The 53,579-nt window shown below is 60.0% G+C and carries 46 protein-coding genes, 1 tRNA gene and 1 pseudogene; 24 read left to right on the plus strand and 24 right to left on the minus strand.

Annotated features, from left to right (window positions below; translation table 11 throughout):
* Positions 1-225: 225 nt before the first annotated feature.
* On the plus strand, positions 226-2,118 hold the full coding sequence (gene mrdA / locus AC07W4_RS24060; RefSeq protein WP_495034249.1) for a penicillin-binding protein 2: 1,893 nt from the start codon (positions 226-228) through the stop codon (positions 2,116-2,118).
* A 12-nt stretch (positions 2,119-2,130) separates the two neighbouring features.
* Here the strand turns inward: mrdA and AC07W4_RS24065 are convergent, their stop codons facing one another.
* Positions 2,131-3,090 (minus strand): LysR family transcriptional regulator, encoded by a 960-nt coding sequence (locus AC07W4_RS24065; protein ID WP_495034250.1) that lies wholly within the window; start codon positions 3,088-3,090, stop codon positions 2,131-2,133.
* A gap of 155 nt (positions 3,091-3,245) precedes the next feature.
* On the opposite strand from AC07W4_RS24065, the gene AC07W4_RS24070 reads away from it, so the two are divergent.
* The 4 genes and pseudogenes from AC07W4_RS24070 to AC07W4_RS24085 form a co-directional block, all read left to right on the plus strand.
* Positions 3,246-4,547, plus strand: coding sequence for an MFS transporter (locus AC07W4_RS24070; protein ID WP_008051111.1), 1,302 nt, complete (start codon positions 3,246-3,248; stop codon positions 4,545-4,547).
* Complete coding sequence (locus tag AC07W4_RS24075) at positions 4,544-5,299, plus strand: class II aldolase/adducin family protein (RefSeq protein ID WP_007988289.1); 756 nt, start codon at positions 4,544-4,546, stop codon at positions 5,297-5,299. Before AC07W4_RS24070 ends, AC07W4_RS24075 begins: the two co-directional genes overlap by 4 nt.
* The gene (locus AC07W4_RS24080; RefSeq protein WP_495034251.1) at positions 5,296-6,237 is read left to right on the plus strand and encodes a 2-hydroxyacid dehydrogenase; all 942 of its coding nucleotides are present in this window, start codon (positions 5,296-5,298) and stop codon (positions 6,235-6,237) included. The genes AC07W4_RS24075 and AC07W4_RS24080 overlap by 4 nt, the downstream gene beginning before the upstream one ends.
* A gap of 279 nt (positions 6,238-6,516) precedes the next feature.
* Positions 6,517-6,717 (plus strand): annotated as a pseudogene (locus tag AC07W4_RS24085) (RraA family protein); the annotation flags it as partial.
* Here AC07W4_RS24085 and AC07W4_RS24090 read toward each other — a convergent pair.
* From AC07W4_RS24090 to AC07W4_RS24130, 9 genes are all read right to left on the minus strand, one after another.
* Positions 6,714-7,631, minus strand: coding sequence for a LysR family transcriptional regulator (locus tag AC07W4_RS24090; protein ID WP_495034252.1), 918 nt, complete (start codon positions 7,629-7,631; stop codon positions 6,714-6,716). The pseudogene AC07W4_RS24085 and the gene AC07W4_RS24090 sit on opposite strands and share 4 nt — an antisense overlap.
* A 144-nt stretch (positions 7,632-7,775) precedes the next feature.
* Complete coding sequence (locus tag AC07W4_RS24095; protein WP_495034253.1) at positions 7,776-8,906, minus strand: glycosyltransferase family 4 protein; 1,131 nt, start codon at positions 8,904-8,906, stop codon at positions 7,776-7,778.
* Positions 8,907-10,037: a glycosyltransferase family 4 protein gene (locus AC07W4_RS24100; protein WP_495034254.1), complete on the minus strand. Its 1,131-nt coding sequence runs from the start codon at positions 10,035-10,037 to the stop codon at positions 8,907-8,909.
* Complete coding sequence (locus AC07W4_RS24105) at positions 10,021-11,388, minus strand: glycosyltransferase family 4 protein (protein WP_495034255.1); 1,368 nt, start codon at positions 11,386-11,388, stop codon at positions 10,021-10,023. Before AC07W4_RS24105 ends, AC07W4_RS24100 begins: the two co-directional genes overlap by 17 nt.
* Positions 11,385-12,638 (minus strand): ABC transporter ATP-binding protein, encoded by a 1,254-nt coding sequence (locus tag AC07W4_RS24110; protein ID WP_495034256.1) that lies wholly within the window; start codon positions 12,636-12,638, stop codon positions 11,385-11,387. Before AC07W4_RS24110 ends, AC07W4_RS24105 begins: the two co-directional genes overlap by 4 nt.
* Entirely contained in the window at positions 12,638-13,435 is a 798-nt protein-coding gene (locus AC07W4_RS24115) for an ABC transporter permease (protein ID WP_495034257.1), read from the minus strand. Before AC07W4_RS24115 ends, AC07W4_RS24110 begins: the two co-directional genes overlap by 1 nt.
* A complete protein-coding gene (locus AC07W4_RS24120; RefSeq protein WP_495034258.1) occupies positions 13,436-14,878 on the minus strand; it encodes a mannose-1-phosphate guanylyltransferase/mannose-6-phosphate isomerase in 1,443 nt (480 codons plus the stop codon).
* 3 nt (positions 14,879-14,881) lie between these two features.
* Positions 14,882-15,853 (minus strand): GDP-mannose 4,6-dehydratase, encoded by a 972-nt coding sequence (gene gmd, locus AC07W4_RS24125; RefSeq protein ID WP_495034259.1) that lies wholly within the window; start codon positions 15,851-15,853, stop codon positions 14,882-14,884.
* The gene (locus AC07W4_RS24130; protein WP_495034281.1) at positions 15,850-16,764 is read right to left on the minus strand and encodes a GDP-mannose 4,6-dehydratase; all 915 of its coding nucleotides are present in this window, start codon (positions 16,762-16,764) and stop codon (positions 15,850-15,852) included. The genes gmd and AC07W4_RS24130 overlap by 4 nt, the downstream gene beginning before the upstream one ends.
* A gap of 424 nt (positions 16,765-17,188) precedes the next feature.
* Here AC07W4_RS24130 and AC07W4_RS24135 point away from each other — a divergent pair, with 424 nt between their 5' ends.
* From AC07W4_RS24135 to AC07W4_RS24155, 5 genes are read left to right on the plus strand one after another with little or no spacing between them, the layout of a single operon-like run.
* Positions 17,189-18,766: a glycosyltransferase gene (locus AC07W4_RS24135; protein ID WP_495034260.1), complete on the plus strand. Its 1,578-nt coding sequence runs from the start codon at positions 17,189-17,191 to the stop codon at positions 18,764-18,766.
* The gene (locus AC07W4_RS24140; protein WP_495034261.1) at positions 18,760-20,055 is read left to right on the plus strand and encodes a glycosyltransferase; all 1,296 of its coding nucleotides are present in this window, start codon (positions 18,760-18,762) and stop codon (positions 20,053-20,055) included. Before AC07W4_RS24135 ends, AC07W4_RS24140 begins: the two co-directional genes overlap by 7 nt.
* Complete coding sequence (locus AC07W4_RS24145) at positions 20,052-20,936, plus strand: class I SAM-dependent methyltransferase (RefSeq protein ID WP_495034262.1); 885 nt, start codon at positions 20,052-20,054, stop codon at positions 20,934-20,936. Before AC07W4_RS24140 ends, AC07W4_RS24145 begins: the two co-directional genes overlap by 4 nt.
* Positions 20,933-22,090 (plus strand): acyltransferase family protein, encoded by a 1,158-nt coding sequence (locus tag AC07W4_RS24150; protein ID WP_495034263.1) that lies wholly within the window; start codon positions 20,933-20,935, stop codon positions 22,088-22,090. Before AC07W4_RS24145 ends, AC07W4_RS24150 begins: the two co-directional genes overlap by 4 nt.
* Entirely contained in the window at positions 22,084-22,917 is an 834-nt protein-coding gene (locus tag AC07W4_RS24155) for a class I SAM-dependent methyltransferase (RefSeq protein ID WP_495034264.1), read from the plus strand. The genes AC07W4_RS24150 and AC07W4_RS24155 overlap by 7 nt, the downstream gene beginning before the upstream one ends.
* A gap of 77 nt (positions 22,918-22,994) precedes the next feature.
* Here the strand turns inward: AC07W4_RS24155 and AC07W4_RS24160 are convergent, their stop codons facing one another.
* From AC07W4_RS24160 to AC07W4_RS24185, 6 genes are all read right to left on the minus strand, one after another.
* Positions 22,995-23,783 carry an SDR family oxidoreductase gene (locus AC07W4_RS24160; RefSeq protein ID WP_495034265.1) on the minus strand — a complete coding sequence of 263 codons (789 nt, stop codon included), beginning with the start codon at positions 23,781-23,783 and terminating at the stop codon, positions 22,995-22,997.
* Positions 23,784-23,829: 46 nt separating this feature from the next.
* A complete protein-coding gene (locus tag AC07W4_RS24165; RefSeq protein ID WP_495034266.1) occupies positions 23,830-25,377 on the minus strand; it encodes an amino acid ABC transporter permease/ATP-binding protein in 1,548 nt (515 codons plus the stop codon).
* Positions 25,378-25,441: 64 nt separating this feature from the next.
* The gene (locus AC07W4_RS24170; RefSeq protein ID WP_495034267.1) at positions 25,442-26,236 is read right to left on the minus strand and encodes an ABC transporter substrate-binding protein; all 795 of its coding nucleotides are present in this window, start codon (positions 26,234-26,236) and stop codon (positions 25,442-25,444) included.
* Positions 26,237-26,282: 46 nt separating this feature from the next.
* Positions 26,283-27,353 carry an isopenicillin N synthase family dioxygenase gene (locus tag AC07W4_RS24175; protein WP_495034268.1) on the minus strand — a complete coding sequence of 357 codons (1,071 nt, stop codon included), beginning with the start codon at positions 27,351-27,353 and terminating at the stop codon, positions 26,283-26,285.
* A gap of 14 nt (positions 27,354-27,367) precedes the next feature.
* Positions 27,368-28,219, minus strand: a complete 852-nt coding sequence (locus AC07W4_RS24180; protein ID WP_495034269.1) for a sugar phosphate isomerase/epimerase family protein — start codon at positions 28,217-28,219, stop codon at positions 27,368-27,370.
* Between the two features lie 368 nt (positions 28,220-28,587).
* The gene (locus tag AC07W4_RS24185; protein ID WP_495034270.1) at positions 28,588-28,857 is read right to left on the minus strand and encodes a YuaX family protein; all 270 of its coding nucleotides are present in this window, start codon (positions 28,855-28,857) and stop codon (positions 28,588-28,590) included.
* Positions 28,858-29,036: 179 nt separating this feature from the next.
* Between AC07W4_RS24185 and AC07W4_RS24190 the strand changes: the two genes are divergently transcribed.
* The 8 genes from AC07W4_RS24190 (at position 29,037) to AC07W4_RS24225 (ending at position 36,463) form a co-directional block, all read left to right on the plus strand.
* Positions 29,037-29,810 (plus strand): ParA family protein, encoded by a 774-nt coding sequence (locus AC07W4_RS24190; protein ID WP_495034282.1) that lies wholly within the window; start codon positions 29,037-29,039, stop codon positions 29,808-29,810.
* A gap of 354 nt (positions 29,811-30,164) precedes the next feature.
* On the plus strand, positions 30,165-31,475 hold the full coding sequence (locus tag AC07W4_RS24195) for an MFS transporter (protein WP_495034271.1): 1,311 nt from the start codon (positions 30,165-30,167) through the stop codon (positions 31,473-31,475).
* Between the two features lie 23 nt (positions 31,476-31,498).
* Positions 31,499-32,728 carry a Zn-dependent hydrolase gene (locus tag AC07W4_RS24200; protein ID WP_495034272.1) on the plus strand — a complete coding sequence of 410 codons (1,230 nt, stop codon included), beginning with the start codon at positions 31,499-31,501 and terminating at the stop codon, positions 32,726-32,728.
* Positions 32,729-32,880: 152 nt separating this feature from the next.
* A complete protein-coding gene (locus tag AC07W4_RS24205; protein ID WP_495034273.1) occupies positions 32,881-33,906 on the plus strand; it encodes a histone deacetylase family protein in 1,026 nt (341 codons plus the stop codon).
* Positions 33,907-34,071: 165 nt separating this feature from the next.
* Complete coding sequence (locus AC07W4_RS24210) at positions 34,072-34,476, plus strand: MarR family winged helix-turn-helix transcriptional regulator (protein ID WP_032829730.1); 405 nt, start codon at positions 34,072-34,074, stop codon at positions 34,474-34,476.
* Between the two features lie 52 nt (positions 34,477-34,528).
* Positions 34,529-35,737 (plus strand): MFS transporter, encoded by a 1,209-nt coding sequence (locus AC07W4_RS24215; protein WP_008051056.1) that lies wholly within the window; start codon positions 34,529-34,531, stop codon positions 35,735-35,737.
* Positions 35,734-35,856, plus strand: a complete 123-nt coding sequence (locus AC07W4_RS24220) for a hypothetical protein (protein ID WP_008051054.1) — start codon at positions 35,734-35,736, stop codon at positions 35,854-35,856. Before AC07W4_RS24215 ends, AC07W4_RS24220 begins: the two co-directional genes overlap by 4 nt.
* A 55-nt stretch (positions 35,857-35,911) precedes the next feature.
* Entirely contained in the window at positions 35,912-36,463 is a 552-nt protein-coding gene (locus AC07W4_RS24225; protein ID WP_495034274.1) for a glutathione peroxidase, read from the plus strand.
* A gap of 88 nt (positions 36,464-36,551) precedes the next feature.
* Here AC07W4_RS24225 and AC07W4_RS24230 read toward each other — a convergent pair whose 3' ends face one another.
* The 3 genes from AC07W4_RS24230 to AC07W4_RS24240 form a co-directional block, all read right to left on the minus strand.
* Positions 36,552-37,832, minus strand: coding sequence for an OmpP1/FadL family transporter (locus tag AC07W4_RS24230; RefSeq protein ID WP_495034275.1), 1,281 nt, complete (start codon positions 37,830-37,832; stop codon positions 36,552-36,554).
* Between the two features lie 146 nt (positions 37,833-37,978).
* Positions 37,979-38,461, minus strand: coding sequence for a hypothetical protein (locus AC07W4_RS24235; RefSeq protein ID WP_008051047.1), 483 nt, complete (start codon positions 38,459-38,461; stop codon positions 37,979-37,981).
* Positions 38,462-38,736: 275 nt separating this feature from the next.
* Positions 38,737-38,961 carry a hypothetical protein gene (locus AC07W4_RS24240; RefSeq protein WP_007898912.1) on the minus strand — a complete coding sequence of 75 codons (225 nt, stop codon included), beginning with the start codon at positions 38,959-38,961 and terminating at the stop codon, positions 38,737-38,739.
* 1,007 nt (positions 38,962-39,968) lie between these two features.
* Here AC07W4_RS24240 and AC07W4_RS24245 point away from each other — a divergent pair.
* Both AC07W4_RS24245 and AC07W4_RS24250 read left to right on the plus strand, forming a co-directional pair.
* Complete coding sequence (locus tag AC07W4_RS24245; protein ID WP_079246787.1) at positions 39,969-40,292, plus strand: SEL1-like repeat protein; 324 nt, start codon at positions 39,969-39,971, stop codon at positions 40,290-40,292.
* Positions 40,293-40,467: 175 nt separating this feature from the next.
* Positions 40,468-41,832: a DNA recombination protein RmuC gene (locus AC07W4_RS24250; RefSeq protein ID WP_495034283.1), complete on the plus strand. Its 1,365-nt coding sequence runs from the start codon at positions 40,468-40,470 to the stop codon at positions 41,830-41,832.
* Positions 41,833-41,971: 139 nt separating this feature from the next.
* Here the strand turns inward: AC07W4_RS24250 and AC07W4_RS24255 are convergent, their stop codons facing one another.
* The gene (locus tag AC07W4_RS24255) at positions 41,972-45,442 is read right to left on the minus strand and encodes a hybrid sensor histidine kinase/response regulator (protein ID WP_495034276.1); all 3,471 of its coding nucleotides are present in this window, start codon (positions 45,440-45,442) and stop codon (positions 41,972-41,974) included.
* A 229-nt stretch (positions 45,443-45,671) separates the two neighbouring features.
* Positions 45,672-46,208 carry a TetR/AcrR family transcriptional regulator gene (locus AC07W4_RS24260; RefSeq protein WP_495034277.1) on the minus strand — a complete coding sequence of 179 codons (537 nt, stop codon included), beginning with the start codon at positions 46,206-46,208 and terminating at the stop codon, positions 45,672-45,674.
* Positions 46,209-46,322: 114 nt separating this feature from the next.
* On the opposite strand from AC07W4_RS24260, the gene AC07W4_RS24265 reads away from it, so the two are divergent.
* The 3 genes from AC07W4_RS24265 to AC07W4_RS24275 all read left to right on the plus strand — a co-directional run bounded on the left by AC07W4_RS24265 (position 46,323) and on the right by AC07W4_RS24275 (position 50,741).
* Positions 46,323-47,513 (plus strand): MFS transporter, encoded by a 1,191-nt coding sequence (locus AC07W4_RS24265; RefSeq protein ID WP_495034278.1) that lies wholly within the window; start codon positions 46,323-46,325, stop codon positions 47,511-47,513.
* Between the two features lie 105 nt (positions 47,514-47,618).
* Positions 47,619-48,770 (plus strand): TDT family transporter, encoded by a 1,152-nt coding sequence (locus AC07W4_RS24270; protein ID WP_495034279.1) that lies wholly within the window; start codon positions 47,619-47,621, stop codon positions 48,768-48,770.
* A gap of 96 nt (positions 48,771-48,866) precedes the next feature.
* Positions 48,867-50,741 (plus strand): MFS transporter, encoded by a 1,875-nt coding sequence (locus tag AC07W4_RS24275; protein ID WP_495034280.1) that lies wholly within the window; start codon positions 48,867-48,869, stop codon positions 50,739-50,741.
* Between the two features lie 123 nt (positions 50,742-50,864).
* On the opposite strand, the gene sugE is transcribed toward AC07W4_RS24275, so the two are convergent.
* The 3 genes from sugE to rdgC all read right to left on the minus strand — a co-directional run bounded on the left by sugE (position 50,865) and on the right by rdgC (position 53,345).
* A complete protein-coding gene (gene sugE / locus AC07W4_RS24280) occupies positions 50,865-51,179 on the minus strand; it encodes a quaternary ammonium compound efflux SMR transporter SugE (protein ID WP_007977599.1) in 315 nt (104 codons plus the stop codon).
* A 118-nt stretch (positions 51,180-51,297) separates the two neighbouring features.
* Positions 51,298-52,263: a bile acid:sodium symporter family protein gene (locus AC07W4_RS24285; RefSeq protein ID WP_008051031.1), complete on the minus strand. Its 966-nt coding sequence runs from the start codon at positions 52,261-52,263 to the stop codon at positions 51,298-51,300.
* A 161-nt stretch (positions 52,264-52,424) separates the two neighbouring features.
* Complete coding sequence (rdgC, locus tag AC07W4_RS24290) at positions 52,425-53,345, minus strand: recombination-associated protein RdgC (RefSeq protein WP_007969735.1); 921 nt, start codon at positions 53,343-53,345, stop codon at positions 52,425-52,427.
* Between the two features lie 159 nt (positions 53,346-53,504).
* Here rdgC and AC07W4_RS24295 point away from each other — a divergent pair.
* A tRNA-Val gene (locus tag AC07W4_RS24295) sits at positions 53,505-53,577 on the plus strand.
* Positions 53,578-53,579: the final 2 nt, after the last annotated feature.

Here is a 53,579-nt window from a genome sequence, read left to right on the forward strand (position 1 = left end):
CATGTGAGAGTAGGTCATCGTCAAGATTAAATTCCGAAACCCCAATTGCGAAAGCAGTTGGGGTTTTGTTTTTGCGCGCGAAAAAACACGAGCGGCCCATTCAAGGTCAATTGTAAAAAAAATCACACAAACCTGACTCCACGGTTTTGGTAAGGTGCAGCTCATTTTTAATGGACTGAGTCTGCGCTCACGGATCGGCATTCTTTTCAAAGAGCTGCTGCACAAGTGCCTGAACCGATACCGATCAAGGACCACGAAAAAGAAACACGCCTGGTCAACAAAAGACTCATGGCCTGCGCCTTGTTCGTTGCCGCTGTCACCTGTGCACTGGTAGTGCGCCTGTATGTCCTGCAGGTAGTCGAATTCGACTATCACTCGACCATCTCCGAAAACAATCGCGTACATGTCCTGCCGATTACACCGACCCGCGGGTTGATCTATGACCGCAACGGCGTACTCCTCGCTGACAACCGCCCCAGCTTCAACCTGACCATCACCCGCGAACGTGCATCCAATGTCAACGAAGAGCTGGACGAGGTGGTCAATCTCCTGCACTTGCCCGCTGAAGATCGCTCGCTGTTCGACAAGGCGATGAAGCAGGCACGTCACCCCTTCGTACCCGTGACGCTGTTCTATGAGCTGAGCGAAGAACAGATCGCCGTACTCGCCGTCAACGAGTTCCGCTTGCCGGGCCTGGATGTCGAGCCGCAGTTCGTTCGGCACTATCCATTGGGCGAGCACTTCGCTCATTCGGTCGGCTACGTCGGACGTATCAACGAGAAAGAGTCAAAGGCTCTGGATACGGTCGAGTACCGAGGCACCCAATCCATCGGCAAGACCGGGATCGAAAAATTCTACGAGACGCAACTGCACGGCCATGTCGGTTATGAAGAAGTCGAAACCAATGCCCAGGGGCGCGTGCTGCGAGTGCTCAAGCACACTGATCCGGTGCCCGGCGAAAACATTGTCCTGAGCCTCGACGTCAAGCTTCAGGAAGCCGCCGAGCAAGCCCTGGGCGATCGCCGTGGTTCGGTGGTCGCGCTGGATCCGTCGACCGGTGAAGTGCTGGCCATGGTCAGCAACCCGAGTTTCGATCCGAACCTGTTCGTCACCGGCATCAGCTCCAGGGAGTACTCCACGCTACGGGACTCCATCGACCGACCGCTGTTCAACCGTGTGCTGCGCGGTCTCTATGCGCCGGGTTCGACCATCAAGCCGCAAGTGGCGATCGCCGGCCTTGATGCCGGTGTCGTCACGCCACAGACCCGCGTGTTCGACCCCGGTTATTACCAACTTCCGGATTTTGATCACAAGTACCGCAACTGGAACCACAGCGGCGACGGCTGGGTGGATATGGATGCGGCGATCATGCGATCCAACGACACCTACTTCTATGACCTGGCACACAAGCTCGGTATCGATCGCCTGCACGACTACATGGCCATGTTCGGACTGGGTGAGAAAGTCTCCCTGGATATGAATGAAGAATCCCCCGGCCTGATGCCATCCCAAGCCTGGAAACGTGCCACCCGTCGTCAGGCATGGTTTCCGGGCGAGACGGTGATTCTCGGCATCGGTCAGGGCTACATGCAGGTCACGCCGCTGCAGTTGGCCCAGGCGACGGCATTGATTGCCAACAAAGGCGTGTGGAATCGCCCGCACCTGGCCAAAACCGTGGACGGCGTCGCGCCGGTGGATGAGCATCCAATGCCCAATATTCTGCTCAAGGATCCTCGCGACTGGGAGCAGGTCAACCATGGCATGCAGATGGTGATGCACGATGCCCGCGGGATTGCCCGGGCCGCAGCGGCGGGTGCGCAGTACCGTATCGCCGGCAAGAGCGGTACCGCGCAAGTGGTGGCGATCAAGCAGGGCGAACGTTACAACCGGGAGAAAACCCGCGAGCGTAACCGCGACAATGCCTTGTTCGTCGGTTTCGCCCCGGCCGAGCACCCGAAGATCGTGATTTCGGTGATGATCGAAAACGGCGAGGCCGGTGGTCGCGTGGCCGGTCCCGTGGTGCGGCAGATCATGGACGCCTGGCTACTCGATCAGGACGGCCACCTCAAACCGCAGTACGCAACGCCGAGCAAGGCACCAGGCGATCCTCACGTCTGAATCATCGTGGCTTCACAGCACAGGCTCACGGATGCTGAGCATGTGCTGGAAGCTCTCGAGGAACACGGTTTCGGCCTGGCTCATCTTCTGTTCGCGATTCCACAACAGCTGGATATCGAAATCCACCACGCCGTCCTCCGGCGGCAAGCGCCAGAGCAGACCTTGCTCTACATCCCGGCGCACCAGATGGGTGGGCAAGGCGCCAATGCCGTAACCTGCGCAAATCAGGCGGTAAATTTCTTCGAAACTGGTGGATGAGGCGACGATCTTGCCGGTGAAACCTTGCTGGTCGCGGAACAGCGTCAGGGGTGAAAGATTGCCGCCCAATTGATCACTGGTGAAGCTGACGAAGTTTTCCGCCGCCAGTTGTTCCAGGGCCAGGTTCTCTTGCCCGAACAATCGATGACGCTGACCACAAAAGTAAGCATAGGTCTCTCGAAACAGTACCCGTTGTTCCAGTCGCGGCTGCGGCAAGCGGCACAGGCCGACGCCGATGGTTGCGGTCTTTTGCAGCAGCGAACTGATGATGTTCGAACTGCCCATGACCTCGACTTCCAGCTCGATTTTCGGGTGGGTTTCATGGAAGTCCGCGAGGAAATCATCGTAATGCCGCGCCTGCACGCCGCTGACGGTGAGGATGCGGATCTTGCCCACCACGTCGTCGTGACGGCTCTCCACTACCGTCCCCAGGCGTGAAATGTCCCCATAGATATCCGCCGCTATTCGCAGGACTTCTTCCCCGGTTTCCGTCAGGTCAAAGCGTCGCCCGCTACGGGCAATCAACACGCATTCCAGTTGTTCTTCCAGTCGCTTCAGCGCCTGGCTGACCGCCGATTGGGTGATGTGCAGTCGCGCGGCGGCACGGCTCATGCTGCCTTCCTGGCCGATGACCAGATAGGTGCGCAGCAGGTTCCAGTCGAGGCGGTCATTGAGAAAGCGCCGGCCGACCCACGGGTTGGAAGTGGAAGGCATATAACCTCATACAGTAGCAGTGCTAATAGTAAAGATAAGGATTTGAAAATTGACTAATCCTGGCATGGAAGCGATAAAGCCCACAAGCGCCACAGAGCGCAACCGTTATCAGCCTTAACACCTGCCCAAAAACTATAAGTACACAGGGTCCTTGCATGCACACTACTCCCCAACCGCGCCGAGCCGCGGCCGCTGCCTTCATTGGCACGACCATCGAGTTCTACGACTTCTACATCTACGCCACCGCGGCGGCGCTGGTCCTTGGGCAAGTGTTCTTCCCCAGCAGCGACCCGGTCATGAGCACCCTCGCGGCGTTCGGTAGTTTCGCGGTCGGCTTCATTGCGCGGCCCATGGCCGGGATGGTGTTCGGTCATCTGGGGGATCGCCTCGGGCGCAAGAAAATGCTGTTGGTGACCATGGCCTTGATGGGCATTGCCACCGCCGGCATCGGTATGTTGCCCAGCTATGCCAGCGCCGGCATCTGGGCACCCATTGGCCTGATCGTACTGCGTGTTATTCAGGGCATTTCGGTCGGTGGCGAGTGGGGTGGGGCGGTGTTGATGGCCAGCGAGCATGCGCCGGCCAAGCGTAAGACCTTCTATGCCTCGTTCGCGCAACTGGGCAGCCCGGCCGGATTGTTGCTGGCACTGATCGCTTTCCGTCTGGTGACGTCCCTTGAGCCTGGCGAGTTCCTCGCGTGGGGTTGGCGCTTGCCGTTCCTCGCCAGCGGCGTGTTGATGATGGTCGGCCTGTTGATCCGCTCCGGGGTTCACGAGTCGCCGGAATTCGCCAAGGCCAGGGACAACAACGAAACCGCCAAATACCCGGTGATGGACGTGATCCGCACCTGCTGGCGGCAGATCCTGTTCGCCGCCGCTGCCGTGACCATTGGCTCGGCCGGGTTCTTCTTCACTAACACCTTCATGATCACCTACGTCACCCAATACCAGGGCATTGCCCGTTCGACGATTCTCGATTGCCTGTTTCTGGTGACCGTCATCCAGTTGCTCTCACAACCGCTCTCGGCGCTGATCGCCGAACGTATCGGCGAAGGTCGTTTTCTCAAATGGGTCGCGCTGCTGTGCATGGTCACGCCATATCCGATGTTCCTGCTGGTAGGCACGCAGAACATTGTGTTCATGACTGCCGGCATTGCCCTGGCGGTGGTGATTCTCTCGGCGCTGTACGCGGTGATCGCCGGCTACATGACCCAAGCCTTCCCGGTGCACCTGCGCTACTCGGGCATTTCCATCGCCTACCAATTGGCTTGCGCCGTGGCCGGGGGCACCACGCCGCTGATCGGTACGCTGCTGGCCAGCAAGTTTTCCGGACAATGGTTGCCGCTGGCGGTGTTCTTCACCCTGCTCTCGGCCCTGTCCCTGATCGGTGTTTGCGGCCTGGCCCGCCTGCGCGCCAACCCGGTCGTCACCCACGCTGTCAAAGAGGTGTATTCGTGAGTAAACCTGCACACATCGACCCGGTTGAATGGCAAGCCCGTTGCGAACTGGCGGCGCTGTATCGACTGGTCGCGCACTTTCGCATGACCGACCTGATCGACACCCACATCACGCTGCGGATTCCGGGGCCTGAACACCATTTCCTGATCAACCGCTACGGGGTGATCTTCGACCGCATGCGCGCCTCGGACCTGGTGCGCATCGATCAGGAAGGGCGGGTGGTCGACCCGGAGTACGCCGGCCATCGGGTCAACGCCGCCGGCTTTGTGATTCACTCGGCGATCCACATGGCGCGTCCGGACCTGAACTGTGTGATCCACACCCACACGGCGGCCGGCATGGCGGTCGCGGCGCAGAAGCAGGGCTTGCTGCCGATCAGTCAGCACGCGCTGAAGTTCTACGGCAAGCTGGCCTATCACACCTACGAGGGCATCGCGCTGTCGCTGGATGAGCGCGAGCGCTTGATCGCCGACCTCGGTCCGCACCGGGCGATGATCCTGCGCAACCACGGTTTGCTGGTGGGTGGTTCGGGCGTGGCCCAGGCCTTCCAGGAAATCCACTTCCTGGAACGCGCCTGTCAGGCCCAGGTGCAGGCACTGGCCGGTGGTTCGGCATTGCATTACCCGTCGCCGGAAGTCTGCGCGCACACCGCCGAACAGTTTGACCGTGATGAGCAGGACAACATCATCGACCTGGCCTGGGAGGCCGCTTTGACCCTGATCGAATCCCAGCGCGAGTCTTATTTGTCATGAGCACCGTCATCAATACCGTGGTCCTGTTGTCCCGCGACGCCCTGCTGCTCAAGCAATTGCAGGCGGCGTTTGCCCGCAGTGCGCCGCAGCTTACCGCCGTGCTGGCCGAGGATTCCCGGGCGGCGGATGCACAGATGGCGGCGTGCTGGTTTCCCTTGCCGGGCAGTCTCGGTGCATTGCCGAACCTGCAGGTGGTCCACTCGGTGGCCGCCGGTATCGATCACCTCGATCACGACCCGTCGTGCCCGGACCTGCCGGTTTGCCGTGTGGTCGACCCGGGTCATCGCCAGGGCATGACCGAATACGTGCGCTGGGCCGTGATTCACTATCACCGCGGTTTCGATCAGGTGTTGTCGCAACAGCGGGAGCAACGCTGGGAGCGGCCGCTGCAACGGGCGGCGGGGCAGTTCAAGGTCGGAGTAATGGGGCTCGGATCGCTGGGCAGCGCGATTGCTCTGGATTTGGTCGCAGCCGGTTACGACGTGCGCGGCTGGGCACGGCGCAACAAGGACTTGCCGGGTGTGCGCACGTTCGCCGGGGCTGATGCGTTGCATCCGTTTCTCGACGGTGTCGAGTTGCTGATCAACCTGTTGCCCCTCACCCGCGAAACCCGCGGGATTCTCGGACGGACCACTTTCGAGCGGCTCGCCCGTGGCGCGGGACTGGTCAACTGCGGCCGGGGCGGTCATTTGAACATCGATGACCTCGAACAGGCCCTGGCGAACGGGCAGTTGCGCGGCGCCTTGCTGGATGTCTTCGAAGAGGAACCTCTGCTGGTCGATCACCGGCTCTGGACAATGCCCGGTGTCACCATCACCCCGCACATGGCTTCGGCGGCTTCCCATGACTGTATTGCCGAACAAGTGGCGGAAAACTACCGTCGATTGAATAACGGTGAACCGTTATTGAACTGTGCCGACCGATTACTGGGTTATTGAACCCACCGCTATCGAACCAATAGAAAATGCCCTGCGAACTCGCCCGCCCGGTTGGGTGAGCCATAACAACAACCTTCGCCTCAACCGTTTTACTGCCAGTCAAAACAATTAAATAACGAGTTCTTGATGAATTCCTGGAGACAGTGATGAGCGATCTATCGTCCGCAGAAAAGTCCGGCGCACCCGGCACCCGGGTGCGCTGTGGGGCGTATCGCTGGAGATCGACTGTGTTGCCGAACTGATTGCCGGGGAGTCGCAACATGGATGATTAGCCACTGAATCAACCAGCCCATCCACTGTGCCGGCGTGACGGTGCAACCGGGGGATTGGGTGCTGGCGGACGACAACGGCGTGTTGTTTCTCGACACGGTATCGGCGCAGGCTGTCATCGAGCAGGCGCTGGCCTCGGATCGCGCCGAGCCGCGACTGCTCGAACGCTTGCTGGCCGGTGAGCCGGTGACGCAGGTCTTGCGCGTTTAGTCCGTCAGCCGTTGTTGCAGGCTTTCAAGAAAGATTGTCTCGGCACGGCTCATGCGCTGTTCGCGGTTCCACAGCAAATGAATGTCTACATCGGCAATCCCTTCGTGGGGCGGCAGGCGCCAGAGCAATCCGGCGTCAACGTCGGCCGCCACCACGTGTTCGGGCAGACAGCCGATACCGAAGCCGGCGATGACCAGTCGCCGGACTTCCTCCAGGCTCGGTGAGGACGCGACGATGCGGCCACTGAAACCCTGTTGATCGCGGAAAATCGTCAACGGCGAGAGCATGCCGCCGATCTGGTCGCTGGTGAAACTGACGAAGTTCTCCCGTTGCAGATCCCCTTCGGCGACGTCCTGTTGGCCGAACATTCCATGGTGCTTACCGCAGAAAAACGCATAGCGCTGACGCAGGAACAAGCGCTGCTCCAGGCGTGGCTGCGGGCGCCGATTGAGGCTCAGGCCAAGGGTCGCGGTTTTTTCCTGGAGGGCGCTGACGATGTCGGAACTGCGCATCACGTCGACTTCCAGGTCCACTCGCGGGTATTGGCGATGGAAGTCGGCGAGGAAGTCATCAAAGCGCTCGGAGAAAATCCGGCTGATGATCAGCAACCGCACCTTGCCGATCACTTCGTCGGCCGGTTGTTCCAGCACGCTGCTGACCTGGGACATTTGCCCGTAGATTTCCCCGGCCAGGGCGAAGATCTGCTCGCCGACTTCGGTCAGGACAAAACGTGGCCCGCGACGGGCAATCAGTTGGCGGCCCAGTTGTTCTTCCAGGCGCTTGAGTGCCTGGCTCACTGCCGGTTGCGTCAGGTGCAGGCGGGCGGCGGCGCGGCTGATGCTCTGCTCCTGACCAATCACCCGAAAGGTGCGCAGCAGGTTCCAGTCCAGGCGGTCATTGAGCAGGCGTTGCATAGGCGGTCAGCAGGAAGTCAGGGGCCAATAGGAACAGTCCATGGCTTGCACACGTAGTGCGCAAGCCATGGAAAATCTACAGTTGCGCGATCGTAACACTGTTGCAACGCAGCAGCAGGGGTAACTCGGATCTGCCGGAAGGCCTCATGCGTAGGCGAGGGTTTTTTCTTCCAGCAGTTCCTCATACAACATTGCCCATTTGCGACCCATTTCGTCCGCCGTGAACAGATTCTGATAACGGGCCTGTGCCTTCTCGCCCATTTGCGCCGCCAGCACCGGGTTTTCCCAAAGCGTGCGCATCGCCTCGCGAAACGCCAAAGGATTACTCGGTGGCACCACTAGTCCGGTCTCGTTATGGATGTTGATGTAACTGGTGCCAGTGCCAATTTCACTGGAGATCATCGGTTTGCCATACATCGCGCCTTCCAGCAGCGAAATGCCAAAGGCTTCGGAGCGCAGGTGCGACGGGAACACGATGGCGTAGCTCAGTTGCAGCAGCGCTACCTTGTCCTCGTCTCCCAGACGCCCGAGGAAGTGAATATTGCGTAAACCCAAGGCGGCCGCCTGTGCATGCAGCTCTAGTTCCAGCGGGCCGGCACCGACAATCACTGTCGGGTAATCCAGGTCCTTCAGGGCGTCGAGCAGGATGTGCAAACCTTTGTAGTAGCGCATCACACCTACAAACAGAAAGAACTTGTCGCCAAGCTTTTGCCGCCAGTGGGCCGTTCGATCGCTGTCCGGCTGTGGGTAACCGGTCTTGTTCAATCCATAGGGGATCACTCGGGTCTTGTGTTGAAACTGTTGCAACACATCACTGGTGTGCAGGTAATTAGGCGATGCAACGATGATCCGGTCGGCGCTGTGCAGAAAGCGATTCATCAGCGGCCGGTAAAGTTTGAGCAGCTGTTTCTGACGGATGATGTCCGAGTGGTACGTCACCACGCTGGGCTTGTTCAGGCCGCTGGCGAAATGCACCAGGTCCATGAACGGCCATGGAAAGTGGTAATTGACCACGTCGGCCTCGGCTGCCAGCTCGCAAAACTGTTTGAAGACGCTCCAGGAAAACCCTGTGGAGGCGAACTGAATGTCGAGCCTGGCTCGATGGACTTCATGTTGAGCGATCTGCATCACCGGCGGTGTCGGATCGGCGCTGAGTGTCAGCACCTTGCCTTCAACGCCGTGCAGGGCACCGCTTTCGCACAACTGGAAAATCACTTGTTCGATCCCGCCGACCGAGTCAGGCAGGTACGTCTTGAAAAAATGAAGAACTCGCATTCAACCTCCCAGAACCTGGCGGTAAGCGTTGGCCGTCACTTGCGCGCAGCGCTCCCAGGTAAAAAGCCTTGCCTGTAGCAATCCGGCTTCTCGGCATGCCTGCCAATGCGCTAGATCCTCGATCAGACGACTCATTGCATCGCGCAAGCCGTCTGTTTCATCCGGTTCAACATAGTTACCCGCAGAGCCTGCGACTTCGGGCATGGCCGAACGTCTGGTCAGAATGACCGGTGTGCCGCAGGCCATGGCCTCCAGCACCGGCAAGCCAAAACCTTCGTAAAGCGACGGAAAAATCAATGCCCGGGCACCGGCCAACAGCTGCGCAACGTGCTCGTCAGGCAGATAGCCCAGCAAACAGACACAACCGCAGGCCAGGGCCTGGTGCAATTCTTCGCTGAACTGCTCGCGCTGCCAGCCGGCCATGCCGACGATCAGCAATGGAAAACGCTGACGGACTGATTCCGGCAATCGGGCGTGGGCGCGCAGGGCGAGGGACAAATTCTTGCGCGGTTCCAGGGTGCCGACACAGAGGAAGTATTCCCGCGCTTCGACGCCATGGGTCTTGAGTACGGCGTCGATAGCCTCGGGGGACCGCGGGTGAAAACGCGCGGCTACTCCGAGTGGGGCGACGACAAATCGCTTGGCCGGTAACCCGAAATGGGCCTGGGCTTCGTCAGCAATGGACTGCGAGTCGGTCAGAATCAGGCTTGCCTGTTGCACGCCACCGGTCACGCGCCGTTCGATTTCTCGCAAGCGCGCCGGTGGCTGCGTTTCGGGATAGTGCAGGTGAGTCAGGTCATGCAGGGTGATGACTGTCGGGCCGTCGAATGACAGCGGCCACAAACTCGGTTCGTGGTAGAGGTCGATGGCCTGCCCGCGGCCTTGATCGAAGCGTTTCTGCTCCAGCCACCGTCGGGCCTGATAGGCCCCCGGAATCTGCCGCAGCAATGGTGTCAGTCGGGAATAACCGGGCATGGCCGCCTCAGGCAGCACGGTACTCCAGCCCCAGCCATGAAACAGCGCCAGTTCAATATCCGGTTCACTCGCCAGGGCGTTCGCCAGTTCGACGACGTAGTGGCCGATGCCGGTGCGCGGCGCCTGGAGGATGCGGGCGTTAAGGGCAATGCGCATATTGCCTCTCTTGTACGAGCGGCACGTCCGAAAGATTGCGCAGGGTGTGTTCGGCCAATTGCGCACTGGCTTCACGCCAGCCGATCCAGCGCCAGTCCGCGACGTCACGAGTGGCCGGGAATTGACCGCTGCTCTCGAAACGAATGACCAGGTCAGCCAGGCTTTGTGGTTCGGCCAGATCGAAGTACGCCATGAACTCGCCGCCGATTTCGCGAAAGACCGCAATGTCGCTGCCCATGACTGGCAGTCCACGCTGCATGGCTTCTACCAGCGGCAGGCCAAAGCCTTCCACAAAAGACGGAAACACCAGTGAGCTGGCGTGGGTGTAGGCATGTTCGAGGCTGGTGTCGCTCAGGTCGTTGAACATGAACAGTTGTTGGTTCAACTGCGGGTGATTACGGACCCGGGTCAGCAGTGCATCGCATTTCCAGCCGATTCGCCCGGCAATGCACAGCCGGGCATTGGAGCCTGCCGCCCAGGCCCGTTCGAAGGCGTCCAGCAGGTAGTCGTGGTTCTTGCGCGGCTCGATGGTACTGACCATCAAAAACACTGGTTCCGGCGTTTTGAAAATATGCGTCAGGCGCGGCTCGACGACGGCCGTGACTTCGCTCAGGTCCAGTTCGCAGCCGAGGTGGAAATAGTCGAACCACAATTCACTGGCCTTGGCAGGACCCAGGCGGCGCTGCAATTCATCACGCACCTGATCGCGCACCGTGGCGGAAATGGCCACGTAGCCATCGGCGGTTTGGGTGATCCAGTCGAACCACTCGTTGAAAACCTGCACCAACCGCGTGTCGTAAAACTGCGGATGCGTCACGGGAATCAGGTCGTAAATCACCGAAACGATGCCCACGCCTTCACTTTTGAGTCGTTCGGCAAACGGGAAGAAATCGGTGTGCCAGGACGAGTCCAGCAGCACCAGTTGATCCCCCGGTTGGTGCTGCAGCGGCGTGCAACGTTTGGGCAGTTGATACTGGTTGATTCCCTCGATCGCACGTAGCGGAAGGCTGAAACAGGTGACCGCTGTCACCCGGTAGGCCACGTGCAGCAAACGCTTGATCACTCGTGAGTTGCTTTGATTGTGCAAGCGCTGATGCAATTGCCAGAAGCGGTGAGCCAAGCGCCCAAGTCGTCCACCAAAGATCATCAAGGCATCGAAAAACGGAATGTTCAGCGCGCCGAGTTGCAGTACCCGATAGAGCTTGCCCTTAAGCATCACAACCGGGATGCATTCAACATCGCCGACCGACTCCGGTAGCTGGTTGACGACGTTGCGCACCACCCGCTGAATACCCGAATTGACCTTGGGGTGCTGGAATACGTGCGTGCACTCCACCAAAAGACGCGTCATGGCGTGCTCCCCGAGGTGACCGGCGCGCTCGAGCGCGTGACGGTGGTCTTCGCGGCCAGCCACGAGCAGCCGACAAAATCTTCCTGGCGGTTGTTGATCACATGGAACACCAACCCGTAATCGCGCCACTCGAAGTTGCGGTCCAGGTGTGAATCCAGGCGTGACAGGCTCAACGCCACGGAATAGTTACCCTTGCCCAGCCCCATGACGAAAGCAAAGCGATAGGTCACACGCTCGCCAGCCCGCAAGTTGGTCAGCGCCTGATCCTGGCGATGGGTGTTGATGCCGTACATGGCCTGGCCCAGGCGATCCTTGATCATGAAGCCCAATACCAGCCGTTCGATGTCCTGGCGAACCTCGACATTCACCTCCAGCACGACCGGCTGGCCGACTTCGGCGGCGTCGATGGAGCGTTCATGATTGTCGAGCAAGCGCACGGTCAGAATCCTGGCTTCACCCGTTCCCGAAATGGTACTGACCTGGCCGCCTGCGAGGGCTTCCTGGCGCACGGTCTGTCCTTCACGCTCGGCGAGCAGGGCGTTGTAGTAATCCATCACGGATTCGGGGGTGTCGTGCATGGCCATGTGGCCGTTTTCCAGGAGGATCGCCGAGTCGCAGATCGACTGAATCGCCGAGCGGTCATGGGAGACGATCAACAGCGTGGTGCCGGCTTTGCGAAAACTGCGGATGCGGTCGAAACTTTTGTGCTGGAAGTAGGCATCCCCCACCGACAGTGCTTCATCGACGATCAAAATGTCCGGGCGCCGCGCGGTGGCCACACTGAACGCCAGACGCATTTGCATACCGCTGGAATAAGTGCGCACCGGGTGGTCGATGGCGTCGCCTATTTCCGCGAAGCGTTCGATTTCCGGCATCAATGCTTCTATTTCTTCGACCTGCATGCCCAGCAGTTGCCCTGCCATGACCGCATTCTGCCGGCCGGTAAAGTCCGCATGAAAACCCATGCCCAATTCCAGCAGGGCGGCGACGCGGCCTTCGAGCTCAATGGTGCCGCAGGTGGGTTGGGTGGTACCGGTGATCATCTTCAACAAGGTGCTTTTGCCGGCGCCGTTGACCCCGACGATACCCACCGATTCTCCGGGGGCAATCTGGAAGGTCACGCCTTGTAGCACCCAATGCTGGCGATGACGGATCGGCGAGAACGGGACCAGCCATTCGACCAGTCGACTCCACCGGGTTGGGTATTGTTTATAGGCCTTGCCCAGGCCGGTGACGCGTATGTGCCCCATCAGAGTTCATCCACCATTTCACCGACCCTCTGCCGAAACAGCCGCAGCCCGATGACGAGAAACAAAACGCTGGCGACCAGGATCGGCAGCAGCGAACTCCAGACGGGCCATTGGCCATACAGGAAGATGTTCTGGTAGCTGGTGATCAGGTTGGTCAGGGGGTTGAGTTGCAGCAAGCGCTGCACCCAATCGGGCAGGATGCTCATCGGGTAAACGATTGGCGTCAGCCAGAACCAGAATTGCAGACAGATGGCGAAAAATTGCCCGACATCGCGAAAAAACACATTCAATACGCCAAGAATAATCCCCAACCCGGCACAGAACATCACCTGTAACGCCAGCAGAGGAATGAGCGCAAACAGTGCCAGGCCCGGCAGTCGACCGGTGATCAACAGAAAGCCGAGGAACAGGCCGATGATGATTGCGAAGTTGATACCGGCATTCAACAGCACGATCACCGGCAGGCAGATCCGTGGAAAGCTGATTTTTTTCAGCAGATTGGCGTTATCCAGAAACATGTTCTGGCTGCGCACGGTGATTTCCGCGAACAAGCCCCAGGTCAGCAACCCGGCGCAGAGGTAGATGCTGTAGGCCATGCCGTCATCTACCCCTGGCAAACGCGCGCGCATGATCTGGGAAAAAATCACGGTGTAGACAATGATCATCGACAGCGGATTGAGCACGGTCCAGAGGGCACCGAACAACGAATTGCGATAACGCGCCTGAAACTCCCGCTGGACGCTACCGAGGATGAACCCTCGATAGCTGCTCAGCGTGCGGTAAAGGGAAAGCAGCATTCAAACCGTCCTGCCGTATTGATCTTCGAAGCGGACGATGTCGTCCTCTCCCAGGTATTCGCCGCTTTGCACTTCGATGATCACAAGGTCGATCACGCCGGGATTTTCCAGGCGATGCTTGTGACCCGCGGCAATGAAGGTCGATTCGTTCTTGGCCACCAGGCGAGTGCCTGTGCCATTGTTGGTGACCTTGGCCATGCCTTCGACCACCACCCAGTGTTCATTGCGATGGTGGTGCATTTGCAGTGACAACTTGGCGCCAGGCTTGACCACGATGCGTTTGATCTTGAAGCGCGGGCCTTCCTCGAGCACGGTGTAGGTGCCCCATGGCCGGCTTACCGTACGGTGCAGGCGATAGGCTTCGTGCTCTTTATCCTTGAGTTGCCTGGCCACCCGGCGCACATCCTGGGCGCGGTCGGCGTGGGCCACCAGCACCGCGTCGGCGGTGTCGACGATGATCAGGTTGTCCACGCCCACGGTCGCGACCAGACGGTCTTCGCTGTGGACGAAGTTGTTATGGCTGTCGATAAAAATCGACTCGCCGACGGCGCGGTTGTTTTGTGCATCCGCCGGTACCAGCGCGGCCACCGCACCCCAGGAACCGATGTCGCTCCAGTCGAAACGGGCCGGCACGACGACTACCTTGTCGGAGCGCTCCATCAACGCGTAGTCGATGGAAATGTCCATGATTTCGCCGAACAGGGCCGGCGACAGTTCCTGTTGCAAACACCCCGCGTTTTCCACCGCGGCACTGGCGGCCATGCAGGTTCGCGTCTGCTCCAGCAAATCGGGAGCATGGGTTTGCAGTTCGGCCAGTACGCTGGCGACCGAGAAGCAGAACATCCCGGAGTTCCACAGGAAGTTGCCGCTTTCCAGGTAATGAGTCGCGGTTTGCAGGTCGGGTTTTTCGACGAAGCGCCGCACGTGGGCAGCGCCTTTGTCGTCCAGCGATGTGCCGGTTTCAATGTAGCCAAAACCGGTTTGCGCAGCGGTCGGCACGACACCGAAGGTCACCAGGTGACCGCACCTGGCCAATGTCACGGCATGCTCGACCGCGTCCTTCAGTGCGTCGACATTGACGATCAGATGGTCGGCGGGCATGACCAGCATGATCGCGTCGTCGCCATGCAGGGCCTGGAGGGAGAGGGCGGCGGCAGCAATGGCCGGCGCCGTGTTGCGACCCGTCGGCTCCAACAGGAAGTGCCCGCGATGACGGCCCAGGTGCGCGTCCCGAAAGTGATCCTTGCTCTGGAAGTAGTACTCGCGGTTGGTCACCGTGACGATATCTCCCCAGCCGGCGATCAGTTGCGCGGCACGCCGATAGGTCTTGCCCAGCAGCGACTGGCCGTCGGGCAATGACATGAACGGTTTGGGATGGTCTTCACGCGACACCGGCCACAACCTTGTCCCGGCACCACCGCAGAGAATCACGGGAATCAGCATGGCCTACTCCTTGGCGACGCGTTTCATGTCCGCATCCATCATCATGCGGATCAAGGCATCCAGATCGGTTTTTGGTTTCCAGCCCAGTACACGCTGGGCCTTGGCCGGGTTGCCGAGCAGCACTTCGACTTCGGCCGGGCGCAAGAACGCCGGGTCGATCTTCACGTAGTCGCGGTAGTTCAGGCCCACATGATCGAAGGCGATCCGGCACATCTCGCGTACGGTGGTGGTCACACCGGTGGCCACCACGAAGTCGTCGGGCTTGTCCTGTTGCAGCATCAGCCACATGGCTTCGACGTAGTCCCCGGCAAAGCCCCAGTCGCGCTTGGCGTCGATGTTGCCCAGACGCAGTTCCTGCTGCTTGCCCTGCTTGATGCGGGCGGCGGCGTCGGTGACTTTGCGCGTCACGAACTCGATGCCGCGCAGCGGTGATTCATGGTTGAACAGAATGCCGCTGCTGGCGTGCAGGTTGAAACTTTCGCGGTAGTTCACGGTGATCCAGTGGCCGTACAGCTTGGCCACGCCATAAGGGCTGCGCGGATAGAAGGGGGTGTCCTCGTCTTGCTGCTCGGCCTGGATCAGGCCGAACATTTCGCTGGTGGACGCCTGGTAGAAGCGCGTGTGCGGGCTGAACTGACGGATCGCTTCGAGCAGGTGGGTCACGCCCAGGCCGTCGACGATGCCGGTGGTCACCGGTTGATCCCAGGAGGCCGCGACAAAGCTTTGCGCGGCGAGGTTGTAGATCTCGTCCGGCGCCGACTTGATCACCGCGCGCTGCACTGAACAGGCATCGGCCATGTCGCCTTCCAGGTAGACGATGTCCGCCTCGACCCCCATCTCGCGCAAGCGCCAGCGCGAGTCGCTGCTGCGGCGCGCCACCAGGCCGTGGACTTTGTAGCCCTTGTCGAGCAGCAGTTTGGCCAGATACGCGCCATCCTGGCCGGTGATACCTGTGATCAATGCACTTTTAGTCATTCTTGTCGTACTCGCTTCTCCCAGTCGGACAGGATCGCCCGCAGGGATTGTTGTGTTGTGATTTCAGATTTCCATCCGGTGGTCTGGGCCAGCCTCGCAGGGCTGCCACACACACGCCGCTGATCCGCGCGGCGAAGCCGTGCAGGGTCCTGGACCAGTTGCAGGTCGACCTGGGCAAGATCCGCCAGTTGTTCGATCAGACTGCGAATGCTCTGCTCGCGCCCTGAGCAAATGTTGTAGACCTGCCCCGGTGTACCTTTTTCCAGCAAGGCCAGGTAGGCCGAGACCACGTCCCCGACATCAAGGAAATCGCGGGTGACGTCGATGTCCCCGACCTCCAGTTGTGGCCCTTGCAGGCCTTGCTTGATCCGGCAGATCTGACGTGCTGCGCTGGCGATGACGAAGCTGTCTTTCTGCCCGGTGCCGATGTGGTTGAACGGGCGGGCGACCAGTACGGGCAAGTCCTCGCTCAGGCCCCATTGCAGGCTCAGGAACTCGGCTGACAGTTTGCTCACAGCGTATGGATTGCGCGGGCAGGGAGGCTGCATTTCAGTGATGGGCAAATCGGCTTCAGTGACCTGGCCATAGACATCACCGGAGCTGACGTACAGGAACGTGCCGGTGAAGCCGCGGGCCTTGAGAGCTTGCAGCAGGTTCAGGGTGCCCAGCAGATTGATGTTCAGGGTGTGCGCCGGATCACGAAAGGCGTCCGGGACGAAAGTCTGGCCAGCCAGGTGAATTACCGCATCGGGCAATTCCGGCCACAAGCCTTCGAGGCTGTCCGGCGCGGCGAGATCGTAGCGGCAAGGAACAGGCAGAAGTTCCCATTCCGAGGTATCGGCCTGCAAACGCGATTGGATGTGTTGCCCTGTGAATCCAGTCAGGCCCGTGACAAACAGACGCTTTTTCAACAGCGACCCCCCGGTCATACATTTCATCCATTCCCGATTGGCTTGATGGAAAGGTCTTACGAACCAACAGGATCACTCGCAAAGACAGATGAAATGTTTGTTGTAGTTGTTTGGTGGTCAATCTGTGCCATTTGCTCGGCAATTTCAACAGGTCCAATCGTGACCGGTCAGTTCTCGTCAGCGTAGCCTGATTTATTCTCGTCGGGCGGTTCACGAATCCTCAACGGATGTGGTTAGAATGCCCATCGTCACGATTTTCCGGGGTTCGGCAGCGTCGCTTCGAAACTGCGAGAAACTGACCACTAAAACAAGAACGAAGACGGGCAGCAAGACGATGGACGAGCGCCAGTAATCACTGACTCGAACCGTGTTCTCCCCGTCATGGCGTGAGGCTGCCGGGATGGCGGCGTCACCGTGGGATACCATGAATTTTATTCTTTACTCCGACGTCAACGACAGCTCCATCAGCCAGAGTCTCGGCCGTCCCGAGTACAGTTACTACTTCGTGCTCAAGGCGTATCGCCCTGTGCTCGAAAGCCTTGGGCGAGTGCATGTGGTGTCCTCCACCGCCGAGGTCGATCCGCTCTACAAACAATTATTGGCCGCCGGCGAAGACAGTCTGTTCCTGTCGTTTACGCCGCCGCAGAAAACCCCGAACGACCTTGAGTGCCCGACGATCTGCGTGGTGGCCTGGGAGTTTGATTCGATTCCCGATGAACAATGGGACAACGACCCGCGCCAGGACTGGACGCAAATGCTGGCGCGCCAGGGCCGGGTGATCACACTCTCCAGCCATACCGCCCGGGCGATTCGTCGAACCATGGGCGAAGACTTTCCGGTGTTGGTGTTGCCGACGCCGTTGTGGGAAAACTTCGCCGACATTCGTAGTCGCCACACCAGCGTCCCGATCAGCGCCGGCTCGACCCTGGGCATCAAGGGTTGCATCTTCGATACGCGCACACTCGGGCTGAGCGCCGATGCACTGATTCCCGTCGTGCCGACCGCCGAGGAACTGGCGGCGCTCGAGGCCGAGCTGGAGGCATTGAAGCCACCGCCGCTGACGCTCAAGCGTCGCCTGGTGATTGCTCGGCATTACCTGCATATGTGGCGCCTGGACAAAGGTAAATCGCTACCGGTCCCGGTGCATCGCACGCATTTTCTAAGTCAGTGGTATTGGGAAGGAATACGCGACTTGTTGTCGGATGCCGCCCATGAGCGTCTCGCTGGCTGGTTGCCGGCCATCGCAGGCCCGCAGACGGTTGTAGTACCCGAGCCAGAACCGCGACAGTGGCCGGACACCACCGCCCAGGTCGAAACACAGGTTGACGGTGTGGTGTACGTCACCGTGTTCAACCCGCGTGACGGTCGCAAGAACTGGCATCAACTGATCACCGCATTCTGCTGGGCGTTTCGTGAAACGTCTGACGCGACGCTGGTGCTGAAGATTACCCAAAGCGATCTGTCGTCCTACCACGACGAACTGATGACGTTGCTCGCACAGCTTTCGCCGTTCGCCTGTCGGGTGGTGGTCATGCACGGCTACCTGGACGACCCGCAATACGCCCGGCTGTACGAAGCCGCCAGTTATTACGTCAATGCCTCGCGCTGCGAAGGGCTGTGCCTGCCGCTGATGGAGTTCATGGCCAGCGGTAAACCGGTGATTGCCCCGGATCACACGGCCATGGAGGACTACATCGATGAGCGTGTGGCGTTTGTGGTCAAGTCCAGCGAAGAGCTGACCATCTGGCCGCAGGACACTCGCATCATCTACCGCACCCTGCGTTACCGGCCGGATTGGGGTTCGCTGAAAACCGCTTACGAAAACAGCTACCGCCTGGCCAAGGAACAACCGCTGGAGTATCAGCGCATGTCCCTCGCCGCCGTCGAGCGCATGCGTGATTACTGCGCATTCGCCCCGGTGCACAAACGCCTGGCGGATTTTTTCGGGCTGGCGCCACAGGCTTTGCCGACAGCAACCGTGACGGATACCGCCTCATGCTGATCATCATTCATTCGGAAACCAACCAGCACACCATCGCCCAGAACCTTGGCCGCTCGGAGTACAGCTATTACTTCGTGCTCAAGGAGTACCGGCCCGTGCTGGAGCGACTGGGGCGAGTGGTAGAAGTCAGCGACCCGCAGGCCGAAGTCGATGCCTTGTACATGGACTGTTTGTCCCGTGGTGAAGCGTGCGTGTTCCTGTCGTTCTCACCGCCCCATCGCACGCCGGTCAATTTCACCTGCCCGACGCTGCCGGTGTTCGCGTGGGAATTCAGCACCATCCCCAACGAACCCTTTGCCGGTGACCCGCTCAATGACTGGCGCACGGTGTTGCAGGCAGCAGGTGCGGCGATTACACATTCCAGCTACACCGTGAATGCGGTGCGCGAGGCGATGGGCGTCGACTATCCGATCATCGCGGTACCGGCCCCGGTATGGGACCGGTTTTCCGAACGCGGCGCCCACTTGCAACGTCAGCCCCTGGCCAGCCAGGTGCGGTTGAAGCTCAAGGGGTTGCTGGCCGACAGCCGCGAACTCGACTTGCGAGCCTTCGGCCCCGTGGCCACTCGCGAAGGTACGGGTATTGATTTCAAGGCCCCGCCGAGTGAACACGAGTTGATCCTCGACGGCGTGATTTACACCTCGGTGTTCAACCCCGGTGACGGGCGCAAGAATTGGGAAGACATGCTCAGTGCCTTTTGCGTGACGTTTCGCGAGGTGGACGATGCAACGCTGGTGCTCAAACTGACGCACCACGATGCCGAGGAAGCGCTGACCGACATCCTTCACCACTTGTACAAAAACCAGTCTTACCGCTGCCGGGTCGTGCTGATTTACGGCTATCTGGCTGACGCGGACTATGAGCAACTGGTGCAAGCCACGAGTTACGTGGTCAACACGTCCTACGGCGAAGGCCAATGTCTTCCACTGATGGAGTTCATGTCCTGTGGCAAACCGGCGGTGGCGCCACGAACCACGGCGATGATCGATTATCTGGATGCCGATAATGCATTCCTGATTGACTCCACCGATGAGCTGACGGCCTGGCCTCATGACCCGCGCAGGGCGTTTCGTACCTTGCGTTACGTCACCAATTGGGCGTCGTTGTGCAGGGCTTACCAATCGAGCTATGACGTGGCCAGGGGTGATCCCGGGCGTTATGCACAGATGTCCGTGCACGCAGTGGCCAGCCTCAGGAAATTCTGCAGTCAGGCCACTGCCGGGCAGAGGCTCGGCGTATTTTTTGAGCGCCTGTTCGAGAACCGTGTCGTGGAAACCCCCGAGGCATGATTCGCGCATTGGTCAGACGTTTCTTTCCAGAGACGAAACCCGAGCCCCGGCCCGCGCCGTCACCGGTCGAGCAATCCCGTGTGTCGCCAAGAGAGGTGGGCTTGCACGATGCAATGCATGACGGCTGGTTTTCGGGTGACAGCGGCGAATTGCTCAAAGGGTTTGCCATCACCGCCGGCGACACCTTGCTGGATGTCGGTTGCGGTGAAGGGGTGGCGACCTTGTTCGCGGTCCGCCAGGGCGCTTCGGTGATCTTCACCGACAGTGAGCACGACAAGGTCAGCGAGCTTGCCCGGCAAGTGGCGGCGCAATCGGACAAACCGAACCTGGGACTGGTCAGTAACAGTTTGCCGCTGCCATTGGCCGACGGGTGCGCCAGCAAAGTCGTGTGCATGGAAGTGCTCGAACACATCGATCAGCCAGAACCCTTCATGGCCGAACTGGTGCGTATGGGCCGCCCCGGCGCTCTGTACCTGCTGAGCGTGCCGTCCCCGGTGGGCGAGCATTTGCAGAAAGGCATCGCTCCGGCCAGCTATTTTCAATCACCCAATCACGTGCAGATTTTCAGCCCCGAGCGATTCGCCGCGCTGGTGGAAGACGCGGGCCTGGTCATCGAGCATCGCCAGGCCACCGGGTTTTTCTGGGTCATGGGCATGATTTTTTTCTGGGCCAGCGAGCGGGCTGCCGGGCGTGAATTGGGGGGCGCGGTTCGCGACCGGATTCAGGCGCCGTATCCACCGTTGATGGAAAGCTGGGCGAAAACCTGGCAGGACTTGCTGGCCCAGCCCGACGGGTTGGCCATCAAGCAGATGCTGGACCGGTTCATGCCCAAGAGCCAGGTGATCATTGCCCGCAAACCTCATGTCCGGGAGGGCGCATGAGCAACGAAAACCGGATCATGGATATCGAGTTGCTACGCGGCATTGCGGTGCTTGGCGTGCTGTTTCATCACCTGCAGGACAGCCTGTTCGCGGCGGCGGTGCCGGTGTTGCAGGCCATCACGCTGTACAGCCAGCCGTGGTGGGGCGTGGATTTGTTTTTCGCGATCTCGGGCTTCGTCATTGCTCGCAGCCTGATCCCGGCCATGCGCCGCTGCACAACGCGTCAGGAATATTGGCAACAGACGCGCAATTTCTGGTTGCGCCGGGCCTTTCGATTGCTGCCGTCGGCCTGGCTATGGCTGGCGCTGATGTTGCTGGCGTGCCTTTTTCTCAACCGCTCCGGCGCGTTCGGCACCCTGCACGCGAACCTTCAGGCGACCCTGGCCGGCATCGCCCAGTACGCCAACTTTCGCTTTGCCGACAGTTTTTATCATTACGAATATGGCACCAGTTTCGTGTACTGGAGCCTGTCGCTGGAAGAGCAGTTCTACCTGCTGTTCCCACTGATGATCGTGCTGTTTCGCAAGCACCTGGTGTGGGCGTTGCTGGCGCTGGTGGCAGTTCAATTGTTCACCTTGCGCACACCGATCCTGATGGTGGTGCGCACCGACGCGCTGGCCCTTGGCGTGCTGTTGGCGATGTGGAGTACGCAACCGTCGTACCTGCGCCGGGAGCCAAAATTCTTGCGTCGTCCATGGGCGGGTGTTGCCACACTGATCACGGTGTCGCTGCTGCTCAGCTTCATGGCAACGGATCGATTCACCTTCACTTCTTACCGGATCGGCGTGATTGCGGTGCTGTGCGCGCTGCTGGTCTGGATCGCTTCTTACAACCGCGATTACCTGTTGTCGCGCGGCGTGTTCAAAAACCTGATGACCTGGGTCGGCAGCCGTTCCTACGGGATTTACCTGATCCATATCCCGGCCTACTTGCTGGTTCGTGAATTCATTTTCCGGTTACAGGCTGCCGGGCTGCCCAGTCCGGCTGGCCATCCGATTCTGATGTTGCTGATGGCTGGCGGCTTGATCGTGCTGCTGAGCGAACTCAACTATCGCTTCATTGAAATGCCCATGCGCAACCGCGGCGCCTCGCTGGTCAAACGCCTGGGCACCTCCCGAACAGCCGTCCCATCCTCTGGAGCCACCTCATGCTGAGCCTTTTGAAGAAACTCACGGCGGGCACGCCCGCGCCTGTGCAGCCAGAGACACCGTCCGCGGCGCCAGTGGCGGAGAAAGTCGACCCCTACATGCTCGGCCTGCACGATGCGATGCTCAGCGGCTGGTTCAATCAGCAGACCGGCGAACTGTTCACCGGTTTCCCGGTGACCCCCGAGGACACACTGCTCGATGTCGGCTGTGGAGACGGCGGAAACGTGCATTTCTGCGGGATGCGCGGGGCGAAGATCATCATCGCCGATATCGACGCGGCCAAGGTCGAGGCGACCCGTCAGCGCTTGGGCGATACACCGGCCCGCGACGTCGAATGTCATGTCACCGACTGCAACCCGCTGCCGATTGCCGATGGGACCGCCACCCGGGTGGTGTCGACCGAGGTCATCGAGCACGTGGACGATCCGGCGCAGTTCCTCGCTGAACTGGTGCGCGTCGGCAAACCGGGCGCGTTGTACCTGCTGAGCGTCCCGCACCCCAGCTCCGAAGACCTGCAGAAAGACATTGCGGCGGCGGAGTATTTCCAGAAGCCCAACCACATCCGCATCATCAGCGAAGAGCAGTTCAAGGCCATGGTCAGTGATGCCGGCCTGGAGGTGATCAGCCACAGCCAGTACGGATTCTACTGGTCGATGTGGATGCTGCTGTTCTGGGAAGCCAAGGTCGATTTCAGCAACCCGGACCATCCGTTGCTCAATCACTGGGCGGATACCTGGCAGGCGATCCTGGCCTCGCCACGGGGCACGCAGATCAAGCAGGCGCTGGATGCGGTGGTGGCGAAAAGTCAGGTGATCATTGCGCGCAAACCCTGATTGACCCGATGTGGGGGTGACGGCCTGCAACAGGCCGTCCGGCACCGCCATGGGGTGCCGATCCGGTTGGCGGCCAATTATTGGCTGGAGCGAACGGCCCCTCCATCAATCAACAGGTTCTGCCCGGTCAGGTAGCCCGCATGGCTGCTGCATACGAAGGCACACAGCGCACCGAACTCCTCGGCTGAGCCGAAGCGTTTGGCGGGAATTTCGCTACGGCATTGGTCAAGGAATTCTTCGCTGTCTTGCCCTGACTCCTGGGCAGCAGCGACCAGGTTGTCACGCAGTCGATCGGTGTCGAAGGAGCCCGGTTGCAGGTTGTTGATCGTCACATTGCGACTGGCAATGTTTTCTTGCCGGGCAAGCCCCGCGACAAACCCCGTCAGACCACTGCGCGCGCCGTTGGACAAGCCCAGGCTTTCGATAGGGGACTTCACGGCACTCGACGTGATGTTGATGATCCGACCAAATCCACGTGCCGCCATACCGTCGACCGTTGCCTTGATCAACTCTATAGGGGTCAGCATGTTGGCATCCAGCGCCTTGAGCCAGGCGTCGCGATTCCATTCGCGGAAATCCCCGGGGGGAGGGCCACCAGCGTTGTTGATCAAAATATCGAAATGCTCATGGGCCTTGAGCGCTGCCACCCGACCCTCGGGCGTCGAAATGTCTCCGGCGACGGCGATGACCGTCACTTCAGGGTTTATCGCCCTGAGCTGACGGGCTGTTTCATTGAGCGTCTGTTCGCCGCGCGCGGTGATCACCACGTTCACGCCTTCGTTAACCAGTGCCTGTGCGCAGGCTTTGCCCAGACCTTTGCTGGCGGCGCATATCAGCGCCCAGCGTCCTGCTATTCCAAGATTCATGCGTGTTTTCCTGAATGAAGGAAGCTCGAAGAAAGTGGTTGCCTGCTCATGCATGATCCAGCGTTGCAGACAGGTTGGGCGATCGGGTACTGATGCCCATGAAGCGCCGCACTCGTTCCCCTTCGGCATCGCATCGTATGGTTTGCGGTGCGGCATCCAGTTGGATATTACCGTTTTCCATGAATACGACCCGGTCGGATATCGACATGGCAAAGTCCATTTCGTGGGTCACGATCAGCATGGTCATGCCTTCTTTGGCCAGGTCGCGGATCACGTTCAGCACGTCGTTGACCAGTTCCGGGTCCAGGGCCGAGGTCGGCTCGTCGAACAGCATGATCTGCGGCTCCATCGCCAGGGCCCGAGCGATCGCTACGCGCTGTTGCTGACCGCCGGAGAGCTGGTGCGGGTACTTGTGGGCATGGGCCAGCAGGCCGACCTTGTCCAGTAGCGCATAGGCACGATGTTCACTCAGTTCGCCCGGCTGGCCGTGGTAACGGGGTGCCAGGGTGACGTTGTCGAGAATGGTGCGGTGCGGGAACAGATTGAAGTTCTGGAACACCATGCCGATGTGCCGCACGCCTTTGCGCAGGCGGGTGCTGTTGGGTTTGTCCGATGCTTCGATGAACTTTTCACCGAACAACAGAATGTCACCTGTATCGATGGTTTCCAGGCCATTGACCGTGCGGATCAGCGACGTCTTGCCGGAGCCGGATGGCCCGATGATCGAGACCACCTGGCCGTATTCGACATTCAGGTCGATACCCATCAGCACCTTGTGGGTGCCATAGCTCTTCTGGATGTTCTTCAGTTGCAGGATGGGCGTCGTGTTGTTGCCTGCCGCTTTGCGCGCAATGTCGGGCAAGGCTTCGGCGCTGGCCTTGAACCGGGCGATGGTGGCCGCGTCGAGTGTGTGCGGCTTGCGGAAGTTCAGGTCCAGGTAGCGCTCCAGGCGCTGCAGGAAATAACCGAACACAGTGACGATCAACACGTAATAGACGCCTACCGCCGCCAGGGTTTCCATGACCAGGAAGTTGGTGGCATAGAGGCGTTGGCCGACGGTGAGGATTTCCGTCAGGGAGATGACCGAGACCAGCGAGGTCAGCTTGACCACCGTGATGTATTCATTGATCAGCGTGGGCAGCGAAATACGGAAAGCCTGGGGGATCACGATCAGGCGTTGCATGCCGAACAGGCCGACACCCAGCGCGCGCCCGGCTTCCTTCTGGCCCTTGGCCACGGAGATCAGGCCACCGCGATGGATTTCCGCCATGTACGCCGCCTCAGTGACCACCAGGGCCAGCAACCCTGCGTAGAAGGGGTTGGACAGAATCGGTCCGCTGCCGGGAAACAATTGCGGCAGGTTGTAGACGAAGACCACCAGCACCAGCAACGGGATGCTGCGGAAGAACCAGATGTAGACCGCTGCGGGAATGCGCAGCAAGGGCGATTGGGACAGCTTGGCCGAGGCCAGGACAAAACCCAGCAGCATGCCGATGAACCAGGCCAGGGCGCTGAGCTGGACCACCGTGACGCAGGCCTTCCAGAAGTCCGGCAGGGAGAACAGGGATAAGAAATACGACCAATCGAATTGCATGGGGCACCTCGATCTGCCGCCCCGGTGCAGGGGAGGCAGATGACCAGACTACAAGGACAGGTTCTTAGTTGGCAGTCGGTTCTTCCAGGCCATATTTCTGGAGAATCGCGGCGTATTCACCACTCTTTTTGCTCTCCTCGAAGGCCTTTTGCACGGCCTGGAAGGTTTCGTCGTTACCTTTTTTGACGAAGATGCCCAGGGTTTGCTGATAAATCGGATGCTCGGTGGTGATCACCACCCGGCCGTTGGTCTTTTCCGCGATCATTTTTGCCGCGCCGGCGATTTCAACCTGGGCCTGGATGTTCTTGGACAGCAGGGCCTGGGTCACTTCGGGGGCCGAGGGGTACTCGCTGACGGTGATCGCGCCTTTGTTGTTCGGCACGCAGTATTCGTCGGAGAGCTTCTTGAATTCCTTGACCCAGGTGGTGCCCTGTTCCAGGCCCAGTTTCAGGCCGCACAGGTCTTCAGGTTTTTTCGCATTGATCTCGCTGCCCTTGGGCACCATGACCGCGGCACCGGTGTTGGCGTAGGCGATGGTCTGGGCCTGGGTCTGGCGCTCCGGTGTGATGTACATGCCGGAAATGATCGCGTCGTACTTGCCGGAGTTCAGCCCCAGTATCAGGCTCGGGAACTTGGTGTCGACGAACTCGACCTTGGCGTTCATGTGTTTGGCCAGTGACGTTGCCAGTTCGGGGTCCGAACCCACCACGTTTTTGTCCTTGTCATAGGACTCGAAGGGAGGGTAGGTGATCTCCATGCCGACCTTGAACGAGTCTGTCGCGGCCATGCTCACTGAGGCGCCGAACATGCCGGCTGCCAATACAGCCAGGCTCAAAAGGTTTTTCTTGTTGTTTTTCATTATGTGCTGACTCCGGCGTAGGTAGGGGTTTAGCTGAAAACTTCAATCAGGACGGTTGGGCCTGATTTTTCAAATGTCCGAAACTGGCGGGCTTGCGTGCCTTGCCTGGCAGTTGAACTTCCCCGTTGGCCACCCTCTGGCGCAGATACTGATAGGTCTGCAACGCCTGGCCATACATGTGTTCGCCGATGGTGATTTCTTCGTAGTCGTTGCCTGCCTGGGCGAACCCGGGCAGCGGTCTGATCTGGGTGTGATAGTCGCAGGCATAAAACAGCGGGAAGGAATAACGCTCCTCCTTCACGCTGCGCACCCGGTGCGCGGTGGCAACGAAAGCGCCTGCCGTCATCACTTCCAGCATGTCGCCGATGTTGACGACAAAGGCATCGGCAATCGGTGGTGCATCGATCCATTGGCCAAGATTGTTCATCACCTCAAGGCCCGGTTTGTCGGCCAGAAGGATGGTGAAGCACTCGTAGTCAGTATGGGCGCCAAGACCCGGTGCGTCATGGGCTGCGCCGTCGAAGGGATAGTGGATCAGGCGCAATTTTGACGGCGGACGGGTCACCAGGCTGTCGAAATAGTTTTCCTCCAGGCCCAGGGTCAGGGCGAAGCCGCCGAACAGGCGCCGGCCCAAGGCGAAGATGGCTTCATAGTAGGCCTGCACCGACGCCTTGAAACCTTGCAATTGCGGCCAGTCGTTGGGCCCCAGCAATGGGGTGTTGGCCAGCACCAGCGGGTCGTTGGCCGGAACTTCGAAACCGACGTCGAAGGCTTCCTTGTGGTCCGGCTTACCCTTGGAATAGACCTCTTCGCCTTCGGGCACAAAGCCCTTGTGGGTTTGCGAGGTGCCGATGTAGTGACGCATCTTGGCGTCCAGGGGCTGGTCGAAAAAGTCCTTGGCCGCCTTGCGCAGGTTGGCGATCAGTTGCGGGTCGATACCGTGGTTGGTGATATAGAGAAACCCGACTTCGCTGGCGGCGCGCCCCAATTGTTCGGCCACGGCCAGGCGGTGTTCCAGTTCAAAGCTGAACAGACCGGCGATGTTGACCACCGGGATGCTGTTGAAGTTGGCTTTGTGTGTGTCAGTGCTTGCGCTGTTGTTTTTGTTGTCAGGCATGACGCATCGGCTCCCTAAGGATGGCTTGAATGGCTGAAACGGTCGAAGTGTTCACGCTCGGTCTGGCCCATCCACACGTTCAATGACCACAGGTCGGCGACCGGGACATTGGTGAAGGGCAAATGATGCAGGTAGCCGTCGGCGCCGAATTCCGGGGTCAGGGTGCTGACCTGGTAACCGCGGGCTTGCTGCGAGCGCCAGATGCTTTCCCAGTGCTGCTGATGGAAGGCCAGTTCCCTTGCATATTCGGGAGCCGCCGGGTGCGGAACCTGCGGGCCCTGGTCATAACCGACCCGGGCCTGGATATGGTGAACCCGCTCGATGAAAGCGTTCAGGTCATCGGCCGGGTCATTCAACAGGCGCTCGCAGGTCACCACCCAATGGCTGATGTCACTGGTGAACAACAGCTCGGGCAATTGCCGGATCAACTCCAGGGTTACCCAGGGGTTGAACAGCGAACGCGAGCGGTGGGTTTCGAAACTGCAGACCTGGCCGTGCTTGCGACCCAGTTCCAGCGCTTGGCCAAAAAACTCCACTTGCTGTGGCAAGGACCAGCGATCGTTGCCCGCCAGCACGTTGACGAAGCGTGGGCCGAGCTCGGCGGCCCAGGCGAGTTTCTGGTCGAGGTCATTGAGGTGCACGGCAGGGGTTGCCGATTGATCCGGCAGCACGTCGTACGCAGTGAAGACCGTGCTGATATAGCCCAGGCGATTGGCCTGGAGAAAGGCGGCGAACTCGGCCCGTTCACGGGCGTCCAGTGGCAGGCGTGCTTCCATGCCATCGAAGCCCGCGTGCAGCAACTCCTCGAGCGCTTGAGCCTTGCTGGCGGTGTAACCCCACAGCGTGCGAAAAATTTCCAGCTTCATCAATGATCCTCAAAAATCCCAGGGCCTGCTGCAAAAGCACTTCGACGGCGCCAGGCCAATAGACTGGTTCGCTGTGGAGTCGATGTTAGGCACAGGCCGCAGACTGAAAGAATCCGAAAGTTCAAATGAATACTTCAGACTTTTATTAACAAATAGCTAGCTACTTATAGCGCTGCCAAGGAGGGTTTCTATCGGCGAGAACGTGTCTACGCTGGCTATTAGCGAGAGATGCCATTGTTACGGCATCATTTTGAAGAGTCCCAAGCGACACCGGGTCGCTGAGGGTTAGCTTTTGCTCGATTCTGCTGAAAAAGTCGGTCCTTCCAGACTGACCGGATTCAACCGGTCGCTGCCGACGAAGTTTCAGGTTACTTGCCATTCCTGGCATGCGCTACCTTCGCTCGAATGCCATCAATATATTGGGACTTCAGCTCTGTCGTTAACGGCCCAAGGATGGGGTTTGCCTTGAACCGGGCCAACAGATGCTCAATCACCCGATCTACCTTGGTGTAGGCAGCAGTGACGCTTGAAGGCACCAGCGGATCAAACTGAATCCCTTCCATCTCGATTTCGAGTCGTTTCAACACGGGTTGTGCGTCCAGGATCTGGTGGCGTATTTCATCCAGTGAACATTGCATTGTCGACCTCCTTGTAATGCCATAAGTACAGGCACGCCTATCGTTGACTGCATGTCGGATGACGCAGTCAGGGAATGGCAGTTGCTGTCTTAAAAATGAAACAAAATTGTCGCTTAGAAATATTACTGAAATGTTTCAATCCTATGATCGAGGGAGATCTTTTTCAGGTTAACTCCCCCATGCGTCGAGCTGTGTTCAATCAAAAAGGAGGCGTTGGCAAATCAAGCATCGCCTGCAATCTCGCGGCTGTCAGTGCTGCCGAAGGCTACAGGACGTTGCTGGTGGATCTCGATCCCCAGGCTAACTCGACCCACTACCTGACAGGGCTGACAGGCGACGATATCCCCGTGGGGATTGCCGATTTCTTCAAGCAAACCTTATCCAGCGGCCCGGCCAGCAAAAAGAATCGGGTGGCTATCACGGATACTCGCTACGACAATCTGCACCTGGTCACCGCTAGCCGCGAGCTTGCCGACCTGCAGTCAAAGCTTGAGTCGAAATTCAAGATCAATAAGCTGCGCCGCTTGTTGGTGGAGCTTTCCGAAGATTACGAACGCATTTACATCGATACGCCACCGTCCCTGAATTTCTATACCTTCAGTGCACTGATCGCCGCTGACCGCGTGCTGATTCCATTCGATTGCGACAGCTTTTCCCGCCAGGCGCTCTACAACGTCATCGCGCAAGTGGCCGAGTTGCAGGCTGACCATAATGAGTCGTTGATCGTGGAAGGAGTGGTGGTCAACCAGTTTGTGGCGCGAGCCAGTTTGCACCAGATGCTGATCGACGAGTTGGTGGCAGAAGGCTTGCCCGTGTTGCCGGATTATTTGAGCAGCACGGTCAAAATGCGTGAGTCCCATGAAACGTCGGTGCCCATGATCCATCTGGCGCCACGCCATAAGCTTTCATTGGAATTCGTCAGCCTGTTTTCCGCTTTGGAAAGAGCCGGTTGATCCGTGCGCTGAACATAAAATTGAAATCGAAAGGCCAGTACGATAACTCGCGCGCAATCGCTAGCTCCTGCTTTGAATCAACACCTGTTTTCCTGGCCGCCTTTGGGGCGGCCTTTTTTTTGCCAGCGTTTTTTGGACGCCGCATTTTCAGTCTTTGCATTTCGTCCCCAGCTTGTCGAAGTTCACAGATGGATGCCGCTCTCTATTATAAATTCTAGTAATAATTCGAATAATAAATAGAAAATTGACTAATCATGGTCCCGAAACGAAAAATCATCTCCAGACCGGCGCCGCCAGAGCGCCGCGGATTTGCCGTTTCTCTCCTGCCCAGAAAAATAACCAAAGGAGTCCCCCATGAAGCCTCCCGCTTCGTCCCAGCCGCGCCGTGCGGCAGCCGCTGCCTTCATTGGCACCATGATCGAGTGGTACGACTTTTACATCTATGCCACCGCCGCCGCGCTGGTGTTCGGCGCGCTGTTCTTCCCCTCCGACGACAAGCTGTTCAGCACCATGGCCGCTTTCGGCACCTTCGCTGTGGGCTTTTTTGCACGGCCGTTGGGCGGGATTGTCTTCGGTCATATCGGTGACCGCATCGGTCGCAAGAAGTCGCTGATCATCACCTTGTTGATGATGGGCGTGGTCACGGTGTGCATCGGCCTGCTGCCGACCTATGCGCAAATCGGCGCCGCTGCGCCGGTGCTGCTGATTCTGCTGCGCATCGTCCAGGGTATCGCCGTGGGTGGCGAGTGGGGCGGGGCGGTGTTGATGGCCGGCGAGCATGCGCCGAAAGGCCGGCGTAATTTCTTCGCCTCGTTTGCGCAACTGGGCAGCCCGGCGGGTTTGATCCTGTCGCTGCTGGCCTTCAGCGCTGTCACCCGTTTACCGGAAGAAGACCTGATGAGCTGGGGCTGGCGCTTGCCGTTCCTCGCCAGTTCGCTGTTACTGTTGGTGGGCCTGGCGATTCGCCTGGGGGTCAATGAATCGCCGGAGTTTCTTGCCAGCCGCGAGCAGGCCAGCAAAAGCCAGCGCAAGGAGCAGGCGCCGGTCATGGAGGTGCTGCGCACCGCTTGGCGTCCGCTGCTGTTGTGCATCGGCGCCAATACCCTGGGGATTGCCGGGGTGTATTTCACCAACACTTTCATGATCGCTTACACCACTCAGCAACTGGAACTGCCGCGCTCACTGATCCTTGAGTGCCTGTTCTTCGTCGCAATCATCCAGTTCTGCATTCAGCCGCTGGCGGCCTGGGTCGCCGAGAAGATTGGCGCGACCCGCTTCCTGTGCCTGGTGTCGCTGCTGGCCATGGCTTCGCCGTACCCGATGTTCGTGCTGGTCAGTTCGGCCCAGGCGCCGCTGATCATCCTCGGCATTGCCTTGGCGGTGGTGTGCATGGCGTCGTTCTATGCGGTGATCGCCGGCTATGTCAGCGGCATGTTCGAGACCCGCGTGCGCTACACGGCTATTTCCCTGGCGTACCAGATTTGCGGTGCGCTGGCCGGTGGACTGACGCCGTTGATCGGCACGCTGCTGGCGCACAGGTTCGCCGGGCAGTGGTGGCCGATGGCGGTGTTCTACAGCCTGATCGCCGCGACTTCGCTGCTGTGTGTGCTGGCCCTTGCCCGTCGCCATGCCAGCGCTGAACGCCTGGAACTGGCCAAAGCCTGAGCTGAATTGTCCTGGAGAAACACATGTTGAAGATCAATGGCGAACGCCTCTGGGCGAGCCTGATGGCGATGGCCGAAATCGGCGCTACCGCCCGTGGCGGCAGCCGCCGCCTGGCCCTGAGCGACGAGGACAAGGCCGGTCGCGAACTGTTTGCCCACTGGTGCCGCGAAGCCGGCATGACCCTGAGCGTGGATGCCATCGGCAACCTGTTCGCCCGTCGCGCCGGCACTGACCCCGACGCTGCCCCGGTGATGATGGGCAGCCACCTCGACACCCAGCCTGAAGGCGGACGGTTTGATGGTGTGTATGGCGTGCTCGCCGGCCTGGAGGTGGTGCGTTGCCTGAACGATCTGGGCATCCAGACCCGCAAGCCGCTGGAAGTGGCGGTGTGGACCAACGAAGAAGGCGCACGCTTCACCCCGGCAATGTTCGGCTCGGCGGTGTTCACCGGCATCATGGCGCTGGACGCCGCGCTGGCGGTGCGCGACATCGATGGCATCAGCGTCGCCGAGGCGCTGCAACGTACCGGATATGCCGGCGAGCGTCCGCTGGGTGGCGCGGTGGATACGTACTTTGAAGCCCACATCGAGCAAGGGCCGATCCTCGAAGACAATGCCAAGAGCATCGGTGTCGTCAGCGGCGGCCAGGCGATTCGCTGGCTCGACGTGCGGGTCGAAGGCATGGCGGCCCACGCCGGCACCACGCCTATGCCGCTGCGCAAGGATGCCTTGTACGGCGTGGCGCAGATGATCCAGGCCATCGAAGGCCTGGCGACGGACTTTGCCCCCGAAGGTCTGACCACGGTCGGTGAGTTGGGCATCAACAAGTCGTCACGCAACACCATTCCGGGGCTGGTGAACTTCACCGTCGACCTGCGTCATCACCGGGATGAAACCATCGAGGCGATGGAGCAACAGGTCCGTGCGCGACTTCAGGCGATAGCCGACGCTCGCGGATTGACACTGGCGATCACCCCGCACTGGATCAGCCCGGCGACGCCGTTCGACGCGGACTGCGTGGCGGCAGTGCAACAGGCCGTGGACGCGCTGGGCTACGCTCAGCAATCGATTGTCAGCGGCGCCGGACATGACGCGATCCACCTGGCGCGGTACTGCCCGACGGCCATGGTGTTCATCCCGTGCGTGGGCGGCCTGAGCCACAACGAAGCCGAAGACGTGCTGCCCGAAGACGTGCGCCGGGGCACGGATGTGCTGCTCAACGCGGTGTTGGCCCGCGCCGAAAAAATCGACTGAACGCAAGACACTGTGGGAGCGGGCTTGCTCGCGAAAGCGGTGTGTCATTCAGCAATGAAGGTGGCTGACACTCCGCTTTCGCGAGCAAGCCCGCTCCCACAGTGGGGCGCGTCCGGGTTCAAGATCTACGTCAACTGACAGGTATTCTCTCAATGCGCAGTTTTTTCCACCCCGAACAATTGCTCCACCATCCACGCAGCTATTACTCCCGTGGCCAGATGCGCACGCCGCAGGAAGTACCGGAGCGCGCGCAGCGCCTGGTGCAGGCGTCTCACGCGTTGGGTTTCAAGGTCGAGCAACCGGCCGATGCCGGGCTTGATCCACTGTTGGCGGTGCACGGTGCGCCGTACCTCACGTTTTTGCAGGAGGCCCACCAGCACTGGAAAGAGATTCCCGAGGACTGGGGCGACGAGGTGATGTCGAACATCTTTGTCCGCGAACCCAATGCCCTGCGCGGGATTCTCGCGCAAGCGGCGCGCTATCTGGCCGATGGCAGCTGCCCGGTGGGCGAACGGACCTGGCGTTCGGCCTACTGGTCGGCGCAAAGCGCCATCGCCGGTGCCCGGGCGTTGCTCGATGGCGAGCCGGCAGCCTATGCCCTGTGTCGTCCGCCGGGTCACCACGCCCGGGCCGAAGCGGCGGGTGGTTTCTGCTATGTGAACAATGCGGCGGTGGCGGCGCAGGTATTACGCGGCGGTTTTTCTCGGGTAGCGGTGCTGGATACCGACATGCATCACGGGCAAGGGATCCAGGAGATCTTCTACGACCGCGATGACGTACTCTACGTCTCGGTGCACGGCGATCCGACCAACTTCTATCCGGGCGTCGCAGGTTTTTCCGATGAGCGCGGTGTCGGGGCGGGCGAGGGTTTCAACCTCAACCTGCCGATGGCCCATGGCGCCAGCGAGGCGGACTTCCTTGAGCAATTGGAGGTAGCGCTGAAGGCGGTGACGGACTTTGGCGCCGAGGTGCTGGTGCTGTCCCTGGGCTTCGATATTTTCGAACTGGACCCGCAAAGCAAGGTGGCGGTGACCCGCGAAGGGTTCGGCGTGCTCGGTGAGCGGATTCGCAGCCTGGGGTTGCCATGCCTGATTGTGCAGGAGGGCGGGTATCACCTGGAGAGTCTGGAGGATAACGCCAAGGCATTTTTTGTGAGCCCTGGGGTGTGGCACCTCTGAGACTTCAGGGTGTGAGGGGGTAGCTATTTCATTAGGGATTCGGTTTTGTTGACAAGAAAGTGGGCACACCGAAAATCTCTGTGGGAGCTTGCTCGCGATGGCAATCTATCTGTTGCCACTTCCAGGCAACTTGATTTTAGCGACTCGCGGGTATATACACGCACCATGCTCGATTCCCAATGTTTATGCATCAACCTGCGTCGCGCCGCCCGTGGCGTCAGCAGGCACTACGACGGCGCTCTCGACGGCTTCGGGATCAACGTTGCGCAGTATTCTTTGCTGTGCAATCTGCAGCGCCTGGATCAGCCGAGCATCTCGACCCTGGCCGAAGCCATGGGTCTGGATCGCAGCACCCTGGGGCGCAATTTGCGGGTGCTGGAGGGTGATGGCCTGGTGACGCTGGTCGAGGGCGAGGACATGCGCAACCGCATCGTCCTGCTGACCGAGGCCGGGGCGGAGCGACTGAAGGCTGCGTTGCCGGCCTGGGAAGCCGCGCAGCAACGCTTGATCGATCGCCTGGGTGCCGAGAAGCGCGAAACCTTAATGAAGCTGCTGGACGAACTGGCGTGATGCCGGTTTTTCCGAACATAAGCGGGTATATACCCGCTACCGGAGAACAACAATGACATCGATGTGGCGTACATGCGGCTGGGTTCTGTTGGGGAGTGCGCTGATCCTTGCGCTGTCGCTGGGCGTTCGCCATGGCTTCGGGCTGTTTCTGGCGCCGATGAGCGCCGAGTTCGGCTGGGGGCGTGAAGTCTTTGCCTTCGCCATCGCCTTGCAGAACCTGATCTGGGGCCTGGCTCAGCCGTTCACCGGTGCCCTGGCCGACCGCTTCGGCGCGGCGAAAGTGGTGCTGATCGGTGGTGTCCTGTACGCGGCCGGGCTGATTTGCATGGGGCTCTCCGACTCGGCGCTGACCCTGTCCCTGAGTGCCGGCCTGCTGATCGGCATCGGACTGTCCGGTACGTCGTTCTCGGTGATCCTGGGGGTAGTCGGGCGCGCAGTGCCGCCGGAAAAACGCAGCATGGGCATGGGGATTGCCAGCGCGGCCGGTTCGTTCGGCCAATTCGCAATGCTGCCCGGCACACTCGGTTTGATCGGCTGGCTTGGCTGGTCCGCGGCGCTGCTGGCGCTGGGCTTGCTGGTGGCGTTGATCGTGCCGCTGGTGGGCATGCTCAAGGACAAGCCGTTGCCTGTCCTGGGCCATGAACAGACCCTTGGGGAAGCGCTGCGCGAGGCCTGCTCCCATTCCGGATTCTGGCTGCTGGCGTTCGGCTTTTTCGTGTGCGGGTTCCAGGTGGTGTTCATCGGTGTGCACTTGCCGGCGTATCTGGTGGATCAACACCTTCCGGCGACGGTCGGCACCACGGTGCTGGCGCTGATCGGCCTGTTCAACATCTTCGGCACCTATACCGCCGGATGGCTCGGCGGGCGCATGTCCAAGCCGCGTTTGCTCACCGGTCTGTATTTGCTGCGGGCGGTGGTCATTGCATTGTTCCTGTGGGCGCCGGTGACGACTACCACGGCCTACTTGTTCGGCATGGCCATGGGCTTTTTGTGGCTGTCGACGGTGCCATTGACCAACGGCACGGTGGCGACCTTGTTTGGTGTACGAAACCTGTCCATGCTCGGCGGGATTGTTTTCCTGTTTCATCAACTCGGCTCGTTTCTGGGCGGCTGGTTGGGCGGGGTGGTGTATGACCGAACCGGGAGTTATGACTTGATCTGGCAAGTGGCAATTCTCTTGAGCCTGTTGGCCGCTGCCCTCAACTGGCCGGTGCGTGAGCGGCCGGTAGAGCGTCTGCAATCACAAATGAGTGCGATATGAACAACCTTTGGCCACGGATCGCTGTTGCCGCCGTCTGCGCCTTATTGCTGGCGTTGTCGTGGTGGGGCTGGCATCAGGGCGGACTGGCGCTGATGCAGTTGGGCATGGGTGCTTGCTAGCGGGCGGCGAGGGCGAGTAACGTCGCTTTTGACGAATTATCAAGGATGCACCGACATGCTGATGCGCTCGATTGCAGTCCCCGCGTTGCTGCTGACGTTTACCGGGCTGGCCTACGCGGCCGAGTGTCCGGAGCTGTTGCAAGGATCACTGCAAAAGCTGCGCGCCAAGGAATCCATCGACCTGTGCCAACGGTATGAAGGCAAGCCGCTGGTGGTGGTCAATACGGCGAGCTTCTGCGGTTTCGCCCCGCAGTTCAAAAGCCTTGAGGCGCTGAATCAGCGTTACAAAGGACAGGGGCTGGAAGTGCTGGGTGTTCCGTCCAATGACTTCAAGCAGGAGTCCAGGGACGGTGCCGAAACCGCCAAGGTTTGTTACGTCAACTATGGCGTGACGTTCACTATGACCGAGCCGCAGTCGGTACGTGGCGCCGACGCAACCCATCTGTTCAAGGTGCTGGCCGAACAGAGCAGTGCGCCAAAATGGAATTTCTACAAATACGTGGTCGATCGCAAGGGTAAGGTGATCGCCAACTTTTCCAGCCTGACCAGGCCCGATGATCCCGAATTCATTGCAGCGGTGGAGCAAGCCCTGGCTTCACAACCTTGATCCGCACCCACTAAAAAGCCCCGCCTCTGTGAAGAGAGCGGGGCTTTTTTGATTCCGGTGGCGAACGGTTCAGGCTCGCCGGGAACCATCAGAAGCGGTAGGTCGCGCCGAGACCGAAACCGTTGGCGTCGTTTTCATACTTGGCGTTGTATTTCTGGTTATGGCCGTCGCCGTTGACCTTGACCGATTCCTCGCGCAGGTACGAGTACGCCAGGTCGATGGTCAGGTCGTCGGTCGGGCTCCAGCCGGCGCCCACGCTGAAAATCGTGCGATCGCCAGTCGGGATGCGTGGCGAGCGGTTGACGTTGTTGGTCGGTGCCTGGTCAACGGACAGGCCGGTACGCAGTACCCATTGCTTGTTCAACTGGTAGGCCGCGCCGATGGCGTGAGCCCAGGTGTCGTGCCAGTTCTGTTCTTCGGTGATGGTGCCGAACTGGCCGTTCAGAACAGCCGGAACACCTTTGTTTTCAACGGTGATTTCTTTCAGGCGGCTCCAGCGGGTCCAGGTGCTGCCTGCGTAAAGAGTCCACTTGTCGTCGAGCTGGTGAGTGACCGAAAAGTCCACCGATTCAGGCGTGGTCACATCCAGCGAAGCGTCATATTTCTGGCTCGGGTTCTGGCCGACCAGGCTCAGCAGGTTGTAGTTGACCTTGGTGTCACCCTCGAGCTTGTACTTAACTTTCGAGTGGTAGGTCAGGCCGACACGGGTGCTGTCGGTGGCTTGGACCAGCACGCCGATGTTGTAGCCCAGGGCGGTGTCGTCACCCTTGATCTTGACTTGACCATCGGGCAAATTCGTTAAGGTCGGCAAGGCCGTTATGTTCGATTCCAAGGTGCCGTCGATGCGGTTGATGGTCGGGCCGAAACCGATGGAAACCTTGTCGTTGAAGGCGTAGCTGACAGTCGGTTGCACGGTGACGATCTTGACTTCGCTCTTGCTGCCGAAGTAACGACCCTCAAAGCCGCTTTCGTAGTCGGTTACCAGGCCGAACGGGGCGTATATGCCAATACCGAAGGCCCAATGGTCGTCGATTGGCTTGACGTAGTAACCCATGGGCACGGCGATGAACGGAACCATATCGCCGTCATTGCTGCCATGGTTGTTCGGGGAGGAGCTTGCGTGGCTGATGTCGGTGTGTGCGTCGATCATCGCAACACCGCCGGTGACTTGTTCGCGCTTGATGCGAGACATGCCGGCAGGGTTGCCAAAAATGGTGGATGCGTCGTCGGCAGAGGAAGATCGCCCGGCAAAACCTGACCCCATCCCGCTGATGCTTTGTTCGTTGAGGGCAAAGCCACTTGCAAAGATCTGGGTGGATGCCATGGCAACGGCGAGACTAATGGTGGTTTTGAGCATTACTTTTTTCATTATTAGAACTCCTGGTGATCACCGGGGCGAAAATTACCAACATTTTCGTCCCGGCGCCATAGGCTGTATGCCTTGATTTAGAGCGGTTTTGTAGGACAATCCGACCAGAATCGCGGCGTGTTGCGCGATCTTTGGATCCAGAGGTGTCAGCAGGCTACCTGGTTCAGGGGTGAAACACAGGTTTGCCAGGCGCTGGTGAAATCACGCAGACGCCCTTGGGGCTGAAATGTCTGGCGCCAGATCCTGGCCATGCCCAACAGATCATCAGGGGCGGGGAGGGGGGTGTTCTGTTCTTCCACCAGCAGCCAGGCGATGGCTGTGGCGTAACGCAGGTTGACGGTCAATTCGAGGTGCGGGCCACTGAGAAACGCATGCTGGCTGGCCAGGCCGCGGACCAGGCTTGCACGCTCCGGATCAAGGGCCAGGTAATGGTCCCATAGGGCCTGGTGGCGGGGCTCGGCGATGCGGTACAGGCCGTGCCCACGGCGGTCATGCAGGGCGGAACCAAGGGCGGACTGGCTGGCGGCAATGCCCAGCAGCAGGGATTCGGCAGTAGCGCTATGACGTCCGAGGTAGATCAAGGTCGGACGAATCACATAACGGCACAGTTCGCTGGCAGCGATACCCATAAAACCCTCGAAACCTGAAATGGACGGCGATACCTGAAGGGGGCTTGGCAGCGGTGAATCGGCTCAGGCTCGCCGCAAGCGGGTCAAGCCGCTTGAGTTGAAGTGTAGTGTCATATTCGCGCTGTAAAGGCCTGTTTTTAAAATATTTCCAGCGACCAGTTATAACCCTTATATCGGATCGTGCTTAGTCGTGGTTCGAGGAAAATGAAATATCGGGCAATAAAAAGCCCCGCTTTTCGGGCAGGGCTTTCGGGTTTTTCAGCCTTTCTGGCGTTTCAGGCAACCAGTGCCTGACGGGTACGCTCGATCACGGCCTGCAGCGGCTCGGCGCTGGAGTATTGATCGGGGTACAGGCGTTCGCTGTGACGAGCGATGCCGTGTTCGTTGACCAGGGTGAAGCTGAAGCAGCCTTTGCGAGCGGCCATGATCAGGCAGTTCATTGGTGCAAAAGCGTTGGTTAGGGTGCGAATGGCATCCTGAGTGTGGATTTGAGTAGACATTATTGGGTGTTCCTACAAATGACACGGATAAGAACCGTGCAACGTTAAAACGTTCCAGTAACGTCGATCACCATTGATCGAACGAAGAACCCGACTGGAACAAAGCAGCCAGTTTGAAGCGCTGACAAGTTGGCGCGCTTGGGCTGGCAGGTAGGTACTTAGGAGGGCAGGCAACACATCGAGGGCAAAGGTTCTGGGCCCGGGGTGAAGATCCTGATCAATTTGCAGGTTGGTTCGAGCAGAGTAGGCAGGCGGAACAACACCCTTTGCTTTCGATTCAAAGGTTGTGTTGGCGCAAGATTTACCTGGAAACCATCGAGGTGGTCGATCCCGCTTGTTCGGTGGAGGCTTCCGTCGGGAAGGCTGACCGGGGGGATTTGTTCGACCAGAATTGACTTTCAGCTTGGTACTAACGCCGCAGATACTAACGGATTGTACTGGCCAAGGGAAGTGTGATAGCGAAAAGAATTTCCCGGCCGGTGCCTGGCCGGGCAGTTTTGCCTTGTGGAGGTGCGCATAAAGCTGCACGGCCTGGGATTGATACGCCCTGTTTCGGCACAAAATTCGACCACCGGTCATCGACGTTTGTAGCGGCGCAGCTGTCTGGACACCGGGTTTGCCAGGGCTTATCCCCAGGTACGACAAAAAAATGCGCCGAAAAAGGGCGTCGATATAACCATCGCAAAGGCACTTGTGCACATTAGTTGCGCGGTCTGTCACCCTGCTGTCATCTCACGTTCAAGCGTAATGGCTGCCTGTAACCAAAATTTAAGTCAATGAAAAACATCGCTTTTTTTTACTGGTGAAAAAATCGTCAGTTTGACTGCGAGCCCCATTCCACAGGGCTTTGAGCGGGTTCGAGGGCGGTTGTCCACTGAGTTATCCACAGCTTCTGTGGATTGTCCCGAGCGCTTGCTCTAGGACGGGCGTGCCGGGATATTTTCAGCTTTACCTGTAAGAAAAAGAGAGTAAAGTTGCGCGCCTTCTGATCTACCCCACAGTGCTTTATGAAGTTTCGCTCAGCCCCTGTTTCCTCTTCTTCCACTCCGCCCTCTGTTGCCCCTACCAAGCGCTTTTCCATGCGCGTGGCGGAGTGGCTGTTGGACAGTCCGCATCTGGGCGAAAACCGTAACGTCAAACACATCGCCGGACGTTTGCTCAAGCAACCGGCCCGTGAAGGTGTGGTGGCTGCGCAAAGCCGCCTTGGCCAGTTGATGTGCCGCGAATGCGGGAATGCCCGGGACCGCCGGATCGGTCAGGACCTGCTGCGTCAGGCCGCTCGGGCAGGCGATCACCGCGCTCAACAGGAACTGGGGCTGATCGAAGACTGAGCTGTCCAAGACCGGACCTCTTGGTTAACCTTCAGGCTTTATCCGAATGGCAGGAGTGGCTATGGCAATGGACTTGACCAGCGTATTGCTGGGTCTGGCAGCGGCTGCGTTGCCGTTGCTTGTATTGGCCTGGCAACTGCAGCGTCGGGCCAGCAGCACGCAAGCCGATGTCACGCTGCTCCAGGAGCGCCTGGCCATGGCGCAACTGGCGCAGGACGGATTGAATGCCCAGCTGGAATCCAGTCGCGATGAAGCGGCAGACCTGACCCAGGCCAACGCCGCCAAACAGGCCGATCTGGCTGCGCTGCGTCGTGAAGTCGAACTGCTGCAGATCGAGCGCGACGACGCCCGGGACGCCGCCCATGCGTGGAATATCGAACGCGCCGGCAAAGAAGCCGAATTGCGCCGCCTGGATGCCCAGGCCGCGTCGCTCAACGCCGAATTGCGTGAGCAGCAGGACAGTCATCAGCAACGCCTCAACGACCTGCAAGGTTCTCGGGACGAGTTGCGCGCGCAGTTTGCCGAACTGGCGGGGAAAATTTTCGATGAGCGCGAGCAGCGTTTTGCCGAAACCAGCCAGCAGCGCCTGGGGCAATTGCTCGATCCACTCAAGGAGCGCATCCAGTCTTTCGAGAAACGTGTCGAGGAAAGCTATCAGACCGAGGCCCGTGAGCGTTTCTCCCTGGCCAGGGAACTGGAGCGCCTGCAACAGCTGAATTTGCGCTTGAGCGATGAAGCCACCAACCTGACCCGCGCCTTGAAAGGGCAGAAGACCCAGGGCAATTGGGGCGAACTGATTCTAGAGCGCGTGCTTGAGCATGCGGGTCTGGAGAAGGGGCGCGAGTACCAGACCCAGGTCAATCTCAAGGGGCCGGACGGCGAGCGTTTCCAGCCGGACGTGATCATTTATCTGCCGGGCGACAAGCAGGTGGTGGTCGACTCCAAGGTCAGCCTGACGGCCTATCAGCAATACGTTGCGGCCGAGGACGAGGCCATCGGCCAGATCGCCATCAAGCAGCACGTGCTGTCGTTGCGCAATCACGTCAAAGGCCTGGCCGGCAAGGATTACAAGCGCCTCGATGGCTTGCACAGCCTGGATTTCGTGTTGCTCTTCGTGCCGATCGAGGCAGCGTTTTCTGCGGCGTTGCAGGCTGAGCCGACGCTGTTCCAGGAGGCATTCGACCGCAACATCGTGATCGTCAGCCCCACCACGTTACTGGCGACCCTGCGTGTGATCGACAGCCTGTGGAAGCAGGAGCGCCAGAGCCAGAATGCCCGGGAAATCGCCGAGCGGGCCGGGTGGCTGTACGACAAGTTCGTGCTGTTCATTCAGGATCTGGACGAGGTCGGCAATCGTCTGCAGCAACTGGACAAGGCCTACAGTTCGGCCCGAAACAAGCTGACAGAGGGGCGGGGCAACCTGGTCAGTCGCAGTGAACAACTCAAGCTGCTGGGGGCACGGGCAAGCAAGAGCCTGCCGGCGGATTTGCTGGAGCGGGCGATGACCGATATCGATGGGTTGGTCGAGTTGCCGGAGTAGCATCCAAGCAAAAGCTTCGCGGGCAAGCCCGCTCCCACAAGGAACTGCGGTGAAACACATAGGGTGTGAACGCCGCGGTCTCCTGTGGGAGCGGGCTTGCCCGCGAAGGCGTCAGATCCATCACCACATCGCCCAAACCCTACAACGGCAAATACCGGCTCAACAACGCCCGCAACGCCGCCGGTTTCACCGGTTTGGCCAGGTAATCCAGCCCCGCGGCATGTACCAGGTCGACCGTCTCCGGCCGGCCATCGGCGCTGATCACCACTCCAGGAACCGGTTCACCCATCTGCGTGCGTAGCCAGGCCATCAAATCGGTTCCGGTTTCGCCATGATCGAGGTGGTAATCCACCAGCGCCAATTGCGGGCGCATGCCTTCGCCCAGCAACGCGGCGCATTCCTCGCGATTGCGCGCGGTCCAGACCTGGCAACCCCAGCGGCTGAGCAGGCTGTTCATGCCGATCAGGATGCTGTCTTCGTTGTCGATGCACAGCACCTGCGCGCCATTGAGCAATTTGCCATTGAGTTCGGCGACATTGACCGGCGCTGCGGTTTGCGCCCGGGCCAGCGGCACGCTGACGCTGAACACGCTACCGCGCCCCGGCCAGGAACGTACGCGCAAGGTATGGCCGAGCACGCGACATAGCCCGTCGGCAATCGCGAGCCCCAGGCCGAGGCCTTTTTCGGCCCGTGTCTGGTGGCTGTCGAGGCGCTTGAACTCTTCGAAAATCACCTGCAGTTTATCTTCCGGGATGCCTGGCCCACGGTCCCAGACTTCCAGGCACAGTTGATCCTTGTGCCGACGAACCCCCAGCAGCACCGGCCCTTTGCCGTAGCGGAAGGCGTTGGTCAGGAAGTTCTGCAAGATCCGCCGCAGCAGTTTGATGTCGCTGTCGACCCGCAACGTGCTTGCGCGAACCCGGAACTCCAGTTTTTGCTCTCGCGCCAGCGCCTTGAACTCTGTGCCGAGGGTATCGAACAGTTCGTTGAGGGCGAATGGCTGGCGATTGGGGTTGATCTTGCCGTTCTCCAGGCGGGAAATGTCCAGCAGGTCGCTGATCAAGTCCTCGGCCGAGCGCAGCGAGCTGTCCAGGTGTTCGACCAGTTTCTGTGCTTCGCCGGACAACCCGTCGTCCTGATGGGAGAGGGCGGCGGAGAACAGCCGCGCCGCATTCAAGGGCTGCATCAAGTCATGGCTGACGGCGGCGAGGAAACGGGTCTTGGACTGGTTGGCCGCCTCGGCGGTGCCCTTGGCTTCGGTCAGGGCAACGTTGAGTTGCGACAGTTCGTGGGTCCGTTCGGTGACCCGTCGCTCCAGTCCTTCGTTGGCTTCGGTCAGCGCTTGCTCGGCTTCGCGGAACGCGGTGATGTCGGTGAAACTCATGACGAAGCCGCCGCCCGGCATCGGGTTGCCGATCAGCTCGATCACCCGGCCATTGGGGAACAGGCGCTCTGAGGTGTGCGCGCGGCCCTGACGCATCCAGTGCAGGCGGCGAGCGACGTGCACTTCGGCTTCGCCGGGGCCACACAGGCCGCGCTCGGCATTATGGCGAATGATGTCGGCAATCGGCCGGCCGACTCTGATCAGGCCGTCCGGGTAGTTGAACAAATCCAGATAGCGACGGTTCCAGGCCACCAGCTTCAGCGACTGGTCGACCACGCTGATGCCCTGGGTGATGTTCTCGATGGCGCCTTGCAACAAGGCACGGTTGAACTGCAGCACCTCCGAGGCTTCGTCGGCGATGCGCACGACGTCCTCCAGTTGCATCTCCCGGCCCTCGATGGCGGCTTTTACCACCGCGCGGGTCGAGGAGGCTCCGAGCACACCGGCCAGCAAGCGTTCGGTATGGGCGATCCATTCACTGTCGGCGTTCTGGTTCGGGTTGAAGCCCTTGCCCTGGCGATAGGCAAAACGGATGAAGCTTTGACGGGCGCGTTCTTCGCCGACGAAGCGCGCCGCCAGTTGCAGCAGGTCGTCGATCTGCACCGCCAGCATCGAGCGTGCGCTGGGGCGGGCGCTGATTTCCTGGCCGATGAAGCGGCCCGCCTGCCAGTGCTCGGAAACCCGGGTGCGCGACAGAACCGAAACCCAGGCAAATAGCGTGAAATTGCCTGCCAGCGACAGCACCACGCCCTGGGTCAGCGGGGTGATCGGCAGGTTCAATGGATTGCTGTGCAACCATGCCAGACCCGGGAATGTGCTCAAGGACAGGCCGAGGCTGAGGGCGGCAATCGGCAGGATCAAGGTGTAGAACCACAGGAAGGTGCCTGCGGCGAGGCCGGCGAAAACACCGCGGCGGTTGGCCTGTTTCCAGTACAGCGCACCGAGCATGGCGGGGGCCAGTTGGGTCACGGCGGCGAAGGCAATCTGGCCGATTGTCGCCAGGCTGGCGGTCGAGCCCAGCAGACGATAACTGACGTAGGCCAGCAGCAGAATGACCACGATGCTGACGCGGCGCACCGACAGCATCCACTGGCGGAACACTTCGAAGGGGCGCTCGGCGTTATTGCGACGCAGCAGCCATGGCAACAGCATGTCGTTGGACACCATGGTCGACAGCGCCACGCTGGCCACGATCACCATGCCGGTGGCCGCCGATGCGCCACCGATAAACGCCAGCAGGGCCAGCGCCGGATGCGACTGCGCCAGGGGCAGACTGATGACGAACGAGTCCGGCAACACCGAGCTGGGCAGCAGCATCTGGCCGGCCAGGGCGATCGGCACGACAAACAAGGCAGCAAGGGCGAGGTAGGCCGGGAATACCCACTTGGCCAGGCGCAGATCCTGGGGGTCGATGTTCTCGACAACGGTCACGTGGAACTGCCGTGGCAGGCAAATGATCGCCATCATTGCCACACCGGTCTGCACCACCATCGACGGCCAATTGATGGTTTCCTTCCAGTACTGTTCGAGACGCGGCGCCAGCATGGCCTGGTCGAACAGGTCGTCGAAGCCGTCGTACAGGCCGTAGGTCACGAATGCGCCGACGGCAAGAAACGCGAACAGCTTGACCAGTGATTCGAAGGCAATGGCCAGCACCATGCCACGGTGGTGCTCCGTGGCGTCGAGGTTGCGGGTACCGAAGACGATGGTAAACAGCGCCAGCACCAGCGACACGATCAGCGCCGTGTCCTGGGCCCGGGTGCCCATGGCGTCGGCGCCAGCACCGATCAGCAGGTTCACGCCGAGCACAATGCCCTTGAGCTGCAACGCGATATAGGGCAGCACGCCGACCAGGCAAATCAGCGCCACCACCACCGCCAGCGACTGGGATTTGCCATAGCGTGCGGCGATGAAGTCGGCGATCGAGGTGATGTTTTCCTGTTTGCTGATCATCACCATTTTCTGCAGGACCCACGGCGCGCCGACCAGCAACAGGATCGGCCCGAGGTAGATCGGCAGGAACGACCAGAGCTGTTCGGCGGCCTGGCCCACGGCGCCGAAGAATGTCCAGCTGGTGCAATAGACCGCCAGCGACAGGCTGTACACCCAGGCGCGCACACGCGGCGGCAAGGGCGCGCTGCGACGGTCGCCATAGAAGGCGATGGCGAACATGATGGCCATATAGGCCAGGGCGACGACGGCAATCAGCCCGGTGGACAGCGACATGGGGACTCCAGACAAAAAACACCCGGTCCTTGCGCCCGGACAGACAGTCTCGCACGACCGCCAGCGTTAGTCAGTGTCGACCAAGGTCGTGGCGTGGCGGGGTGTCGCAGGGGGATTTGCAGTGTCTGGGTGGGCCCCTTCGTCGGAACGCCGCCCGGACCAAGCCCGCTCCCACATTCAGGAAAAACGCGATCACCTGTGGGAGCGGGCTTGCTCGCGAATAGCGGTATTACGGAATCAACGCAATCTCGATCAATCGATGCAACTCTTCAACCTCCAGCGGCGCCTCGGCAAACAGGATGCGAAACACCGTCGGCGCGGCGATCAGATTGATCAGGCGATCGACACTGGGCTTGGGCTGATCCGGATAGCGATCCAGAATCGTCTGCAGTTGCCCGCCAATGATGGTCGCGCAATAACTCGGCTTCAACGCCGCCTGCACGTCGCACAGCATGTTGCGACCGGGTTCGGAGCTCATCTCGTCCAGATACTGCTCGGCCCAGGCCCGCACGTCGCCGTGAAGGCTGCCGGTATTGGCCGGCTCATTGTCGGGCTGCATGCGGGCGAGGGCGACGTCGGCCAGCAGCGCCGACAAATCACCCCAGCGACGATAGATGGTCGAGGGGGTAACGCCTGCGCGCGCAGCAATTTGCGGTACGGTCAGGCTGGCGCGGTCCTGCTCCTCGAGGAGTTGACGCACGGCCGAATGAATCGACTCTTGTACCCGCGCGCTGCGTCCGCCCGGGCGTAAGGTGGGAGCTGTCATCCTGGGGTTCCTGTAAAAGCCATGCCTCGGACCTTAACACAAAGAATTTGCTTTAAGAGGGTTCCGGTAGCACACTCCGCAAAAGCAAAAAGTTAGCTTTTGTGGAGCGCGCCCATGTCCAGTTCTCATTCAAACCGTGCCAGCCTGTGGTTTCTCGCCGTTACCTTGCTCAGTTTCCTGGCGGCCTCCACCGCGCCGACGCCGCTGTATCATCTGTATCAAGAGCAGATGCAGTTTTCGGCCGCGACCCTGACCCTGATTTTTGGCGTGTACGCCCTCAGCCTGTTGGTGGCGTTGCTGACCGTCGGTTCGTTGTCCGATTACCTGGGGCGCAAACCGGTGATTTTCACGGCGGTGGTGCTGAATATCCTGGCGATGCTGCTGTTCATTCACGCCGATAGCGTCACCTGGCTGATCAGTGCCCGGGTCCTGCAGGGGTTTGCCACTGGCATGGCTACCGCGGTGCTGGGCGCAACGCTGCTGGATACCGACCGCGAACGGGGGCCACTGGTCAATAGCGTTGCTCCGTTGACCGGTATGGCCATTGGCGGGTTGGGCTGCGGTGTGTTGGCCGAGTTCGCCCCGGCGCCGTTGCACCTGACGTACTGGCTGCTGCTGGCTTTGTTTGTGATGCAGGCGTTGTATGTCTGGCGCTTGCCGGAAAGCGTCTCGCGGCAGGCCGGGGTTTGGGCCTCATTGCGACCGACTCTGCATGTGCCGCTGCAAGCGCGCTCCACTTTGTGGCGGGTGTTGCCGCTCAATACTGCCCTGTGGGCCCTTGGCGGTTTCTACGCTTCCCTGGCGCCTTCGTTGGTGCGCACGGCCACAGGCTCGACCTCGAACATGATCGGCGGGGCGACTGTTGCCGCCTTGACGTTGACCGGTGCGCTGATGATTTACAGCATGCGCAACCGACCCGCCGGCAAATCATTGTTATTGGGCGCCAGCATGATGCCAGCGGGCGTCGTGATGATTTTGCTGGGTGTGCACAATGCCAGCCTGCCGCTGTTCTTCCTTGGCACCCTGATCGCAGGCTGTGGTTTCGGCTCCGGTTTTCTTGGCACCTTGCGTAGTCTGGTGCCGCTGGCCTTGCCCCATGAGCGTGCCGGGCTGGTGTCGACGTACTACGCGCTCAGCTATCTCGCCTTCTGCCTGCCATCGCTGCTGGCCGGGAACCTGAGCCGAACCCTCGGTTTGGTGGCGACCGTCGACGGTTATGGCGCCGTGTTGATTATTCTGGCCCTTGGCGCTTTGGCAGGTTTGATGCGCTCGCGTTCAGGCAGGGCATGCGAGGCCACCTCCTGATTAAATATCTATGTAATAGATAACATATAGAGATATTACCCGTTATATAGATATTCGATTAGGATCTAACATGGGCTCTACCTCACGAGAGGACAGGAGTTCGCCATGACATGCGCCAATAGCATCAAGCCCGGAATCAAACCGTTCAGTCACCTGCAGCACCCACGCGAAGTGATCCGCCAGTTCACCCCCAACTGGTTCGCGGCCACCATGGGCACCGGTGTGCTGGCGCTGGCACTGGCGCAATTGCCGGTCGCCACACCTGCCTTGCACGCCTTTGCCGAAGCCCTGTGGCTGTTCAACATCGCGTTGTTCCTGCTGTTTACGGCGTTGTACGCCGCGCGTTGGCTGCTGTTTTTCGACGAAGCACGACGGATCTTCGGCCACTCCACGGTCTCGATGTTTTTCGGCACCATCCCCATGGGCCTGGCGACCATCATCAATGGCTTCCTGGTCTTCGGCCTGCCACGCTGGGGCGAAGGTGTGATCCACCTCGCCGAGGTGCTGTGGTGGCTGGATGTGGCCATGTCGCTGGCCTGCGGCGTGCTGATTCCCTACATGATGTTCACCCGCCAGGAGCACAGTATCGACCAGATGACCGCTGTCTGGTTGTTGCCGGTGGTTGCGGCAGAAGTGGCGGCCGCCAGCGGTGGCCTGTTGGCGCCGCATTTGGCCGACGCTCACTCGCAACTGGTGGTGCTGGTGACCAGCTACGTACTCTGGGCATTTTCCTTGCCGGTGGCTTTCAGCATCCTGACCATCCTGTTGCTGCGCATGGCCCTGCATAAACTGCCCCACGAAAACATGGCCGCCTCGAGCTGGCTGGCCCTTGGCCCGATCGGCACCGGCGCGTTGGGCATGCTGGTACTGGGTGGCGATGCACCGCTGATTTTTGCCGCCAACGGTTTGCCGGGAGTCGGTGAGATTGCTGCGGGATTGGGCCTGGTGGCCGGCATCACCCTGTGGGGCTTCGGTCTGTGGTGGATGCTGATGGCGTTGCTGATCACTGTGCGCTACCTGCGTGCCGGCATCCCCTTCAATCTGGGCTGGTGGGGCTTCACCTTCCCGTTGGGCGTCTATTCTCTGGCGACGTTGAAGCTGGCCAGTACCTTGAACCTGACGTTTTTCAGTGTGTCTGGCTGTGTGCTGGTGGCGTTGCTGGCGGTGATGTGGCTGATCGTCGGCAAGCGCACGGTGCTGGGCGCCTGGCGTGGTGAACTGTTTGTCTCGCCATGCATTGCCGGTTTGAAGAAATAACCGGCAAAGATTAGGTAAGGTGTGGCCTGGATCGAGTATCGATACTCCAATTACAGTATCCAGGCCACTCTCTACATAATCAGGGACACATGGAAGATGAGTCACCCCTCACAGTTCACCTTGTTGCGTACCCGGCGTTTCCTGCCGTTCTTCATTACCCAGTCCCTTGGGGCATTCAACGACAATGTGTTCAAGCAGTCGTTGATCCTCGCCATTTTGTACAAGCTGACTATCGAAGGTGACCGCTCGATCTGGGTCAACCTGTGTGCGCTGCTGTTTATCCTGCCGTTTTTCCTGTTCTCGGCCCTGGCCGGGCAATTCGGGGAAAAGTTCGCCAAGGATGCGTTGATCCGCCTGATCAAGCTTGGGGAAATCGCCATCATGGCGGTCGGCGCCGTCGGCTTTCTGTTCGATCACCTGTCGTTGATGCTGGTGGCGCTGTTCGCCATGGGCACCCACTCGGCGCTGTTCGGGCCGGTGAAGTACTCGATCCTGCCGCAGGCCCTGCATGAAGATGAGCTGGTAGGCGGCAACGGCCTGGTGGAAATGGGTACCTTCCTCGCGATCCTCGCGGGCACCATTGGCGCCGGCATCATGATGTCTTCGGCGCATTACGCGCCGGTGGTATCCGTGGCGATCATCGGCACTGCCGTGCTCGGCTACCTGGCCAGTCGCAGCATTCCCCGGGCGGCGGCCGCCACGCCGCAAATGCGCCTGAACTGGAACATATTCAGCCAGTCCTGGACCACGTTGAAACTGGGCCTGGGGCAAACGCCGGCGGTGTCACGCTCGATTGTCGGCAACTCGTGGTTCTGGTTTGTCGGGGCGATTTATCTGACGCAGATCCCGGCCTATGCCAAGGAATGGATGCACGGCGACGAAACCGTGGTGACGCTGATTCTGACGGTGTTCTCGGTCGGCATCGCATTGGGTTCGCTGCTGTGCGAGAAGCTCTCCGGGCGCAAAGTCGAGATTGGCCTGGTGCCGTTCGGATCGTTCGGCCTGACCGTTTTCGGTCTGCTGCTGTGGTGGCATTCCGGTGGAATCCCGGACAGCGCCACCGGCCATGGCTGGATCGATATCCTCGGTTTTGGCCACAGCTGGCTGGTGTTGCTCGACATTCTCGGCCTGGGCGTCTTCGGCGGTTTCTACATCGTGCCGCTGTACGCGCTGATCCAGTCACGTACCGCGGAGAACGAACGGGCGCGGGTGATTGCCGCCAACAACATCCTCAATGCGTTGTTCATGGTGGTGTCGGCGATTGTCTCGATCGTCTTGCTGAGTGTGGCCAAGCTGTCGATTCCGCAGCTGTTCCTGGTGGTGTCGCTGCTGAACATCGGTGTCAATGCCTATATCTTCAGGATTGTTCCCGAGTTCACCATGCGTTTCATGATCTGGCTGCTCAGCCATTCCATGTACCGCGTCGAGCACCGCAATCTGGATCTGATCCCCGATGAAGGCGCGGCGTTGCTGGTGTGCAACCACGTGTCATTCGTCGACGCTTTGCTGATTGGCGGCGCGGTGCGTCGGCCGATTCGCTTTGTCATGTACTACAAGATCTACAACCTGCCGGTGCTGAATTTCATCTTCCGTACCGCGGGGACGATTCCGATTGCCGGGCGCCAGGAAGACATCCAGATATATGAACAAGCCTTCACGCGTATTGCCCGGTATCTGAAGGACGGTGAGCTGGTGTGTATCTTCCCCGAGGGTAAATTGACCGCCGATGGCGAGATCAACGAGTTCAAGGGCGGATTGACGCGGATTCTCGAAGAGACGCCGGTGCCGGTGATTCCGCTGGCCTTGCAGGGGTTGTGGGGGAGTTTCTTCAGCCGCGATCCGAATAAAGGGCTGTTTCGCCGGTTGTGGTCGCGGGTGACGTTGGTTGCCGGGCCGGCGGTGGCGGTTGAGGTGGCGCAGCCGGTGAAGTTGCAGGCGTTGGTGGGGGATTTGCGCGGGGCAGTTAGATAACGGTTGTATGTGCGGGCCCCATCGCGGGCAAGCCCGCTCCCACAAGGATTGATGGTGTGCTCTATATGTGTGGAAGTACACGAAACCTGTGGGAGCGGGCTTGCCCGCGATGGCGTCAGTGGCCTAAGCGCTGACCTTCAGGCCAACGAGCCCGGAAATGATCAGCGCCACACTCGCCAGCCGCACCAGCGCCATCGACTCGCCAAACAGAATGATCCCGGCGATCACTGTGCCAACGGCGCCGACACCGGTCCAGATCGCATAGGCCGTACCCAGCGGCAGTTCCTTCATTGCAAGGCCGAGCAAGCCAAGGCTGATAGCCATGGCCGCAACGGTCAAAACAGTGGGGAGCGGGCGGGTGAAGCCATCGGTGTACTTGAGGCCGACGGCCCAGCCCACTTCGAACAGGCCGGCGAAAAACAGAATGATCCAGGACATGAAGACCTCCATCGTCTGACGGGGTCGTCCCCTGATTAATGACTCGATCGAGCCGCGAGGTCGTCCTCGCGATGGGCAATATAGTGCCCAGCATTAACCCGGGGATCAAGTTTTCCAGTCAGTCGCTGACCTGTTGCGCCACCATTTCCCGATCCTGTTTCTCGCTCATGCGGCGGAAATACGTCGAGAGCAATGCCCCGGAAATGTTGTGCCAGACGCTGAACAATGCACTGGGCACCGCCGCCAGCGGCGAGAAATGTGCACTGGCCAGCGCGGCACCCAATCCGGAGTTCTGCATGCCGACTTCCAGGGCCAGGGACTTGCGCTGGGCCAGAGGCAGCTTGAACAGGCGTCCGGTGAAGTAACCCAGCAGGTAGCCGAAGCTGTTGTGCAGCATGACCACGGCCATGATCAACAGGCCGGACTCGGCAATCTTCGCCTGGCTGGCGGCCACCACTGCCGTGACGATGATCACGATGCTGACCACCGACACCAGCGGCAACACGTCCACGGCGTGGCGAACCTTGTCGCCGAGCACCCGTTGGGCAACCACGCCCAGCACGATCGGCAACAGCACCACTTGCAGGATCGACCAGAACAACTCCATGAACGACACCGGCAACCAGGCCGAGGCCAGCAGCCAGATCAGCGCCGGCGTCAGCAGTGGGGCGAGGAGGGTGGTGACGGCGGCGATGGCCACCGACAACGCCAGGTCGCCACGGGCCAGCCAGGTCATCACGTTCGACGAGGTGCCGCTCGGGCAGCAGCCGACCAGAATCACGCCGACGGCGATTTCCGGTGGCAGGTGGAACACCTGGCAGAGTAACCACGCCACGCCGGGCATGATCACGAAATGGGCAACCACGCCCAGGGCCACGCGCCAGGGATGGCGAGCGACTTCGGCGAAGTCTTCGAGTTTGAGGGTCAGGCCCATGCCGAACATCACCAGCCCCAACAGCGGCACGATGGCGCCTTTGAGGCCGAGGAACCATGCCGGCTGCAGAAACGCCACGACAGCGAAAATCAGTACCCAGTAGGCGAAGGTGTTGCCGACAAAACGACTCAATGCAGCCAGTGCTCGCATGGCTTGATCCTTTTTATTAAGTAGCACCACAAAATCAAATGTGGGAGCGGGCTTGCTCGCGAAGGCGCAGTGTCAGTCGACATAAGTACTGACTGATACTCCGCCTTCGTCGGAGCGCCGCCCGGAGCAAGCCCGCTCCCACAGTTTGAGATCACAAGGCTTTAGATACCCTGAGGCGTCTCTTCGCCACCCAGCGCTTCAACCAGTGCCGGCAGGAAGTCGCCGAAGGTCAGCATCATCAGGGTGAAGCTGGCGTCCAGTTGGCCCAGGGCTTCGTCACCGCCGTCCTGTTCCGCCTGGTCTTGCAGCAGGTCTTCGAACTTCAGGCGCTTGACCACCATTTTGTCGTCGAGGACGAACGACAGTTTGTCCTGCCAGGCCAGGGACAGTTGAGTGACTACTTTGCCGGTACTCAGGTGCAACTGGATTTCTTCGCTGGTCAGGTCCTGGCGTTTGCAACGCACAATGCCGCCGTCTTCGTGGGTGTCGCGCAGTTCGCACTCGTCCAGCACAAAGAAGTCGTCCGCGGCTTTCTGGGTGGTGACCCACTCGGTCATGGTCGCGGTCGGGGACATCTTCACGGTCAGCGGGCGCACCGGCAGGGTGCCGATCACTTCACGCAGGGTGGACAGCAAGTCTTCGGCGCGTTTCGGGCTGGCCGAGTTGACCAGGATCAGGCCCTGTTTCGGCGCGATGGCGGCGAAGGTCGACGAGCGACGGATAAAGGCGCGGGGCAGGAAGGCCTGGATGATTTCATCCTTGATCTGATCGCGTTCCTTCTTATAGACCTTGCGCATTTGCTCGGCTTCGATCTCTTCGACCTTTTCCTTGACCGCGTCACGCACGACGCTGCCCGGCAAAATACGTTCTTCCTTGCGCGCGGACACCAGCAGGAAGTCACCGCTGACGTGTACCAGTGGCGCATCTTCGCCTTTGCCGAACGGCGCGACGAAACCGTAGGTGGTCAACTCCTGGCTTGCACATGGGCGCGCCAGTTTGGTGGCCAGTGCAGTTTCCAACGCCTCGGCATCAACAGGCAGATCTTGGGTCAGGCGATAGATAAGCAGGTTTTTGAACCACATGGGGTGAGTCTCTCCTTTATACAAAGGGGGGCATTATTGTCTTCGCCGTGCCATAGGCCAACCTTTCTCTAAGCCTTTGGAAGGGCTGAGAAAATTATTTTAAAAAGTGCTTGCCAGAGGTTGGGTCGCTCCGTAGAATGCGCGCCACACCGAAGCGAAGGGTGATTAGCTCAGCTGGGAGAGCGTCTGCCTTACAAGCAGAATGTCGGCGGTTCGATCCCGTCATCACCCACC

The sequence above is a fragment of the Pseudomonas sp. GW821-FHT02A08 genome, from assembly GCF_059422045.1.

What these genes read in the sequence shown, in the direction of transcription:
- AC07W4_RS24065 (WP_495034250.1), bottom strand. Translation starts at nt 3,090, where the DNA reads ATGCCTTCCACTTCCAACCCGTGGGTCGGCCGGCGCTTTCTCAATGAC.
- AC07W4_RS24070 (WP_008051111.1), top strand. Translation starts at nt 3,246, where the DNA reads ATGCACACTACTCCCCAACCGCGCCGAGCCGCGGCCGCTGCCTTCATT.
- AC07W4_RS24080 (WP_495034251.1), top strand. Translation starts at nt 5,296, where the DNA reads ATGAGCACCGTCATCAATACCGTGGTCCTGTTGTCCCGCGACGCCCTG.
- AC07W4_RS24090 (WP_495034252.1), bottom strand. Translation starts at nt 7,631, where the DNA reads ATGCAACGCCTGCTCAATGACCGCCTGGACTGGAACCTGCTGCGCACC.
- AC07W4_RS24095 (WP_495034253.1), bottom strand. Translation starts at nt 8,906, where the DNA reads ATGCGAGTTCTTCATTTTTTCAAGACGTACCTGCCTGACTCGGTCGGC.
- AC07W4_RS24100 (WP_495034254.1), bottom strand. Translation starts at nt 10,037, where the DNA reads ATGCGCATTGCCCTTAACGCCCGCATCCTCCAGGCGCCGCGCACCGGC.
- AC07W4_RS24105 (WP_495034255.1), bottom strand. Translation starts at nt 11,388, where the DNA reads ATGACGCGTCTTTTGGTGGAGTGCACGCACGTATTCCAGCACCCCAAG.
- AC07W4_RS24110 (WP_495034256.1), bottom strand. Translation starts at nt 12,638, where the DNA reads ATGGGGCACATACGCGTCACCGGCCTGGGCAAGGCCTATAAACAATAC.
- AC07W4_RS24115 (WP_495034257.1), bottom strand. Translation starts at nt 13,435, where the DNA reads ATGCTGCTTTCCCTTTACCGCACGCTGAGCAGCTATCGAGGGTTCATC.
- AC07W4_RS24120 (WP_495034258.1), bottom strand. Translation starts at nt 14,878, where the DNA reads ATGCTGATTCCCGTGATTCTCTGCGGTGGTGCCGGGACAAGGTTGTGG.
- gmd (WP_495034259.1), bottom strand. Translation starts at nt 15,853, where the DNA reads ATGACTAAAAGTGCATTGATCACAGGTATCACCGGCCAGGATGGCGCG.
- AC07W4_RS24135 (WP_495034260.1), top strand. Translation starts at nt 17,189, where the DNA reads ATGAATTTTATTCTTTACTCCGACGTCAACGACAGCTCCATCAGCCAG.
- AC07W4_RS24140 (WP_495034261.1), top strand. Translation starts at nt 18,760, where the DNA reads ATGCTGATCATCATTCATTCGGAAACCAACCAGCACACCATCGCCCAG.
- AC07W4_RS24145 (WP_495034262.1), top strand. Translation starts at nt 20,052, where the DNA reads ATGATTCGCGCATTGGTCAGACGTTTCTTTCCAGAGACGAAACCCGAG.
- AC07W4_RS24150 (WP_495034263.1), top strand. Translation starts at nt 20,933, where the DNA reads ATGAGCAACGAAAACCGGATCATGGATATCGAGTTGCTACGCGGCATT.
- AC07W4_RS24155 (WP_495034264.1), top strand. Translation starts at nt 22,084, where the DNA reads ATGCTGAGCCTTTTGAAGAAACTCACGGCGGGCACGCCCGCGCCTGTG.
- AC07W4_RS24160 (WP_495034265.1), bottom strand. Translation starts at nt 23,783, where the DNA reads ATGAATCTTGGAATAGCAGGACGCTGGGCGCTGATATGCGCCGCCAGC.
- AC07W4_RS24165 (WP_495034266.1), bottom strand. Translation starts at nt 25,377, where the DNA reads ATGCAATTCGATTGGTCGTATTTCTTATCCCTGTTCTCCCTGCCGGAC.
- AC07W4_RS24170 (WP_495034267.1), bottom strand. Translation starts at nt 26,236, where the DNA reads ATGAAAAACAACAAGAAAAACCTTTTGAGCCTGGCTGTATTGGCAGCC.
- AC07W4_RS24175 (WP_495034268.1), bottom strand. Translation starts at nt 27,353, where the DNA reads ATGCCTGACAACAAAAACAACAGCGCAAGCACTGACACACACAAAGCC.
- AC07W4_RS24180 (WP_495034269.1), bottom strand. Translation starts at nt 28,219, where the DNA reads ATGAAGCTGGAAATTTTTCGCACGCTGTGGGGTTACACCGCCAGCAAG.
- AC07W4_RS24185 (WP_495034270.1), bottom strand. Translation starts at nt 28,857, where the DNA reads ATGCAATGTTCACTGGATGAAATACGCCACCAGATCCTGGACGCACAA.
- AC07W4_RS24190 (WP_495034282.1), top strand. Translation starts at nt 29,037, where the DNA reads ATGCGTCGAGCTGTGTTCAATCAAAAAGGAGGCGTTGGCAAATCAAGC.
- AC07W4_RS24195 (WP_495034271.1), top strand. Translation starts at nt 30,165, where the DNA reads ATGAAGCCTCCCGCTTCGTCCCAGCCGCGCCGTGCGGCAGCCGCTGCC.
- AC07W4_RS24200 (WP_495034272.1), top strand. Translation starts at nt 31,499, where the DNA reads ATGTTGAAGATCAATGGCGAACGCCTCTGGGCGAGCCTGATGGCGATG.
- AC07W4_RS24205 (WP_495034273.1), top strand. Translation starts at nt 32,881, where the DNA reads ATGCGCAGTTTTTTCCACCCCGAACAATTGCTCCACCATCCACGCAGC.
- AC07W4_RS24210 (WP_032829730.1), top strand. Translation starts at nt 34,072, where the DNA reads ATGCTCGATTCCCAATGTTTATGCATCAACCTGCGTCGCGCCGCCCGT.
- AC07W4_RS24215 (WP_008051056.1), top strand. Translation starts at nt 34,529, where the DNA reads ATGACATCGATGTGGCGTACATGCGGCTGGGTTCTGTTGGGGAGTGCG.
- AC07W4_RS24220 (WP_008051054.1), top strand. Translation starts at nt 35,734, where the DNA reads ATGAACAACCTTTGGCCACGGATCGCTGTTGCCGCCGTCTGCGCCTTA.
- AC07W4_RS24225 (WP_495034274.1), top strand. Translation starts at nt 35,912, where the DNA reads ATGCTGATGCGCTCGATTGCAGTCCCCGCGTTGCTGCTGACGTTTACC.
- AC07W4_RS24230 (WP_495034275.1), bottom strand. Translation starts at nt 37,832, where the DNA reads ATGAAAAAAGTAATGCTCAAAACCACCATTAGTCTCGCCGTTGCCATG.
- AC07W4_RS24235 (WP_008051047.1), bottom strand. Translation starts at nt 38,461, where the DNA reads ATGGGTATCGCTGCCAGCGAACTGTGCCGTTATGTGATTCGTCCGACC.
- AC07W4_RS24240 (WP_007898912.1), bottom strand. Translation starts at nt 38,961, where the DNA reads ATGTCTACTCAAATCCACACTCAGGATGCCATTCGCACCCTAACCAAC.
- AC07W4_RS24245 (WP_079246787.1), top strand. Translation starts at nt 39,969, where the DNA reads ATGAAGTTTCGCTCAGCCCCTGTTTCCTCTTCTTCCACTCCGCCCTCT.
- AC07W4_RS24255 (WP_495034276.1), bottom strand. Translation starts at nt 45,442, where the DNA reads ATGTCGCTGTCCACCGGGCTGATTGCCGTCGTCGCCCTGGCCTATATG.
- AC07W4_RS24260 (WP_495034277.1), bottom strand. Translation starts at nt 46,208, where the DNA reads ATGACAGCTCCCACCTTACGCCCGGGCGGACGCAGCGCGCGGGTACAA.
- AC07W4_RS24265 (WP_495034278.1), top strand. Translation starts at nt 46,323, where the DNA reads ATGTCCAGTTCTCATTCAAACCGTGCCAGCCTGTGGTTTCTCGCCGTT.
- AC07W4_RS24270 (WP_495034279.1), top strand. Translation starts at nt 47,619, where the DNA reads ATGACATGCGCCAATAGCATCAAGCCCGGAATCAAACCGTTCAGTCAC.
- AC07W4_RS24275 (WP_495034280.1), top strand. Translation starts at nt 48,867, where the DNA reads ATGAGTCACCCCTCACAGTTCACCTTGTTGCGTACCCGGCGTTTCCTG.
- sugE (WP_007977599.1), bottom strand. Translation starts at nt 51,179, where the DNA reads ATGTCCTGGATCATTCTGTTTTTCGCCGGCCTGTTCGAAGTGGGCTGG.
- AC07W4_RS24285 (WP_008051031.1), bottom strand. Translation starts at nt 52,263, where the DNA reads ATGCGAGCACTGGCTGCATTGAGTCGTTTTGTCGGCAACACCTTCGCC.
- rdgC (WP_007969735.1), bottom strand. Translation starts at nt 53,345, where the DNA reads ATGTGGTTCAAAAACCTGCTTATCTATCGCCTGACCCAAGATCTGCCT.